Origin of the sequence: Streptomyces sp. NPDC090798 (genome assembly GCF_044768965.1) — a bacterium.
Lineage (GTDB): Bacteria > Actinomycetota > Actinomycetes > Streptomycetales > Streptomycetaceae > Streptomyces.
The window spans coordinates 783,125-840,571 of record NZ_JBIVXA010000001.1; the positions used below are offsets into that span (position 1 = coordinate 783,125).

At 71.7% G+C, this 57,447-nt stretch carries 45 protein-coding genes, 3 tRNA genes and 2 pseudogenes (2 of these 50 only partly in view); 24 read left to right on the forward strand and 26 right to left on the reverse strand.

Annotation, left to right across the window (positions count from 1 at the left end; translation table 11 throughout):
• The 3 genes from ACIQTP_RS03585 to ACIQTP_RS03595 all read left to right on the forward strand — a co-directional run.
• Nucleotides 1-441 carry the end of an NAD(P)/FAD-dependent oxidoreductase gene (locus ACIQTP_RS03585; protein WP_403395824.1) on the forward strand. 825 nt of this gene lie to the left of the window's left edge, so 441 of the gene's 1,266 nt are visible here — the last part of the coding sequence; its start codon lies off the left edge, out of view; the stop codon is at nt 439-441.
• Nucleotides 442-586: 145 nt separating this feature from the next.
• A complete protein-coding gene (dnaG, locus tag ACIQTP_RS03590) occupies nt 587-2,488 on the forward strand; it encodes a DNA primase (protein WP_403395826.1) in 1,902 nt (633 codons plus the stop codon).
• A 179-nt stretch (nt 2,489-2,667) separates the two neighbouring features.
• Nucleotides 2,668-3,984, forward strand: coding sequence for an RNA polymerase sigma factor (locus ACIQTP_RS03595; protein WP_403395828.1), 1,317 nt, complete (start codon nt 2,668-2,670; stop codon nt 3,982-3,984).
• Nucleotides 3,985-4,350: 366 nt separating this feature from the next.
• Here ACIQTP_RS03595 and ACIQTP_RS03600 read toward each other — a convergent pair whose 3' ends face one another.
• From ACIQTP_RS03600 to ACIQTP_RS03615, 4 genes are all read right to left on the reverse strand, one after another.
• A complete protein-coding gene (locus tag ACIQTP_RS03600; RefSeq protein ID WP_403395831.1) occupies nt 4,351-6,279 on the reverse strand; it encodes an ABC transporter ATP-binding protein in 1,929 nt (642 codons plus the stop codon).
• Entirely contained in the window at nt 6,279-8,012 is a 1,734-nt protein-coding gene (locus tag ACIQTP_RS03605; protein ID WP_075026744.1) for an ABC transporter ATP-binding protein, read from the reverse strand. The genes ACIQTP_RS03600 and ACIQTP_RS03605 overlap by 1 nt, the downstream gene beginning before the upstream one ends.
• 206 nt (nt 8,013-8,218) lie before the next feature.
• Entirely contained in the window at nt 8,219-9,673 is a 1,455-nt protein-coding gene (locus tag ACIQTP_RS03610) for an FGGY family carbohydrate kinase (RefSeq protein ID WP_403395834.1), read from the reverse strand.
• 213 nt (nt 9,674-9,886) lie between these two features.
• Nucleotides 9,887-10,192 carry a hypothetical protein gene (locus ACIQTP_RS03615; protein WP_054233549.1) on the reverse strand — a complete coding sequence of 102 codons (306 nt, stop codon included), beginning with the start codon at nt 10,190-10,192 and terminating at the stop codon, nt 9,887-9,889.
• 145 nt (nt 10,193-10,337) lie between these two features.
• On the opposite strand from ACIQTP_RS03615, the gene ACIQTP_RS03620 reads away from it, so the two are divergent.
• From ACIQTP_RS03620 to ACIQTP_RS03630, 3 genes are all read left to right on the forward strand, one after another.
• Nucleotides 10,338-10,410, forward strand: a tRNA-Asn gene (locus ACIQTP_RS03620).
• A 5-nt stretch (nt 10,411-10,415) separates the two neighbouring features.
• Nucleotides 10,416-10,488, forward strand: a tRNA-Asn gene (locus ACIQTP_RS03625).
• 165 nt (nt 10,489-10,653) lie between these two features.
• A tRNA-Ile gene (locus ACIQTP_RS03630) sits at nt 10,654-10,727 on the forward strand.
• Between the two features lie 225 nt (nt 10,728-10,952).
• Here ACIQTP_RS03630 and ACIQTP_RS03635 read toward each other — a convergent pair.
• Complete coding sequence (locus ACIQTP_RS03635) at nt 10,953-12,032, reverse strand: glycoside hydrolase family 5 protein (protein ID WP_403395836.1); 1,080 nt, start codon at nt 12,030-12,032, stop codon at nt 10,953-10,955.
• A 1,419-nt stretch (nt 12,033-13,451) separates the two neighbouring features.
• Here ACIQTP_RS03635 and ACIQTP_RS03640 point away from each other — a divergent pair.
• Both ACIQTP_RS03640 and ACIQTP_RS03645 read left to right on the forward strand, forming a co-directional pair.
• On the forward strand, nt 13,452-14,369 hold the full coding sequence (locus tag ACIQTP_RS03640; RefSeq protein WP_403395839.1) for a class I SAM-dependent methyltransferase: 918 nt from the start codon (nt 13,452-13,454) through the stop codon (nt 14,367-14,369).
• Complete coding sequence (locus tag ACIQTP_RS03645; protein ID WP_403395841.1) at nt 14,370-14,753, forward strand: SDR family oxidoreductase; 384 nt, start codon at nt 14,370-14,372, stop codon at nt 14,751-14,753. It abuts the gene before it with no gap.
• A gap of 132 nt (nt 14,754-14,885) precedes the next feature.
• On the opposite strand, the gene ACIQTP_RS03650 is transcribed toward ACIQTP_RS03645, so the two are convergent.
• From ACIQTP_RS03650 to ACIQTP_RS03660, 3 genes are all read right to left on the reverse strand, one after another.
• Complete coding sequence (locus ACIQTP_RS03650; RefSeq protein ID WP_403395843.1) at nt 14,886-15,635, reverse strand: SDR family NAD(P)-dependent oxidoreductase; 750 nt, start codon at nt 15,633-15,635, stop codon at nt 14,886-14,888.
• Nucleotides 15,636-15,734: 99 nt separating this feature from the next.
• On the reverse strand, nt 15,735-17,315 hold the full coding sequence (locus ACIQTP_RS03655; RefSeq protein ID WP_403395844.1) for a GAF domain-containing protein: 1,581 nt from the start codon (nt 17,313-17,315) through the stop codon (nt 15,735-15,737).
• Between the two features lie 26 nt (nt 17,316-17,341).
• Nucleotides 17,342-18,379 (reverse strand): rod shape-determining protein, encoded by a 1,038-nt coding sequence (locus ACIQTP_RS03660; RefSeq protein ID WP_403395846.1) that lies wholly within the window; start codon nt 18,377-18,379, stop codon nt 17,342-17,344.
• 295 nt (nt 18,380-18,674) lie between these two features.
• Between ACIQTP_RS03660 and ACIQTP_RS03665 the strand changes: the two genes are divergently transcribed.
• Nucleotides 18,675-22,295, forward strand: a complete 3,621-nt coding sequence (locus ACIQTP_RS03665; protein WP_403395848.1) for a S8 family serine peptidase — start codon at nt 18,675-18,677, stop codon at nt 22,293-22,295.
• 125 nt (nt 22,296-22,420) lie between these two features.
• Here the strand turns inward: ACIQTP_RS03665 and ACIQTP_RS03670 are convergent, their stop codons facing one another.
• From ACIQTP_RS03670 to ACIQTP_RS03680, 3 genes are all read right to left on the reverse strand, one after another.
• Nucleotides 22,421-23,809, reverse strand: coding sequence for a carboxyl transferase domain-containing protein (locus ACIQTP_RS03670; protein ID WP_403395850.1), 1,389 nt, complete (start codon nt 23,807-23,809; stop codon nt 22,421-22,423).
• Nucleotides 23,802-25,337: an acyl-CoA synthetase gene (locus tag ACIQTP_RS03675; RefSeq protein ID WP_403395853.1), complete on the reverse strand. Its 1,536-nt coding sequence runs from the start codon at nt 25,335-25,337 to the stop codon at nt 23,802-23,804. Before ACIQTP_RS03675 ends, ACIQTP_RS03670 begins: the two co-directional genes overlap by 8 nt.
• A gap of 98 nt (nt 25,338-25,435) precedes the next feature.
• The gene (locus ACIQTP_RS03680; RefSeq protein ID WP_403395855.1) at nt 25,436-25,996 is read right to left on the reverse strand and encodes an O-methyltransferase; all 561 of its coding nucleotides are present in this window, start codon (nt 25,994-25,996) and stop codon (nt 25,436-25,438) included.
• Nucleotides 25,997-26,159: 163 nt separating this feature from the next.
• Between ACIQTP_RS03680 and ACIQTP_RS03685 the strand changes: the two genes are divergently transcribed.
• The 4 genes from ACIQTP_RS03685 to ACIQTP_RS03700 all read left to right on the forward strand — a co-directional run bounded on the left by ACIQTP_RS03685 (nt 26,160) and on the right by ACIQTP_RS03700 (nt 28,843).
• The gene (locus tag ACIQTP_RS03685) at nt 26,160-26,600 is read left to right on the forward strand and encodes a DUF6086 family protein (protein WP_403395857.1); all 441 of its coding nucleotides are present in this window, start codon (nt 26,160-26,162) and stop codon (nt 26,598-26,600) included.
• A 150-nt stretch (nt 26,601-26,750) separates the two neighbouring features.
• On the forward strand, nt 26,751-27,002 hold the full coding sequence (locus ACIQTP_RS03690; RefSeq protein WP_403395859.1) for a hypothetical protein: 252 nt from the start codon (nt 26,751-26,753) through the stop codon (nt 27,000-27,002).
• 2 nt (nt 27,003-27,004) lie between these two features.
• Nucleotides 27,005-27,613, forward strand: coding sequence for a toxin-antitoxin system, toxin component family protein (locus ACIQTP_RS03695; protein WP_403395861.1), 609 nt, complete (start codon nt 27,005-27,007; stop codon nt 27,611-27,613).
• Between the two features lie 6 nt (nt 27,614-27,619).
• Nucleotides 27,620-28,843: an MAB_1171c family putative transporter gene (locus ACIQTP_RS03700; protein WP_403395864.1), complete on the forward strand. Its 1,224-nt coding sequence runs from the start codon at nt 27,620-27,622 to the stop codon at nt 28,841-28,843.
• Nucleotide 28,844: 1 nt separating this feature from the next.
• Here ACIQTP_RS03700 and ACIQTP_RS03705 read toward each other — a convergent pair whose 3' ends face one another.
• Nucleotides 28,845-29,930, reverse strand: coding sequence for a MerR family transcriptional regulator (locus ACIQTP_RS03705; protein WP_403395866.1), 1,086 nt, complete (start codon nt 29,928-29,930; stop codon nt 28,845-28,847).
• 155 nt (nt 29,931-30,085) lie between these two features.
• On the opposite strand from ACIQTP_RS03705, the gene ACIQTP_RS03710 reads away from it, so the two are divergent.
• Nucleotides 30,086-31,003, forward strand: coding sequence for a RimK family alpha-L-glutamate ligase (locus tag ACIQTP_RS03710; RefSeq protein ID WP_403395869.1), 918 nt, complete (start codon nt 30,086-30,088; stop codon nt 31,001-31,003).
• Here ACIQTP_RS03710 and ACIQTP_RS03715 read toward each other — a convergent pair.
• The 10 genes from ACIQTP_RS03715 to ACIQTP_RS03760 form a co-directional block, all read right to left on the reverse strand.
• Nucleotides 30,984-31,589 (reverse strand): hypothetical protein, encoded by a 606-nt coding sequence (locus tag ACIQTP_RS03715; protein WP_403395872.1) that lies wholly within the window; start codon nt 31,587-31,589, stop codon nt 30,984-30,986. The two genes, ACIQTP_RS03710 and ACIQTP_RS03715, sit on opposite strands and share 20 nt — an antisense overlap.
• Nucleotides 31,558-32,430 (reverse strand): FkbM family methyltransferase, encoded by an 873-nt coding sequence (locus ACIQTP_RS03720; protein WP_403395874.1) that lies wholly within the window; start codon nt 32,428-32,430, stop codon nt 31,558-31,560. The genes ACIQTP_RS03715 and ACIQTP_RS03720 overlap by 32 nt, the downstream gene beginning before the upstream one ends.
• Complete coding sequence (locus ACIQTP_RS03725) at nt 32,427-32,654, reverse strand: Trm112 family protein (RefSeq protein ID WP_402036556.1); 228 nt, start codon at nt 32,652-32,654, stop codon at nt 32,427-32,429. The genes ACIQTP_RS03720 and ACIQTP_RS03725 overlap by 4 nt, the downstream gene beginning before the upstream one ends.
• Entirely contained in the window at nt 32,651-33,556 is a 906-nt protein-coding gene (locus tag ACIQTP_RS03730; RefSeq protein ID WP_403396092.1) for a hypothetical protein, read from the reverse strand. Before ACIQTP_RS03730 ends, ACIQTP_RS03725 begins: the two co-directional genes overlap by 4 nt.
• A gap of 15 nt (nt 33,557-33,571) precedes the next feature.
• Nucleotides 33,572-34,342, reverse strand: a complete 771-nt coding sequence (locus ACIQTP_RS03735) for a class I SAM-dependent methyltransferase (RefSeq protein WP_403395876.1) — start codon at nt 34,340-34,342, stop codon at nt 33,572-33,574.
• Nucleotides 34,339-35,745: a condensation protein gene (locus ACIQTP_RS03740; RefSeq protein ID WP_403395878.1), complete on the reverse strand. Its 1,407-nt coding sequence runs from the start codon at nt 35,743-35,745 to the stop codon at nt 34,339-34,341. The genes ACIQTP_RS03735 and ACIQTP_RS03740 overlap by 4 nt, the downstream gene beginning before the upstream one ends.
• On the reverse strand, nt 35,742-40,256 hold the full coding sequence (locus ACIQTP_RS03745) for an alpha-(1->3)-arabinofuranosyltransferase (protein WP_403396094.1): 4,515 nt from the start codon (nt 40,254-40,256) through the stop codon (nt 35,742-35,744). The genes ACIQTP_RS03740 and ACIQTP_RS03745 overlap by 4 nt, the downstream gene beginning before the upstream one ends.
• Nucleotides 40,253-41,032: a class I SAM-dependent methyltransferase gene (locus tag ACIQTP_RS03750; protein ID WP_403395880.1), complete on the reverse strand. Its 780-nt coding sequence runs from the start codon at nt 41,030-41,032 to the stop codon at nt 40,253-40,255. The genes ACIQTP_RS03745 and ACIQTP_RS03750 overlap by 4 nt, the downstream gene beginning before the upstream one ends.
• A gap of 5 nt (nt 41,033-41,037) precedes the next feature.
• Nucleotides 41,038-42,189 carry a glycosyltransferase family 4 protein gene (locus tag ACIQTP_RS03755; RefSeq protein ID WP_403395882.1) on the reverse strand — a complete coding sequence of 384 codons (1,152 nt, stop codon included), beginning with the start codon at nt 42,187-42,189 and terminating at the stop codon, nt 41,038-41,040.
• A 230-nt stretch (nt 42,190-42,419) separates the two neighbouring features.
• Complete coding sequence (locus ACIQTP_RS03760) at nt 42,420-43,397, reverse strand: DUF3068 domain-containing protein (protein ID WP_403395885.1); 978 nt, start codon at nt 43,395-43,397, stop codon at nt 42,420-42,422.
• Nucleotides 43,398-43,693: 296 nt separating this feature from the next.
• Here ACIQTP_RS03760 and ACIQTP_RS03765 point away from each other — a divergent pair, with 296 nt between their 5' ends.
• From ACIQTP_RS03765 to ACIQTP_RS03800, 8 genes and pseudogenes are all read left to right on the forward strand, one after another.
• Entirely contained in the window at nt 43,694-43,846 is a 153-nt protein-coding gene (locus tag ACIQTP_RS03765) for a hypothetical protein (RefSeq protein ID WP_167552120.1), read from the forward strand.
• Between the two features lie 62 nt (nt 43,847-43,908).
• Nucleotides 43,909-45,126: a helix-turn-helix domain-containing protein gene (locus ACIQTP_RS03770; RefSeq protein ID WP_403396096.1), complete on the forward strand. Its 1,218-nt coding sequence runs from the start codon at nt 43,909-43,911 to the stop codon at nt 45,124-45,126.
• A 161-nt stretch (nt 45,127-45,287) separates the two neighbouring features.
• Nucleotides 45,288-46,064 (forward strand): IclR family transcriptional regulator, encoded by a 777-nt coding sequence (locus ACIQTP_RS03775; RefSeq protein ID WP_075026703.1) that lies wholly within the window; start codon nt 45,288-45,290, stop codon nt 46,062-46,064.
• Nucleotides 46,061-46,945 (forward strand): SMP-30/gluconolactonase/LRE family protein, encoded by an 885-nt coding sequence (locus ACIQTP_RS03780; RefSeq protein ID WP_403395888.1) that lies wholly within the window; start codon nt 46,061-46,063, stop codon nt 46,943-46,945. The genes ACIQTP_RS03775 and ACIQTP_RS03780 overlap by 4 nt, the downstream gene beginning before the upstream one ends.
• Before the next feature lie 167 nt (nt 46,946-47,112).
• Nucleotides 47,113-47,386: pseudogene (locus ACIQTP_RS03785) on the forward strand (hypothetical protein); the annotation flags it as partial.
• Nucleotides 47,385-47,969 (forward strand): annotated as a pseudogene (locus ACIQTP_RS03790) (carbohydrate ABC transporter permease); the annotation flags it as partial. The pseudogenes ACIQTP_RS03785 and ACIQTP_RS03790, both read left to right, overlap by 2 nt.
• 21 nt (nt 47,970-47,990) lie before the next feature.
• The gene (locus ACIQTP_RS03795; RefSeq protein WP_403395889.1) at nt 47,991-48,959 is read left to right on the forward strand and encodes an arabinan endo-1,5-alpha-L-arabinosidase; all 969 of its coding nucleotides are present in this window, start codon (nt 47,991-47,993) and stop codon (nt 48,957-48,959) included.
• Between the two features lie 91 nt (nt 48,960-49,050).
• Nucleotides 49,051-50,556, forward strand: a complete 1,506-nt coding sequence (locus ACIQTP_RS03800) for an alpha-N-arabinofuranosidase (protein ID WP_403395890.1) — start codon at nt 49,051-49,053, stop codon at nt 50,554-50,556.
• Here the strand turns inward: ACIQTP_RS03800 and ACIQTP_RS03805 are convergent.
• From ACIQTP_RS03805 to ACIQTP_RS03815, 3 genes are all read right to left on the reverse strand, one after another.
• Nucleotides 50,549-53,536, reverse strand: a complete 2,988-nt coding sequence (locus ACIQTP_RS03805) for a beta-galactosidase (protein ID WP_403395892.1) — start codon at nt 53,534-53,536, stop codon at nt 50,549-50,551. The genes ACIQTP_RS03800 and ACIQTP_RS03805 overlap by 8 nt on opposite strands.
• Before the next feature lie 179 nt (nt 53,537-53,715).
• Nucleotides 53,716-54,414, reverse strand: coding sequence for a DUF4232 domain-containing protein (locus ACIQTP_RS03810; RefSeq protein WP_403395894.1), 699 nt, complete (start codon nt 54,412-54,414; stop codon nt 53,716-53,718).
• 170 nt (nt 54,415-54,584) lie between these two features.
• Entirely contained in the window at nt 54,585-55,649 is a 1,065-nt protein-coding gene (locus tag ACIQTP_RS03815) for an alpha-hydroxy acid oxidase (protein ID WP_403395896.1), read from the reverse strand.
• A gap of 109 nt (nt 55,650-55,758) precedes the next feature.
• Between ACIQTP_RS03815 and ACIQTP_RS03820 the strand changes: the two genes are divergently transcribed.
• Both ACIQTP_RS03820 and ACIQTP_RS03825 read left to right on the forward strand, forming a co-directional pair.
• Nucleotides 55,759-56,271 carry a DinB family protein gene (locus ACIQTP_RS03820; RefSeq protein ID WP_402036587.1) on the forward strand — a complete coding sequence of 171 codons (513 nt, stop codon included), beginning with the start codon at nt 55,759-55,761 and terminating at the stop codon, nt 56,269-56,271.
• Between the two features lie 4 nt (nt 56,272-56,275).
• The gene (locus ACIQTP_RS03825; RefSeq protein ID WP_403395899.1) at nt 56,276-56,668 is read left to right on the forward strand and encodes a VOC family protein; all 393 of its coding nucleotides are present in this window, start codon (nt 56,276-56,278) and stop codon (nt 56,666-56,668) included.
• Nucleotides 56,669-56,745: 77 nt separating this feature from the next.
• Here ACIQTP_RS03825 and ACIQTP_RS03830 read toward each other — a convergent pair whose 3' ends face one another.
• Nucleotides 56,746-57,447, reverse strand: the 3' portion of a protein-coding gene (locus ACIQTP_RS03830) for a DUF2637 domain-containing protein (protein WP_403395901.1). 39 nt of this gene lie beyond the right edge of the window; only the last 702 of its 741 coding nucleotides appear in the window; the start codon falls outside the window, past its right edge; its stop codon occupies nt 56,746-56,748.

Below are 57,447 nucleotides of genomic sequence, written 5' to 3' on the forward strand. Positions count from 1 at the left end.
GAGCGGCTGCGCACCTCCGACCCCGACATCTACGCCGCCGGTGACGTGGCCGCCTTCCCGCACCCCCTCTTCGACACCCGGCTGCGCGTCGAGCACTGGGCCAACGCCCTCAACGGCGGACCGGCGGCGGCCCGCTCGATGCTGGGCCGCGGCACGGTGTACGACCGCGTGCCGTACTTCTTCTCCGACCAGTACGACGTCGGGCTCGAGTACTCGGGCTGGGCGCCCCCGGGGACGTACGACGAAGTGGTGATCCGGGGCGACGCGGGCAAGCGCCAGTTCATCGCCTTCTGGGTGAAGGACGGGCGAGTGCTGGCCGGGATGAACGTGAACGTGTGGGACGTCACGGAACCCATCCAGCGGCTGATCCGGTCCCGGGCCCAGGTGGACACCGAGGCGCTGGCGAACCCGCACGTACCGCTGGAGAGCCTTGTCCCCTGACCGGTCGGAGGTCCCTGCGACGGACGGCGGCCATCGACTGTCGCACCGCCCCCGGCTGTGATTCCCGGGGGGCAACCCCAGGACCCCCGGCCGGGGGCGTTCGCCTCGCCCCAGGAGTGTCAGTGCGGCCCCGTAGAATCACCTCGTGGCTGGAAGGATCAACGACGAGGACGTGAAGGCGGTTCGGGACGCGGTCCCGATCGACGCCGTCGTGTCCGAGTACCTCCAGCTGCGCAACGCGGGCGGCGGAAACCTCAAGGGCCTGTGCCCCTTCCACGACGAGAAGTCCCCGTCCTTCCAGGTCAGCCCCAGCAAGGGTCTCTTCCACTGCTTCGGCTGCCAGGAGGGCGGCGACACCATCACGTTCGTGATGAAGGTCGACCACCTCACCTTCTCCGAGGCCGTCGAGCGCCTCGCCGGACAGGCCGGCATCACCCTGCGCTACGAGGAGGGCGGGTACAACCCCTCCCACCAGCGCGGCGAGCGGATCCGCCTGGTCGAGGCGCACAAGATCGCCGCCCAGTACTACGTGGAGCAGCTCGACATCAGCCCCGAGGCCGACGCGGGCCGCAAGTTCCTCGCCGAGCGCGGTTTCGACCAGGCCGCCGCCGCGCACTTCGGCGTCGGCTACAGCCCCCAGGGCTGGGACCACCTCACCCGCCATCTGCGCGGCAAGGGCTTCACCGACAAGGAGCTGCTCCTCTCCGGCCTCTCCCAGGAGGGCCGCCGGGGCCCCATCGACCGCTTCCGCGGCCGCCTGATGTGGCCGATCCGCGACATCGGCGGCGAGGTCGTCGGCTTCGGCGCCCGCAAGCTCTACGAGGCGGACAACGGCCCGAAGTACCTGAACACGCCCGACACCGCGATCTACCGGAAGTCCCAGGTCCTCTACGGCATCGACCTCGCCAAGAAGGACATCGCCAAGGCCAGCCGCGCGGTCGTCGTCGAGGGCTACACCGACGTCATGGCCTGCCACCTGGCCGGCATCACCACCGCGATCGCGACCTGCGGCACGGCGTTCGGCAGCGACCACATCAAGATCCTCAGACGCCTCCTGATGGACAACGGCTCGGCCCGCGTGATCTTCACCTTCGACGGCGACTCGGCAGGCCAGAAGGCCGCCCTGCGCGCCTTCGAGGACGACCAGAAGTTCGCCGCCGAGACGTACATCGCCATCGCGCCGGACGGCATGGACCCCTGCGACCTGCGCCTCGCCAAGGGCGACGAGGCGGTCGCCGACCTCGTCGAACCCCGCACGCCCCTCTTCGAGTTCGCCCTGCGCCAGATCATCCTGCGCTACGACCTGGAGACCCCGGCGGGCCGCGCGGCGGCCCTGGACGAGGCGGCACCCATCGTCGCCCGCATCAAGAACAGCGGCGCCCAGCACGAGGTCGCCGTGCAGCTCGCCGGCATGCTCGGCATCCTCGACACCCAGTTCGTGGTCAAGCGGGTGGCCCAGCTGGCCCGTTGGGCCCGCGACCGCGGCGGCAAGGGCCCGGCCCCCGCCGACGGGCGCCCCCAGCAGACGTACGCCGCCGTCCGGACGCCCACAGGCGGCCCGGCCCTCAACCTCCGCAACCCCGTCTACGCCACCGAGCGCGAGCTGCTCAAGCTCGCCCTCCAGCGGCCCGAGCTGGTCTCCCCGGCCTTCGACGCCTACGGGATCGACGAGTTCACCGCCGCGCCCTACGCCGCCGTACGCCTGGCGATCATGGAGGCGGGCGGCGCCGACTACGGCACGCAGGACCCCCAGGAGTACCTGGTCCGGGTCCGCGAGGCCGCCCCGGACGACGTGGTCCGCTCCATGGTCACCGAGCTGGCCGTCGAGGCGATCATGCGCAAGACCGTCGACGAGACCTACGCGGGCGACCAGCTCGTCATGGTCCGCCGCCGCGCCGTCGAGCGCCGCATCGTGGACGTCCAGGGCGCCCTGGCCCGCGCGAGCGCCCACGGCGACCCGGCCCAGCTGGCGGCCGTGCAGAACGAGTTGTGGGTGCTCCAGCAGTACGGCCAGGCGCTGCGCGAGCGGGGCGCGGAGGCGCTCTGAGGCCGCCCGGCCCGGATGGGCCCGGCGCACATGCCAATCCCGTACGCCCTTCAACCGGTTTCGCGCGCGCTGAGCTGCGCACTCGGACGGCACGGTAACCACTGGGTCACGGACCGGAAGCAAAAAGTCACCGCACGCCCCTCGTGGCGGCGATGTGTCGTACTCCACACTGGGTTCCGGTGCCTGAGTCCTCGGAGCGCGGCCGACCCGCACGCGACGGGTTTCCGATTCCCGCGGTTCCGCCAAACGACTACGGGATGGACAGCGGCGAGGCCGTCGACCCCATCCCCGACGTACCGCTGCCGCACGCCTCAGCAGCGACATTCCTGGAGGTCGCCCCCGTGCAGACCCAGACCCTCACACAGACCGACAACCTCACGGACACGGATACGGACGCCGAGCCCGACGTCGTCACGGCGGTGCCCCCGCAGAGGGGTGCCGCGCACCACCCCGAGACGGAGCCGGACGGGCCGGCGGCGGGCGCCGTCGAGGCCGCGGCCGAGGCCGAGCCCGTGGAGGTCGAAACCGAGGCCGAGGTCCCCGAACCCGTCGAACTGCCCCGAGGACGCAGTACGGACACCGGGGGGCCCTCCTCGGACCTGTTCCGTCAGTACCTGCGCGAGATCGGCCGCATTCCGCTGCTCACCGCGGCGGAGGAGGTCGAACTCGCCCGCCGCGTCGAGGCCGGACTCTTCGCCGAGGAGAAGCTGCGTCTCACCCCCGACCTGGACAGTCAGCTCGCCCTCGACCTCGACAAACTCGTCGTCATGGGCCGCATGGCCAAGCGGCGCCTCATCGAGGCGAACCTGCGCCTGGTCGTCTCGGTCGCGAAACGCTATGTGGGCCGCGGGCTCACCATGCTCGACCTGGTCCAGGAGGGCAACCTCGGTCTGATCAGGGCGGTGGAGAAGTTCGACTACGCCCGTGGGTACAAGTTCTCGACGTACGCGACCTGGTGGATCCGGCAGGCCATGTCGCGGGCGCTGGCCGATCAGGCCCGGACGATCCGGGTCCCCGTCCACGTGGTCGAGTTGATCAACCGGGTCGTGCGGGTCCAGCGGCGGATGCTGCAGGAGCGCGGCTACGAACCGACGCCGGACGAGGTCGCCGCGCACCTCGACCTTCCCGGTGAGCGGGTGAGTGAGGTGCTGCGTCTTGCCCAGGAGCCGGTGTCGTTGCACGCGCCGGTGGGGGAGGAGGACGATGTGGCGCTCGGCGACCTGATCGAGGACGGTGACGCGACGTCGCCGGTGGAGTCCGCGGCGTTCCTGCTCCTGCGGGAACACCTGGAAGCGGTGCTTTCCACGCTCGGCGAGCGTGAACGCAAGGTCGTCCAGCTCCGGTACGGGCTCGCCGACGGCCGTCCCCGCACGCTCGAGGAAATAGGCCGCATCTTCGGCGTCACCCGTGAACGCATCCGCCAGATCGAGTCCAAAACCCTCAACAAACTGAGGGACCACGCCTTCGCGGACCAACTCCGCGGCTACCTGGACTGACCCGGCCTTCCCTCGCCCCCGCCGCCCCTACCCGTCCCATCCACCCGGGGCTCCGCCCCAGACCCCGTGGGGCGGCCTTCCGGCCGCGGGCGGGCGGTGGCTGATCGCGCAGTTCCCCGCGCCCCTGAGGCGGGGCTTCGCCCCGGTTCCCCGGGCGTCGGGAGTTGTTCGGCTGCGGGCGGGTGGGGGCTGGTCGCGCGGTTCCCCGCGCCCCTAGGGGCCTTCAGCCCGTCCGGCGTTTGAGGACGAGGCCGTTCAGGACGATGGGGGGGTTTGGGGGCGGAGCCCCCAAGTGAGGTTGGGACGGGTAGGGGCGGCGGGGGCGAGGAAAAGGGTCCCGCGCCCCGCCACCCCTACCCACCACCCCTAGTCGACCTCGGCCACCGCCTGGGCGAACTGGGCCTTGTAGAGGCGCGCGTACGCCCCGTCGGCCGCCAACAGCTCCGCATGCGCGCCCTGCTCGACGATCGACCCGTTCTCCATCACGAGGATGGTGTCCGCGTCCCGGATCGTGGAGAGCCGGTGGGCGATCACGAACGACGTCCGCCCGTGCGCGAGCTTCGCCATCGCCTTCTGGATCAGCACCTCCGTACGGGTGTCGACGGAACTGGTCGCCTCGTCGAGGACGAGGATCACCGGGTCGGACAGGAACGCCCGCGCGATGGTGATCAGCTGCTTCTCGCCCGCGCTGACCCCCGTCCCCTCGTCGTCGATGACGGTGTCGTAGCCATCCGGGAGCGTACGGATGAAACGGTCCGCGTGCGCGGCCCGCGCCGCCTCCTCGATCTCCCCGCGGGTGACCTCCCGCGAGGCCCCGTACGCGATGTTCTCCGCGATCGTGCCCCCGAACAGCCAGGTGTCCTGGAGCACCATCCCGATTCCGGCCCGGAGTTCGTCCCGGGACATGGACGCGATGTCGACCCCGTCGAGGGTGATCCGGCCGCCGGTGACGTCGTAGAACCGCATCAGGAGGTTCACCAGCGTGGTCTTGCCGGCGCCGGTCGGGCCGACGATCGCCACCGTGTGGCCCGGCTCCACCTTCAGCGACAGGTCCTCGATGAGCGGCTTCTCGGGGTCGTAGCGGAAGGACACGTTCTCCAGCGCCACCCGCCCGCGCAGCTCGTCGGGGCGCGCCGCCGGCACCGGATCGGCCTCCTGCTCCTCCGCGTCGAGGAGTTCGAAGATGCGCTCCGCCGACGCGACACCGGACTGCACGAGGTTCGCCATCGAGGCGACCTGCGTCAGCGGCATCGAGAACTGGCGGGAGTACTGGATGAAGGCCTGGACGTCGCCGATCGACAGCGAGCCGGACGCGACGCGCAGACCGCCGACCACCGCCACCAGCACATAGTTCAGGTTCGACACGAACATCATCAGCGGCTGCATGACCCCGCTGTTGAACTGCGCCTTGAACCCGGCCTCGTACAACTTCTCGTTCTGTTCGGCGAACTGAGCCGCCGACTCCTCCTGCCGCCCGAACACCTTCACCAGCGTGTGCCCGGTGTACATCTCCTCGATGTGGGCGTTGAGCATGCCGGTGGTGCGCCACTGCTGCACGAAGTGCGGCTGCGAGCGCTTGCCGATGCGCGTGGCGACGAAGAAGGAGAGCGGGACCGTGACGAGCGCGACCAGCGCGAGCAGCCACGACACCCAGAACATCATCGCGAGCACGCCGATGATGGTCAGCAGGGAGTTCACCAGCTGGCCCATCGACTGCTGCAGGGTCTGCTGGATGTTGTCGATGTCGTTCGTGGCGCGGCTGAGCACCTCACCGCGCTGGCGCTTGTCGAAGTACGACAGCGGCAGCCGCGAGAGCTTCGCCTGCAGGTCCTCGCGCATGTGGTAGACGGTCTTGTTGACGGCCCGGTTCACCAGGCGCGTCGCCACCGCCATCAGCAGGCCGGCCAGCAGGAACGTGCAGAGCGCGAGCAGCAGTACGTTTCCGACGGCACCGAAGTCGATGCCCTTGCCGGGGGTGAAGTCGGTCCCGGCGAGCATGTCGGCCATGCCGCCCTCGCCGCGCTTGCGCATTCCGGCGAGGACCTCGGCCTTGGTGGCGCCGGCCGGCATCTGCCGGCCGATGATGCCCGCGAAGACCAGGTCGGTGGCCTTGCCGAGGATCTTCGGTCCGACCACCGAGAGTCCCACGCTCAGGACGACGGCGACCAGCATCCCGTACATGGTGACGCGCTCGGGTTTGAACTGGGCCAGGAGTCTCTTCCCGGACACCTTGAAATCCATCGAGCGCTGATCGGGGCCGCCCCCGGCCATCATGCGTCCCATGGGCCCGGCCATCAGGCGGCCTCCGCTTCCGTCAGCTGGGAGAGCACGATCTCCCGATAGGTCTCGTTGTCGGCCATGAGCTCGTGGTGCCGCCCCGTGCCCACCACCCGGCCCTCGTCGAGGACCACGATCCGGTCGGCGTCCCTGATGGTCGACACCCGCTGGGCGACGATCACCACGGTCGCCTCGGCGGTCTCCTGGGAGAGCGCCGCGCGCAACGCCGCGTCGGTCGCGTAGTCGAGCGCGGAGAAGGAGTCGTCGAAGAGGTAGATCTCGGGGCGCTGGACGAGGGTGCGGGCGATGGCGAGGCGCTGGCGCTGACCGCCGGAGACGTTGGTGCCGCCCTGTGCGATCGGCGAGTCCAGGCCGTTCTCCAGCCGCTCCACGAAGCCCTTGGCCTGCGCCACCTCCAGCGCGTGCCACAGCTCCTCGTCGGTCGCGTCCGGATTGCCGTACCGGAGGTTGGTGGCGACCGTCCCCGCGAAGAGGTACGGCTTCTGGGGGACGAGCCCGACCGTCCTGGCGAGCAGCTTCGGCTCGACGGTCGACACGTCCACGCCGTCGACGAGGACTTCTCCGTCGGTGGCGTCGAAGAGCCGGGGCACGAGCCCGAGCAGCGTCGACTTGCCGCTGCCCGTGGACCCGATCACGGCGGTCGTCTCACCCGGCCGCGCCACCAGTTCGATGGACTTCAGGACGGGCTCCTCGGCACCCGGGTAGCGGAACCCGGCCCCGCGGATCTCCAGGTGGCCGTGGCGCCGCAGCTCCACGACGGGCGCGCTCGGCGGCACCACGCTCGACGAGGTGTCCAGGACCTCTTCGATGCGCTCGGCGCAGACCTCCGCGCGCGGCACCATCATGAACATGAAGGTGGCCATCATCACGGACATCACGATCTGCATGAGGTAGGCGAGGAACGCGGTCAGGTCGCCGATCTGCATGCCGCCGCTGGCGATGCGGTGGGCGCCGAACCAGACCACGGCGATCGACGAGAGGTTCACGACGGTCATGACCATCGGGAACATCAGGGCGAGCATCCGGCCGGTACCCAGGGACACCTCGGTCAGCTGGGCGTTGGCGGACTCGAAGCGGTCCTTCTCGTAGTCGTCCCGGACGAAGGCGCGGATGACGCGGTTGCCGGTGATCTGCTCGCGCAGCACCCGGTTCACGGTGTCCAGGCGCACCTGCATGGTCCTGAACAGCGGGCGCAGCCGGCGCACGATCAGGGTCACTCCGATGCCGAGCACCGGCACCACGGCGACCAGGACCGCGGAGAGCGGCACGTCCAGGCCGAGGGCCAGCACGATGCCGCCCACACACATGATCGGCGCCGACACCAGCAGGGTGAACGTCATCAGGGTCAGCATCTGCACCTGCTGGACGTCATTGGTGGTGCGGGTGATCAGGGACGGCGCCCCGAAGTGGCCCACCTCGCGTGCGGAGAAGGACTGCACCCGGTCGAAGACGGCGGCCCGGATGTCCCGGCCGACGGAGGACGCCGTACGGGCGCCGTAGTAGACGGCGCCGATGTTGCAGACGACCTGGACCAGCGAGATACCGATCATCAGGGCGCCGAAGGACAGGATGTAACCCGTGTCTCCCTTGACGACACCGTTGTCAATGATGTGTGCGTTCAGGGTCGGCAGATACAGGGTCGCGCAGGTCTGCAGGAACTGCAGCAGCACGAGGAGAGCGATGGGTTTCTTGTACGGACTGAGGTAGGTCCGAAGCAGTCGTATGAGCACGCGGCTTCTCTCGGAGTCGGCGACGGCAGTGCGGTCGGTGGTGCACCACCCCCTATCGTCGGACACTCCACCCGCGTTACCTCAACCGATTAATCCAAGAGCGGACCAAGAGCGGACCGGAACCGGGACTTGAGACGTACGTCATAGGGTCCATGTCGGCCGCCAGGTCCCCACCGGAGCACCCCTCCACACCCCCTCGATGCCCCCTATGACCGGAACGCCCCCGGATGCGTCTGTTCCCGTACGGACACGTACTGCTGCCGTACGGCCTGACCCACGGCCAGTTCCTCACCGGGCTCCAGAATCTGGGCGACCGCACCCTGCCAGACGGGTGGCAGCTGGGGGTCGAGCGTGCCCTGCGAGACACCGAGGGCCCAGGCCGCCTGACGGGCCGCGCCCAGCGCCGCGTAGTCCGCCGGCTGGGGGACGACGACCTGCGCGCCGAACAGCGCGGGCGCCGCGGCCTGCACGGCCGGCAGCTCGGCGGCCGCCCCGAGCAGGAACACCCGCCGTACGTCCACGCCGCGCCCGCGCAGCACGTCGAGCGCGTCCGCGAGCCCGCACAGCATGCCCTCGAAGGAGGCCCGCGCCAGGTGTTCGGGCCGCATCGACTCGCGCCGCAGTCCCGCGAGCGTCCCGGCGGTGTGCGGCAGGTTCGGGGTCCGCTCGCCCTCCAGGTACGGCAGCAGGACCAGCCCGTGGGAGCCCGGCGTGGACTTCATCGCCAGCTCGGACAGGCTCTCCAGGTCGGGCAGGCCGAGCAGTTCGACGGCGCCGCGCAGCGTCCGTACGGCGTTGAGGGTGGTCACCACCGGCAGATGCAGGCCGGTCGCGTCCGCCAGTGAGGTGATCATGCCGGAGGAGTCGACCAGCGCCTCGGGGTGTACGGCCATCACGGACCCGGAGGCGCCGAGGGACACGACCGCGTCCCCGAGCCCGATGCCGAGCCCGAACGCCGCCGCCATGGTCTCTCCGGTGCCCGCGGAGATCAGCAGCCCCTCGGGTGTCGTTCCCGCCGCCTCGGACGGGCCCAGCACCTCGGGCAGCGTGGCCTGGTGGCCGAGCGCGAGCTCGACGAGATCCGGCCGATAGCCGCCGGTCGCCGCCGACCAGTAGCCGGTCCCGGAGGCCCCGCCCCGGTCGGTGGTCCGCCGCAGCGGCCGCCCGAGCAACTGCCACACCAGCCAGTCGTGCGCCTGCAGCAGCACGGCGGTGCGCAGCGCGGCGTCGGGCTCGGTCTTGTTCAGCCAGCGCAGCTTGGTCACCGGCTGGGCGGCCTGCGGTACGTGGCCCACGGCCTGCGCCCATGCCTCGCGCCCGCCGAGCGCGTCGACGAGATCGGCGGCGGCGACCTGTGCGCGCTTGTCACCGCCGACCATGGCCGGCCGCACCGTGTTGCCCTGCGTGTCCAGCGGAACGAGCGCGTTCTGCTGCGCGGAGACGCCGATGGCCTGCACGCCTTCGAGCAGCCCGCCGCCGGCCGCCTCGCCCAGGGACAGCAGCCAGGCCTGCGGATCGACATCGGAAGGACGGCCGCCGCCCTCGGTGGTTTCCACCGGATGCGGGGCATACCCCTGCCTGAGCACGGCCCCCGTGTCCGTGTCACAGACGACGATGCGAGTGAAATCGGGCGAACTGTCCAACCCGGCGACTATCCCCATGGCGGAAATTCTGCCGTACGGCGGGGGATGGGCGCGCCGGGCCGGGCGGTAGCGACCGGTTCACGGGGTGCTCGGCGGGCCGGAGCGCAGGTCGGACGGGGTGGCGCGGGCACCGGCGCCGTCAGGGAGCCCCTCGCCCCCGCCTGCCGGGAGTCGCTCGGCTTTCGGCCGGTGGGGGCTGGTCGGGCGGTTCCCCGCGCCACCCGCGGGGCCCTAGGTATTGCTGGTGCCCCAGTCGTCCTCGCGGGTGCCGTTGGTGTTGCGTTCGCGCAGGGAGCGGACGCGGGCGGTGACCGAGTCGGGGACGTGGTCGCCCACCTTCTCGCCGACCGTGTGGAACGCCTTGCCCGCGATCTCGCGCCCCTGCTGGGCGGCGGTCTCGGCGGTGTTGCGCACCGCGGGGTTCTGCGCGACCTGGCGCGCGGACTTCTTCAGCTGCTCGTAGCGCTCGCGCCCGGCGCGCGTGCCGAGCACGTAACCCAGAGCCAGTCCGGCGACGAATGTGAGCCGGTAGCGCATGACGGCCACCCTTCCCTTGCGTCGGCATCGGTGCGGGGGGAACCGATTGGCGGAGCACCCCCCTGCTTGCGCTAATGTATGTGTCGCAGCGAGCGCACGCCCCCTGGCGAATACCCGGGTAGGTGCGTTCGATGCAACGAGGCAATCCTCCGTAGCTCAATTGGCAGAGCAGCCGGCTGTTAACCGGCAGGTTACTGGTTCGAGTCCAGTCGGGGGAGCTCGATCTCCTGTAGCTCAATTGGCAGAGCAGCCGGCTGTTAACCGGCAGGTTACTGGTTCGAGTCCAGTCGGGAGAGCAACGGAAGAGGACCCCTCAGGGGTCCTTTTTCATGTCCGGCGGAACCGCGCAGGCCACGCCGAAGTCCTCATGGTCATGCGTTGCCGACCATCCGAAGCAGGAGATCGTATGAGCGGCTATGCTGCGGCAGACGGCGCGCACAAATGTGCGCGACGCGCCGTAAGGGGCGGTAGCTCAGCCGGTTAGAGCAGCGGACTCATAATCCGTCGGCCGTGGGTTCGAGTCCCACCCGCCCCACTCCGCGCTACGCGTGAAGAAACGATGCCGCCTGCGCACTCGTGGTTTGCCAGCAACAAGGTTGCGGCCCCCGGAGCTGATCCGGGGGCCGCAGTCGTGCGTTTCGCGCTCTTTGCACTCGTCCGGAGGAACGACTGGCGTATCGCCGTTCCCTGGTGTGACGTCAGTTCGAGCCGGGAGCGGCCCGATCGGGCCCGCGGGTGACGGGCGGGCCGGCGGGTCGGGTCAGGGCTGGACGGGCTTTCCGCGGCCCCAGGCCCAGGCGAGGCGGTCGGCGCCGGACTGGTTGGTGGTGGCGAGCCACGGGCGGGCGGGGTCGCCGGTCAGGGTCTGCAGGGAGTACGTGTCGTCGGTGCGCAGGCCGGGCCAGTAGACGGAGCCCATCTTCAACTGGCGGAAGGTGTCGGTGACGGCCTGGACGTAGTTGACGTAGTTGTTGGAGGCGTCCGGCTTGTTGTAGTCGAGGCCGGTGGTCATCGGGGCGCCGAACTCGTCGGCGACCGTACGGCTCGCGCAGTCACCGATGCGCTCCTTGAGGTCGGACACCCACTGGTCGTAGGTGGCGTAGTCCTTCCAGAACCCGTAGTGGTGCAGGGAGAGGTAGGTGCCCTTCAGGCGCGGGTCGGCGCAGACGGAGGTGACGTGGTCGTTGTAGCCGGCGCCGCTGACGAACACCCGCTCGCGCGGGACGGAGGGGTAGGTCGCCAGCCACTTCGCGGCGAGGTCGGCCCACTCGGTGTCGGTGTAGCCGTGGGGCTCGTTCATCGGCTCGAAGTAGACCCGCTTGTCGTTCTTGTAGGTCTTGACCACCGTGTTCCACATGGGCCAGAACGTGGCGGGATCGTCGATGAAGCCGTCCTTGCGGGCGCCCGTGCCCTCCCAGTAGGAGACGATGACCTTGAAGCCCTTGTCCGACGCGGCGTCGATGACCCCGCGGTAGGACTTCCAGTACGAGCCGTTGACCGTGTACGGGTTGATGGGCAGCCGGACGGTGTTGGCGCCGAGGTTCGCGCGGAACGCCGAGATGATCCGGCTCGCCTTGGCGTAGGTCCGGGCGTAGCTGTCGGAGGTCGACAGGCCGGACAGTACGACGGGGTCGTCGGCGTAGTTGTCGCGCGGGTCGGCCCAGTTCACGCCCTTGAACTGGGTCGTGTCCTTGCTCGGCGCGGCGTGGACGGGGCCGCCGGCGACGGCCGTGCCGCTGGTCGCGGCGATTGCCGTACCGCTGGTGCCGGCGATCAGGAGCGCCACGAAGGCGGCGCGCAGGCGGGGCGAGAGGCGGGTTCTGGCGGGGGTGTTGCGCATCGACTTGCCCTTTCAGGTGACTGCGGCTCGGCGCCCGGCGGAGCCTGCGCGGGGCTGGGCGGCCGTCGGAAGGTTCGCCGGGCCGGACGGGACGCGGGGGGCGTCGGCTCGCCGTCGTGGGCCCGGTGACGACCGGTGCTGTGGCGGTGGTGCGGTGGTGCTTCGCCGGTGGCGCTTCACCGGTGTGGCGGAAGGGTGTGGGGGAGTGCGGGGCGGTCCTGTCGCCCGCGCGGGGTGGGCCTCGGCGTGCTCAAGGCAGGTGCGAGGCGCGGTTCTTGCGCCGTCTCGACCTCGACGGTCTCCAGACGCCGTGAACCCTCGCCTGCGGCACTGAACCCATCCGTCCGCTCCTCCCTGATCCACCGACCGGAACGCTGTGTTTACGTAAACATCGGTCGGCACGGCGAGGCCTGTTCTCAGGGCCGGGGCTGGGTCGGTGGCGATGTTTACGTAAACATGGCGGCGCCGGAATCGTGGCACCCGGGACAGTGATCGTCAAGGTTTCCCGCACGTAACGTCGTTGGGCTCCTGCGGTGGATTCCCGGCACCGGGCCGAAAGGGGTGAGAGGTGGTGCAGTGACGGAACTGGACGTCAGTCCTGGTCGTCGGGTGTGTGGAGGTGGGCGAATGGAGGCGCGGCGTACGGAGGGGGCCGCGACCCCCGCCGCAGAAAGCGAGTACGGCGGTGCCCTCGAACGCCGCGGCCACTCGTCCGACAGCCTCCGGGTCGCCGCTCAGGTAGCGCCGTGGGGCGCTGCCCGCTCCGGGAGGAGCGCTGATGGTCGAGCCGTCGACCATGACGATGCCGCGTCCGCGGCAGGCTCCGCCGATGTCGATACGGAGGGCCCGATCGGGGCTGATGGCGTTCGCCTCCACGTAGGCACCGCGGAAGGTGTGCCCGAGAACCTCGTGCGTGACGTCCTCCGCCGCGTGCGGTGGGCAGATCGACAGGACCAAGTCGCTGACGGTCGAGGCCGCCCCGAGTGACTCTTCCGCCCCCGGGCCGGCCTTGCGGGCCCGCTCGACGTCGGCGGAACCACGGCCGGTGGGGACGTGGAGCGCCACGGCCCCGGCACGGCGGGCGACGGAAGAGAGCTCCGCGGTACGAGGAGGATCCGCCGGGCGCGGGGTGTCGCGGTGCGACCCCGTTCCGTGACCCCGCTTCCTCCTCCTGACCCGCCGTTCAGTCGGCGGCACGTCACATCAGGACGCACGTAACCCTCTCGTGGCCCAAGCATCATTCACGCGTTCCCCTTTGGGGGGCCGGCGTTCGCTGTGTTTTAGCTGTAAGACGTTTACGCTTTACCGTCCTTTGGGCGTTGGGTCCCCACTGCGCAGCCGGTCGTCATCAGGGTGTGCGCACCTTCTGTCCCCCCGCGTACGCAGCACTTCTCCTATACCTGCGAGGGTCAAAGAGCCATGCGAGCGTTCCTCACCACCAAGACCGCCAGGCGCGCACTGCGTCCGATCGCCGACCTCATCGATCAGCGCATCGAACGCCAGATCCGCCGCTCCATCGGGGACGGATCCGAAGGCGGACTCCAGCGCGAGCTGTCGGCGCTGCGCAATCGTCAGCGCCCCCTCGAACTATTGCTCGACGGGACGGGTCGCGGCGTGTCGCGCATGCCGGCCCAGGTCCATCTCGACCGCGCCATCGAGGAGTTGGCGCAGGTGAGCGGGGACAGGGGCGGCGCCGAGCGGAACATCGCCCAGGCGTTCCGGCTGCTCATCGCTCTGGAGGCGCTCGGGGTCGGCCGGATCGCCGGCGGCACCATGAACATCTGCGGCAAGCTCTCCGCCGTCCCGCTGCTCGACCCGCCGAACGACGAGATCCTCGAAATCGGCACCCTGTACGGGATGTTCGGCGCGGCCCTGATCCGGATGATGGAGCGCGCGGGACGCGACTCGCGTCTGACGATCGTCGACCCGCTCGCGGGCCTCCAGTTGCAGCCCGGCACCACCGAGGGAGCCGACCCGACGGGCACTCCCGTGCGCGGCGCCGCGGTGCGCGCCAATCTGGCGCTGGTCGGCGCGGCCGGTGCGGCGGCCCGCGTCCAGCAGGGCTTCTCCGAGGACCCCGAGGTGCGCGCCCTGGTCTCCGACCGTTCCTACGGGGTGATCATCGTCGACGGTGACCACTCCGCCTCCGGTGTCGCCGCGGACCTGGAGTGGGCCGAGCGGATCGTCGCGCCCGGCGGGATCGTCGTACTCGACGACTTCGGGCACCCCAAGTGGCCCGGAATCAAGGAGGCCTTCGACAAGCACATGGCGACCGACACACGGCTGACGTTCCTCGGGCAGGTGGCGAACTCGGGGTATCTGCGCGCGAGCGCGTAGATGGGCCGGTGCATCGGGGTCGACCTGGTGCGCCGCGGCGACCGGGTCGCCCTGCTGGCACGCCGGCGCGACCGGCTGGTCGACGCGGCGAAGGAGGCGGGCCCGGACGCGCTCACCGTCGCCTGTGACGTGACCGACGAGTCGTCCTGCCGGGCGGCGGCCGAGGAGGCCGCCGCCGGGCTGGGCGGCATCGACGCCCTCGTCTGCGCCACCGGCATCGGCCCCCTCGCGCCGGTCGAGAAACTCGACGCCGACGCCTGGCGCCGCGCCATGGACACCCATGTGATCGGCGCGGCGCTGGTCACGAGCGCCGCGCTCCCGCATCTGACGAAGTCGGGGGGAGTCGCCGCCTGCCTGTCCTCCATCGGCGGCGCGGCCATCTGACGGGCTCCCTGCTCGACGTGGACGAGTTCCTCCGGGTCCTCGACGTCGTACTGGGCTGCGGCGGCGCCGTCCCGGAGGTGACCGTGACGCCGCGTCCGCCTGTCCGGGCGCCCCAGGGGGAGGGCTGAGGGGTCAACGGCCCAGCGCCGCGCCCCCGTTGATGTGCAGCAGCTGCCCCGTCAGGTACGCCGCCTCCGGTGACGCCACGTACCGGACGGCGGCGGCGATCTCGGAGGGCTGACCCGGCTTGCCGGTCAGGGTCTGGCCGACCCGGGAGGCGATGAACTCCGGCGTCGCGCGGGCGCCGAAGAACTCCGTGTCGCCGACGAAACCGGGGGCGACCGCGTTCACGGTGATGCCCTCGGGGCCGACGCGCTGCGCGAGAGCGTAGGTGTACGTGTTGACCCAGGCCTTGGAGCCGCCGTACGAGCCGGGCCCGCGCAGCGAGGCGATGGAGGAGAGCTGCACGATACGGCCGCCGGGGCGGCGCATGTGGGGGAGCAGGGCCTCGGTGAGCAGGACCGCGGTCAGCACATTGGCGTCGAAGTTGTCGCGGTAGCTGTCCGCGATGGAGGCGAGCGTGCCGTCGGGTTCGCGGGCCGCGTTGCCGCCCGCGTTGGCCACCAGCACGTCCACCGGGGTCTCGTCCGCCGTGATGAACTCCCTTACCCGATCCACCTGTTCGGGGTCGGCGAGGTCCGCCGCGCACCAGCTCGCAGTCGACTCGCCGTACTGGCTGTTCAGGGCGTCGGCCGCCTTGCGCAGGATGTCCTCGCGGCGGCCGAGGAGCACCACATGGTCCCCGTCCGCGGCGAACGCCTCCGCTGTCGCCAGGCCGATCCCGGTACCGCCGCCGGACACCACCACACGTCGCTGAGCCATGGCCATCCCGTCCTCGGATGTGAATATCGGTCATGTGGGCGTACGGGCTGCGACGCTACGGAGGCCCCGCGGGGACGTCAAGTGAGTTGTGGGCGCGGCTCACAGGGGCGACTGCCAGGTGACCGTCGTACCCGCGCCGCCTTCGGAGCCGCCGCCTTCCGGTCCGTCACCTTCCAAGCCGCCACCCCCCGAATCGCCGTCCCGCGCATGGCCGTTCCCCGAATCGCCGTCGTCGAAGACCGTCAGGCGGACCCCGGGGCGTCTGTCGGGGAGGGTCGCCGTCGCGTCGACCGTGATCTCGACGCGGGAGACACCGGCGCGGCGGGAGGCGGCGGCCAGGGCGCGGCGCAGCGCGGTGAGCAGCCGGCCGGCGACGGGCTCCACGAGACGGTTGTCCACCGCGCCGGTGAACCGGGTGGACGGCTGGAAACCCAGCACCGCGGCCGCGCCCGCCGCCTCGCGCAGGACCTTGCCGCGGAAGGTGGTGGGGGCGTCGGCCGGCGGCTGCTGGAGCGCGAAGATCGCCGTGCGGACCTCCTGGATGGTGGACTGGAGTTCGTCGACGGCACGGCCGAGGGTCGCGTGCGTGTCGTCGTCCGCGCCGGCGCTCCTGCGTTGTGTGGACTCCAGCATCATGCCGGTCGCGAACAGCCGTTGGACGACGAGGTCGTGCAGGTCGCGGGCGATCCGGTCGCGGTCCTCGTAGACCGCGAGCCGCTCCCTGCTGTGCTGGGCCTCGGCGTGGACCAGCGCAAGCGCGGCCTGTGAGGCGAACTGGGTGGCGAGCAGCCGTTGCACCGCGGTGTACGGACGGCCGCCGCGCCGGCGGGGGAGGGCGAGCGTGCCGATGAGACGGCCGCCCGCCTGGAGCGGCAGCATCATGCTCGGCCCGAACCGGTGCCGTACGTGCGTGGTCATCCGCGGTTCGGTCGCCGAGTCGTCGATGAACACCGGTTCACCACCGAGGAGTTGTTCGAGTACGGGGCTGCCCGGCTCGATCAGGGCGCCGACGACGTCACCCAGGTCGTCGAGCGTGGAGGCGGTCACGATCTTCATGCCGCCGTCCTCGGTGGGCCGGAGGATGACGCCGGCCGAGGCCTCGGCGAGGAGCCGGGCCCGTTCGGCGACGGTCATCAGCGCGTCGGCGGCGCTCTCGCCGCTGAGCAGCGCGGTGGTGACGGCCGCCGCGCCCTCGATCCAGCGTTCGCGCTGCCGCGCCGTCTCGTACAGCCGGGCGTTGCCGATCGCGATGCCGGCCTGGGTCGCCAGGACCCGTACGAGTTGCTCGTCCTCGTCCGTGAACGGGGTTTCGCGCCTGCCCGCGAGGCGCAGATCGCCGAACACCTCGCCGTAGACGTGGATCGGCACGACCAGCTCCGGCGGCACGACCGGCACGACCGGCTCGGGCGGCTCGGGCGGCTCGGGTGACTCGGGCGGCTCGGGCGGCTCGGGCGGCCCGGGAGGGTGGGCAAGGTCGGCAGGATCGGGCCGTTTTGCCGTGCGGATCTCCGTGAGCCCGTCCCGTGCCGGATCGGTCATGTCCAGCGCCGCGTACCGGGCCTCCGTGAGCTCGGCGGCGGCGTCCACGATGTGCTGGAGCGTGGCCCGCAGTTCGAGGTCGGTGCCGACGCTGAGGACGGCTTCCAGGAGCGACGGCAGGCGGGGGACCGGATCGTGCATACCGGGGACTTTCCGGGGCCCGGCCGTCAGAGCGCCAGAGGGTCCAGCATCAGCGGCTCGATCTTGCCCTCCAGCATGTAGCCCAGGCCCTGCACCGCGCACACGTCGGGACGCTCGGCGATGTGCACCGGCATGCCCGTCGCCTGCCGCAGCATCTGGTCCAGGCCCGGCAGCAGCGCGCTGCCGCCGACCATCATGATGCCGCGGTCGGCGAGGTCGGCCACCAGGTCGGGCGGGCAGGCCCGCAGCACCTTCCCGATCCCGTCCAGTACGGCGGTCAGCGGGGTCTGGATGGCATCGCGCACGGCGGCGGTGTCGACCTGTACGGAACGGGCGAGGCCGGTCGCCACGTCCCGCCCGTGGATCTCCGTGGACGCCGGACCGTGCGGGGTCAGCCCGTTGCCGGAGAGGGCGAGCTGCAGGGGCCGTACCGACTGCGAAGGAAGCATCAGCTCGTGCTGGTGGCGCAGGTGCTGCACGATCGCGCGGTCGACGGCCTCGCCGCCCACCGGAATGCGCTCGGCGGTCACGATGGACCCCAGGGACAGCACGGCGACCTGGGTGGCGGCCGCTCCGCACACCATGATCATGGTGGCTTCGGGCTGTTCGACGGGCAGTCCGCACCCGACGGCGGCGGCGATCAGCGTGTCGACCAGCTCGACCCGCCGCGCCCCCAGCCCGACCAGCGTCTCGATCGTGGCGCGCTGCGCCAGCGGGTCCGCGTCGTGCGGGGTGCAGGCCGCGGCGCGCAGCCGGGGCTTGCGGCGCAGGGCGCGGCGGACCTTGTCGCCGAGCAGCTGGCGCAGCATGCGCTGGGCCATCTCGATGTCGACGACCGTGCCGCCGGACACCGGCCGCATGACCCGGATGTAGTCGGGGGTGCGGCCCGTCATCTTCTCGGCGAACTCGCCGACCGCGATCAGCGCGCCGGTCTTGGTGTTGATCGCGGCGACACTCGGCTGGTCGACGACCAGGCCCGCGCCCTTCACATACACCCGGGTCCGGGCCGCGCCCAGGTCGACGGCGAAGTGACAGCGGCGCAACCGCTCGAGACTGGCGGTCATGGCAGGTCCTCCCGAGAGCAGACCGTGGGGCTCCGCCGGGTGGCGGTCCTTAATCGCATCGTGGACGGGCGCCGGACCAGGCGCCTTTTGTGGGGGGCCGGGCGGGTGCCGCTGGATGGGTGGTCATGTCCGGACGCCGGATGGGTGGTCTTGTCCGGATGAGTGATCTCGGCGCCCTGGCGGAAACCCGCCAGGGCAGCTTCTCGCCAGGTTCCGTCAACTCCCGTGCACCACCGGCCCCCCGAGACTCTTCGCAGCACCGGAGCCACCACGTGCCGACGAGGAGAGGTCATCGATGACCAGAGGACCAGTCAGACGGGGGGCGGCTCTGCTGTCCGCCGGGCTCGTGCTCGCCGTACTGCCCATGGGGCGGGCGGGCGCGGCCGGGGCAGCCGCCCCGGCCCCGACGCGAACCGCTTCCGTCACCCACACCGTCACTCTCGTCACCGGCGACAAGGTGACCGTCACCGACCTCGGCGCCGGCAAGAAGACGGTCACGGTCGAGCGGCCCCGGGGGGCCACGGGGGCGGTCCGCACCCAGGTGACGAACGGCGCCGTGACCGTCGTGCCGGACGAGGCACTGCCCTATCTGCGGGCGGGCACCCTCGACCGGCGGCTGTTCGACGTGAGCGAGCTGATACGTCAGGGGCTCACCGACCGGAAGACGGCCGAGCTGCCGCTGATCGTGACCTACGGGAAGGGGGCCCGCTCGGCCACTTTGCGCGGGGCCGAGCAGAAGCGCGCGCTGCCCAGCATCCGGGGCGCCGCCGTCTCCGCCGACAAGGGGCGCACCTTCTGGCAGTCCCTCACCCGGCAGGGCGGGACGGTCGACAAGGTCTGGCTCGACGGGCGCGTGCACGCCGACCTGGCCGAGAGCAACGCCCAGATCGGTACGCCGCAGGCCTGGGAGGCCGGGCTCACCGGGAAGGGCGTCACGGTCGCCGTGCTCGACACGGGGGTGGACGCCGACCATCCCGACCTGGCCGGACGGATCTCCGTCAGCAAGAGCTTCATCGACGGTCAGGAGGTCGCCGACCGCAACGGGCACGGTACGCACACGACGTCCACGGTCGGCGGCAGCGGCGCCGCCTCCGACGGCAAGGAGCGGGGTGTCGCGCCCGACGCGACGCTCGCCGTCGGCAAGGTCCTCAGTGACCAGGGCTCGGGCAGCGACTCGCAGATCATCGCGGGCATGGAGTGGGCCGCGCGGGACGTGCACGCCAAGGTGATCTCCATGAGCCTCGGCTCGACCGAGGCGAGTGACGGCACGGACCCCATGGCGCAGGCGGTGAACACGCTGTCCAAGGAGACCGGCGCGCTCTTCGTCGTCGCCGCGGGCAACACCGGCGCCCCCTCCTCCATCGGCTCCCCCGGCGCCGCCGACGCCGCGCTGACCGTCGGCGCGGTGGACTCCGCCGACCAGGCCGCCTACTTCACCAGCGCAGGACCGCGCTACGGCGACAACGCCCTCAAGCCCGACCTCTCCGCACCCGGCGTCGACATCCTCGCCGCCCGCTCCCAGCTCGTCGCCGGCAGCGGCTACTACACCTCCATGAGCGGTACGTCGATGGCGACGCCGCATGTCGCCGGTGTGGCCGCCCTGCTCGCCCAGGAGCACCCCGACTGGACCGGCGCCCAGCTCAAGGACGCCCTGATGTCGACGTCGAAGCAACTCGACGCGTCCGCCTATGTGCTGGGCTCGGGCCGGGTGAGCGTGCCGGACGCGGTCGACGCGAAGGTCACCGCCACCGGGAGCGCCGATCTCGGCTTCTACAGCTGGCCGTACGAGGCGAACCAGCCCGTCACGAAGACCGTCACCTACACCAACTCCTCCGACACGGCAATTGAGTTGAGCCTCGCCGTGCGGGGCGCCGCCGACGGGGTGGCCACCCTCGCCGACTCCGCGCTCACCGTGCCCGCGCACGGCAGCGCGTCGACGACCGTGACGGGCGACGGCTCGAAGGCGCCCGTGGGCGACACCTCCGGGCAGATCGTCGCGTCCGTCGGCGGCACGCCCGTCGCGCACACCGTGTTCGGGCTGGTCAAGGAGGAGGAGCGGTACACGCTCACCGTCCACGTCAAGGACCGCGCGGGCGAGCCGACCGCCGCCTACCTCGCGGTGCAGCAACTCGCGGGGGGCGTGGACCCGTTCCCGGCCTCGGTCGACGACTCCGGCACCCTGAAACTCCGGCTCGAGCCGGGGGCGTACAGCCTGACCTCCTTCCTCGACGTGCATGGCAGCCACGGCGCCGACTCGCTCGGGCTCGGCTTCCTCGCCGCGCCCGAGATCACCCTCGACCGTGACCGCGAGGTCACCCTCGACGGACGGCAGCTGAGGGAGATCAGGGCCGAGGTGGAGCGGCGGACCGAGACCCGGCAGCTGCTCATGGAGTACGACAGGAGCGCGGGCGGCTCCGACCAGTTCGGCGCCGTCCAGGTGCCCGTGAAGTACGACAGCATCTTCGCCGCGCCGACCGCGAAGGTCACCCAGGGCACCTTCGAGTACCGGACCGTGTGGCGGCTGGGGAAGCCGTTGCTGGAGGTGAAGGGCGTCGGCGAGGCCGTCGCCCAGCCGGGCGCGACCCTGATCGAGGGCCGTAGCAAGCTGCCGCTGGTGGACGTCGGGACCGGACCGTTCACCGGGGTCAGCGGCAAGGCCGTGCTCGCGACACTCGCCGACGGTGTCGAGCCCACCGCCCTCGCCCAGGCGGCCCAGGACGCGGGCGCCAAGGCGCTGTTCGTCACCGACGGCGCCGCCGGGCGCCTCAACGCCTGGTTCGGCACGGACGACTACGCCGACCGGCCGCTGCAGGTCGCCACGGTGAACGCGGCGGACGCGGCACGGCTGCGGGCCGCCGGGCGTGTGGACATGACCGGGACGCGCAACACGCCGTACGTCTACGACCTCTCGGAAGGGCACGAGGGGGCCATTCCGCGCGGCGACCTCACGTACGAACCGGGCGCGCGTGAACTCGCCGTGCTGGGCACCAGGTTCCACGCGGTCAAGCCCGTCTCCGGCAGCGAGTTCCGCTACTCGGTCACCGACGCCTTCCCCATCGGGATCGGCTTCCAGGAGCGGATCGACTACCCGGCCGAGCGGACCGACTACGTCTCCACGGGCACCGGACAGACGTGGATGGAGTCCGTGAACCTCGGGGCGGGCGCGCTGGAGGAGCGCAGTGGGCTCGTCCACTACCGCGGGGGCTCGCACGCGACGCTGAACTGGTTCAAGCCGGTCTGGCACGCGTGGCTCGGCACCGGGCTCGGCTGGGGACAGGAGCGCGCGGGCAACCAGATCCAGTTCAACACGCCCGGCTGGGGCGACTCCGGGCCCGACCACACGGGCTTCGGCGACGTGTGGAGCGACGACACCGGGATGACCCAGTTCACGTCCGTGTATCAGGACGGCACCCTGGTCGACCAGCGAAAGAGCTCCGGCGCGTACGTGTGGGACGCGCCCGCCGACGAGCACACCTACAAGGTCGTCACGGACACCACTCTCGACCCCGACCGCTGGACCCTGTCCACCAAGGGCCACTCCGAGTGGACCCTCCGCTCGGCGGCCACGCCCGCGGACCGCTGGACGTTCCTGCCGCTCATCAACCTCGGCTACGACATCGACACCGACCTCGCGGGCGCGGTGCGCGGCGGCCGGGTGCCGGTGGGGATCCACGCCGAGTACGTGAAGGGCGCGCCCGGCACCGGGACCATCGGGGGCGGGAAGCTGGAGGTGTCCTACGACGACGGCAAGTCGTGGCGGACGGTCCCGCTGTCGGGCGGTGGCGGCGCGGCGTCCTGGAAGGGGACGTTGAGCGTGCCGCGCGGCGCGGAGTTCATCTCCCTGCGGGCCTCCGCACGGGACGACCGGGGCGGCTCGGTGAGCCAGGAGGTCATCCGGGCGGTGGGGGTGCGATAGCCCGTCCCCTTTGAACGGGCGGCGCCGGTTCCCCTTGGGAGGGGGGAGCCGGCGCCGCCGCTTCACTCCGGTCCAGTGCGCCGGGTGGCCCGCTCAGCGCTCCGCGTGCTCCACGACGGGCACGCTCAGCGCTCCGCGTGCTCCACGATGCCCCGGACCACGCCCAGCTCCACCAAGTCCTGTGGGCGTATGCGGAGTTGGTCCGCCGTGGCGCGCACCTCGCTCGCCGGGCGCTTGAGGATCGCGGCCGCGAGCTCCGGCGCGATGACGGAGAAGTAACTGTCCGGCGTGGCCCAGGTGTTGCCGGGCGCGGCCAGCGCGAGCGCGCCGCCCGAGCCGCCCTCGCCGATCACCAGGGTGGTGACGGGCGTACGGGCGGTGGCCACCGCGGCGAACAGGTCCGCGATCGCCGAGCCCGCGCCCTGCCGCTCGGCCTGAGCGTCGTTGGCGGCGCCCGGGGTGTCCACCAGCGTCAGTACGGGGACGCCGAGCCGGCCGGCGAGCCTGATCAGCCGGGCGGCGGTGCGGTATCCGGCGGGGCGGGTCGCGGTCCCGCACTGGGCGGCGTACGCCACGGTCCGCCCCGCGGGTCCGGAACCGAACCCGCACAGCATGCCGTCGTCGCTGCCGCCGCAACGGTCGCCGCTGATCGCGGCGCGGCGCGAGAAGTAGGCGTCCAGGTAGGCGGCGGCCCGGGGGCGTTCGGGGGAGCGGGCGTGCCGGACGGCGTCCCAGCCGGTGGCGGGGAGGCCGGGGGCGCCGAGGGCGGCCGGCGCAGGGACGGGCTCGACCTGGGGCTCGGACCTGGACTCGGGCTCGACCTCGTCCCCGGCTTCGGCCGCGGGAGCGGTGAGCAGGGCCAGCCACAGTGCCAGCGTCCCCCGCAGCTCCTCCTCCCGTACGACGGCGTCCACCGCGCCCGCCGCCACCTGGGCCTCGGCCGTGTACGCCGCCGGGTCCGCGTCGGGCGGGCGGACCCGGGATCCTGCGAAGCCGACCTGGGCGCGGGGCAGCGCCAGGGTCACGTCGGCGCCCGCACCCAGCGTCGCCCAGCCGCCGCCCGTCGTCGGATCCCGCAGCACGGCGATCTGCGGCAGCCCCGCCTCCCGGGCGAGCGCCGACTGCCGTGCCACGCGCTGGAGCTGGGTGAGCGCGAGCATGCCCTCCTGCATCCGGCTGCCGCCCGTCGCGACGAGCGAGACGACGGGCAGGCGGCGCTCACGGGCGTGGGTGTAGGCCGCCTCGACGCGGTCGCCGGTGCGTGCGCCGAGCGAGCCGCCGAGGTAGCCGAACTCGAAGGCGATCAGTACGGCGCGGGTGCCGCCGATGACCGCGGTGCCGCAGACGACGGACTCGTCCTCGCCGGTACGGGTGACGGCGCGGCGGCGCGAGTCGTCGTACCCCTGCCAGGACAAGGGACCATCCGGCTTGAACACCCGCATGGGTACGGGCAGTTCACGGAACTCATCGCTGGCCAGGGCGATGGCCTCGCGGGCGGAGAAGCGCTCAGTCATGCTCAGGGGCCTTTGCGACGGCGTCGGGGAGGGCTCGCTTGAGGATCTTGCCCATGTCGTTGCGCGGCAGCGAGGTGAGGTAGCGCACGGCCCGCGGGCGTTTGTGCGGGGCGAGGCGGCGGGCCACATGGTCGGCCAACTCCTCGGCGGAGGGCGGGGCTTCGGGGTTGGCGGGGACGATCCAGGCCACGATCCGTTCGCCCAGGTCCTCGTCGGGCTCACCGGTGACGGCGGCCTCGCGCACGGCCGGGTGCTCGAGCAGCGCGTTCTCGATCTCCCCGGCGCCGATCTTGTAGCCGCCGCTCTTGATCAGGTCGGTGGCCCTGCGACCGACGATGCGTACCGAGCCGTCGGGGTCGATGACCGCCATGTCGCCGGTGCGGAACCAGCCGTCCTCGGTGAACGCGGCGGCGGTCGCGTCGGGCCGGTTCAGGTACTCGGTGAAGAGGTTCGGCCCCCGGACCTGGATCTCGCCGACGGTCTCGCCGTCGTACGTACCGGTGGGAGTGCCGTCGGCGTCGTACGAGGCGATCGTCGTCCCGTCCTCCTCGACGAGCCGCACGTCGACGCCGGGCAGCGGCACTCCGACGGTGCCGGGCCGGGGTTCCCCGTCCACCCGCACACTGGTGTTCATGAGGGTCTCGGTCATGCCGTACCGCTCGACGACCCGGCGTCCGGTCGCGGCGTTGATCCGCTCGTGGTCGTGCACCGGCAGCGCGGCGGAACCGGACACGAGCAGCCGCGCCCCGCCGAGCGCCTTGGCCAGTTCGGTGTCCTCGGCCAGCGCCTCGGCGAGCCGGTGGTACATCGTCGGCACCCCGAACAGCATCGTCGCGCCCGCGCCCAGCTCCCGCGTCACGCCCTGCGCGCTGAACCTGCCCAGATGCCGCACCGCCGCGCCGCGCCGCAGCGGGCCGAGGATGCCCAGGATCAGCCCGTGCACATGGAAGAGCGGCAGCCCGTGCACGAGCACGTCGTCGCCGGTCCACTGCCAGGCTTCGGCCAGCGCGTCCAGGGTCGAGGCGATGGCGCGCCGCGGGATGACGGCGCCCTTGGGCGGACCGGTGGTGCCGGAGGTGTAGACGACGAGGGCGGGGGCGGAGGGGTCGTCCGGTTCGGCGCCGGGGCGTGCGGGGGCGCCGGGGCCTTCGTGGGTGTCCTGACCGGCCACGCCCGCCTGGACGTCGAGCCGCTCCAACTGGTCGACGGGTGAAGTCAGTTCGACGCCCGGCTCGGCCAGTACCAGCGACGGCGCGCTGTCGGACAGGATGTGCCCCAGTTCGCCCTCCCCCGACTTGGGGTTGAGCGGCACGGCGGGCACCCCGGCGAGCAGCGCGGCGACGACCCCGACGGCGGTCTCCAGGGACGGCGTCGCCCACACGGCGACCCTCTCCCGGCCTTCGAGCCTGGCGGCCAGCTCACCCGCCGAGGCGGCGAGCTCCGCGTACGTCAGGGACCGGTCGCCGAAACGCAGGGCTGGCCGCCGTGCGGTCGAACCGCTGACCAGGGCGGGGAAGAGGGAGGACACGCGGGGTACTCCTTGCCGTTAGGGACCTGCTGGAGGACGTGCTGCCGTGACAGTCAGCACCGTTCCTACACCAGCGCGAGGCAAATCCGCCGCCGCGCTCACTCCGATGACGACCTCGACCCCGTCGGGGCGAGCCGTCGCCGCGTGCCCACCAGCGTGGCGAGGTCCTCGGCGAGGCGGAGTTCGACCGCGTCCAGGGCGACATGTTTCAGCCAGTGCAGCCGGGCCCGGTCGGGGGCGCCTTCGTGGAGGGGTGGCCAGGCGGTGGCCGGGGTGAAGTCGTCGACCACCACCGCGCCGCCCGGAGTCAGCAGCCGGGCCGGGTCGGCCGGGTCGTCGCCGGGCGTCTTGCCGGTGCCGCCACCGTCCAGGACCAGCAGGTCGTACGGGCGGTGCTCCTCGATCCGCCGCCAGGCGCCGTGGATCACCTCGGCCTCGGGCCGGTCGGCGAAGACCTCGGCCGCGACCCGGGCCCGCTCGGCGTCGCGCTCCACGCTGAACAGCCCTACGCCCTCCCGCGCCCCGGACGCCAGCCACGCGAGTCCCACCCCGCGCCCCGTACCCGTCTCACCGATCCGCTCCCGGGCACCGCCCGCCAACGCGTGCAGCAGACGGCTCTGGGACTGCTGGTCCTTCCGGTACGAGACGATGCTCGACACGGGTGTCACTCCGCGCCCGGGACTGGCCGAGGCCGTCGACAGGCTGAAGGTGGGCAGAGTCAGGGTCCACCCTGCGACCCCCCGCGCCGACGGCCGTTATTGCCGCGAAGGCATCGGCCGTGGCTGATTACGCTGGCCCGCCGCGGCGGAACGAGGAGACTGCATGAGCCAGGACTACGACATGGGTGACGAGACCCTGTGGAATCCCTCCAATGGGGCGTCCCGGTTGTTTCTTCGTCAAGTGGCCCTCTTCGAAGCGGAGCTGGAACTCGCGTCGGGTATCGGGCCGATGGTGAACGACGAGAGCCGGATTGACCAGGACGCCTTCGCGGTCTTCGTCGACGCGCTGCTGGCGTGGCATCGAAGAACGAGTCACGCCGTCATGCTGGCCCTCTCCGAGGGCTTCGCCGCCACGGTGCTGGTTCTCGCGGAGCGCGGCGGGGTCGCGGTGGACTGGGCACGGCTCGGTGCCGCTCCGGACGGCCCGTCGGAGAATGTGCGGATCTCGGCTCTCACCGGGATGTCCGCCCCGCCGGAGGGTGGCACCTGGGAGTCACGACTGCGGGAGAAGTCACGGGAGCTGGGCCGCTTCATGCCCCGTTGACCGGGGCGGTACCGGTTCTTCCGCCCCACAGGAGCGATCGTTCTTGAATCGGGAACCATCGTTCGGAAAGCGTGGCGTGGGCCCCGCCGGGGACCGTAGTCTCGGCTCACAGCGTCAGAATTTGACGGGTCAACTGCCGGGAGTGCATGGGTGAGTGCGTCGCTGCCTCCTCTTCACGAGACACTCGCGCGTCTCGACGCGCACCTCGCCGAGCAGGGCCTCGATCGCGGGGAGGTCCTGCTCGGCGAGGGGGAGTTGTCGAGAAGGACGGCCCTGGCCGAGGGAGAGGTCCGGGCGCTCCTCGACGGCACGGGGATCGTCGACTTCAAGGTCGACGACCGCGTCCGCCGACGCGTCCGCGCGCTGTACGGGGCGTATCTCGACGAGAGCGAGGAGGGGTAACGATGAGGCCTTTCCGTACCGCGTGGAAGCGCGCCGCCGTTCTCTTCTCCCGCCGGGCCGACTCCGAGAGGCGTGGCCTCGCCGTCGAGCTCACCCGCGCGCTGAAGAAACGACTCGACGCCCCCGTGGACGTACGGGAGTTGGCCGAGGCCCTCTGTCAGGAGATGAGCCGGCGCCGCGACGACCGCCCCATCCAGCTCCGCTTCGAGCGCTTCCCCGACGAGATCGAAGTCACCGGGCTGTGGATGGAGTTCCACGACTTCGACCTCGTCATCATCGAAGAACGCGCCGAGACGGTGCAGCAACTCGTCATACTCGGCCACGAGTTGTGGCACATGATGGCGGGGCACTCCAACTCCCACCACCACTACGCGGGTGCGGCGGCCGCCGCCGGCGCGCTTTCCGACGACCCCGGCTGGCAGGAGATCGCGCTCACCGTCGCCGCCCGCAACGGCTCGCACGAGGCCGACGAGGCCGAGGCGGAGGACTTCGGCCTGCACCTCGCCAGCGTCTTCCGCTCCTGGGTGACCGGCCCGCGTACGAAGGGCCCCGTCGACCCGGTCGGACAGGCCATCCAGGCCTCCCTGGGTTACCGCGGACCCCAGGACTGACCGGCGATGAATCCTTCCCGCTTCTTCGCCGGGCTCTACATCTCCTTCTGGATCCCGACGGCCGTCCTCACCGCCGCGCTGGCGATCAAACTGCCCAGCATCGTCAAGCTGTGGAGGGACCCGCTGCTGCGGGCCGTCGGCGGTCTGCTCGTGCTCGCCTGCGGCGTCTTCGTCTTCGCGGCTCCGGCGACCATCGCCTGGACCAACCGCGTCACCGGCGTACCGAACATCGCGGCCCCGCTGGTCTACAGCCTCATCACCGCGTTCGGCGGCTCCTGCCTGCTCCTGATCACCGCATGGCGCAAGGGCATCTCCGACCGCTCCGGCGCCACCCGCCGCGCCATCCGCTGGGTGGTCACCGTCTACGCGAGCGTGATCGTCGCGCTGTGGGTGCTGTTCGCGCTCGCCGACGTCCCCGTCGAGCGGATACGGGACCTCGACACGTACTACGCCAACACCCCCTTCATGCGCGAAGAGATCGTGCTCTACCTGCTCGCGCACACTGTGGCCGGCCTGATCACGTCCAAGCTGATCTGGAACTGGATCCGCGCCGGCGGACTCGACGTCTGGCTGCGCGGCGGTCTGAAGTTCCTCGGCGTCGGCTACGTGATGAACCTGCTCTACGACGGGTCCAAGTTCTCCGCCGTCGTCGCCCGCTGGACCGGCCACGACCTCGACTGGCTGAGCACCGGGCTCGCCCCGCCGGTCGCCTGCCTCTCCGCCATCCTCATCGCGGTCGGCTTCATCCTTCCGCATGCCGGCCAGTACCTGCACCGCCGTGCCCACACCCGGCTCGGCCACTGGCACCTGCGCCCCCTGTACCGCCTGATGGGGACCGTCACGGGCGGCGGACGCGTCCCCTTCAGGCTGCGCGCCACCCCCGAACTGCGCCTCACGCGCCGCGAGACGTTCATCCGGGACGCGCTGCTGAACCTGGCCAGGTTCATCGACGAGGACCTCCGGCGGAGGGCGTACGACGCCGCCCTCGGCCTCGGCTTCGAGGCCGGCCGGGCGGGGGCCCTCGCCCACGCGGTCACCGTCCAGGACGCGATCGAGACGAGGAAGCGAACCCGCCAGGACGACGCCACCGCGCCTCTCAACAACCCGGACACGGAGAATCTGCTGGAGGAGATCGAGGCCGTGTCCCGAGCCCTGCGCCACCCCGACGACATCAGGGCGGTACGCGAGGCCGCGGCCACCGCGGCGGAGAGCGTGCCTGCCTCACCCTGAGTCAGCCGAGCCGGGGACCCCCGTCGGTCTCCACCACGTCCGCCACCACACAGCTCACGTTGTCGGGGCCGCCGCCGTCGATCGCGGCTTCGACGAGGGACCGTACCGCCGCGTCGGGAGCCGGGGCCGAGCTCAGCCGCCGCCGGAGCTCCTCGTCCGCCACGACGGTGGAGAGGCCGTCCGAGCAGAGCAGGTAGCGGTCCCCGGGCAGGGCGTCGCACAACCGCAGATCGGGTGCGACGGAGTCGGCGCCGCCGGTGAGTGCCTTCAGAAGCAGGGCACGTTGGGGATGGACGACGGCCTCCTCCGGCGTGAGCCGGCCCTCGTCGATCATCGACTGGACCATGGTGTGGTCGTGCGTGATCCGGAACAGCTCGCCGTCGCGCAGCAGATAGGCGCGGGAGTCGCCGACGTGGACCAGTCCGAGCTGGGATCCGGTCCACACCATGGCGGTGAGGGTGGTGCCGTCGTCCTTGCCCGGTGCGGTGTCCTGGACGGCCCGCGCGGCCCCCTGCACCGCGTCCTCCAGGAGGTCGAGGACGCTTCCGCCCGGAAGGGGTTCGCCGTCCAGATACTTCAGGGCCTGCACGGCCGCGGTACTGGCGGGCGCGCCGCTCGCGCCGAAGCCGTCGGCCACGGCGAGGACGCGGGCGCCCGCATGGGCCGTGTCCTGGTTGGCCGGGCGGACCAGACCGGTGTCGGAGAGTGCGGAGTAGCGGAGTTCGAGCATGGTGGTGTCCTTCCTCGATGTGCTCGATGTGTACGAGAGGTGATCCACGAGGAACGCCACGAGCTCCCGCCGACCGGCGGTCTCGGCCTCGACCCGCGCCCAGTAGGCGCGGATCTCCCGGGCGGCGGACGCGTCGTCCAGAGCGCACACCTGCCGAATCCGGGCCAGCGGCATCCCGATCCGGCGCAGCCACGCCACCAGCCGCGCCCGCTCCAGCTGCGCGACCGCGTAGTACCGGTACCCGGTCGCCGGGTCGACCCGGGCGGGCCGCAGCAGCTCCAGCTCGTCGTAGAGCCGCAGTGCCTTCGGCGACAGCCGGCACGCCTTCGCGAAGGCCCCGATCGTCAGCATCTCCATGCGCCCACCCCGAGTGGTCGTGTCGCGCCCCGTCATCCGTACCTCGTTCCTCGTTCCGCCACCGATGCTGCGGCTTCACCGAAGGTGAAGGTCAAATGGGTTGCCGGAGTTCCCTCGGAGATTGTTAGCCTCCCCGCGGATCAGCCGTTTCGAGGATGGAGTCCGCCGTGCCCCGCACCGCCGCCGCCCGCGCACGTATCGCGCTCGCCACCTACCGGCCCGAGGAGGGCGCGGAGAGCCTGGACCGGGATCTGCCTGTGCTGAGGGCGGCGCTGGAGGAGGCCGGGGCCGAGGCCGTCGTCGGGTACTGGGACGATCCGGACGTCGACTGGGCGGCCTTCGACCTCGTGGTGATCCGGTCCACCTGGGACTACAGCTGGCGGGTCGCGGAGTTCGTGGCGTGGGCCGAGCGGTGCGGGAAGCTGACGCGGCTCGCGAACCCGGCGGCGGTGGTGCGGTGGAACACCGACAAGCGGTACATCGGCGAACTCGCGGAGGCGGGGGTGCCCACCGTGCCGACCCGGTATCTCGCGCCGGGCGAGGCCGCGGAGTTCCCCGGCGACCGCGAGTACGTCGTGAAGCCCACCTCCGGCGCGGGGGCGCGGCTCGCCGCCCGGTACCGGCCCGAGGAGCGGGAGACGGCCCTACGACAGCTGGAGCGGATGCACGACCGGGGGCTGACCGCCATGGTCCAGCCCTACCTGACCAGCATCGACACCGCAGGTGAACGCGCGCTCCAGTTCTACGGCGGCCGCTTGCTGCACGCCAGCCGCAAGGGCGCCGTCCTCGAACCCGGCACGGCCTACGACGCGGACAAGGTGGCGCATCCCCGCCTGGAGCCCTGGCAGCCGACCCCGGCCGAACTCGCCGTCGCGGAACGTGCGTTGGCTGCCGTACCGCAGGGACCGGACGGCCCGGAGCTGCTCTACGCCCGCGTCGACCTCGTCGACGGCGACGACGGGAACCCGTGCGTCATGGAGCTGGAGCTCGTCGAGCCGAACCTGTTTCTGTGGCTGCACCCGGAGTCCGTGCCCGTCGTCGCGGAGGCCATCGTCAGGGCCGCTCTCCGCTGACGCCCACGCGCTGCAGCAGTCCCCAGGCGAACTCCGCCGCGCACTCGCGTCGTACGCCCGATGCGTCCGGGGCCGTGAAGGCCAGCCCCCAGCGCGTCGGGGCCGTGCCCTCCAGGGGGCGGGCGGGGGCGAAGGCGCGGGCGACCTCGTCGACCGTGCAGGACCAGGGGGTGAGGTCGTCGAGGGTCTCCAGCCGGGGGCTCGGGGCGCCGGGGGTGCGGACCAGCCACTCGTTCCAGGCGACGCCGTTCGGGGCGACGAGGACCTCGAAGCGGAGGTCGGGCCAGAGAGGGACGGGCCACAGCAGGGCCTCGCAGGCCAGGTCGCCGATCTGGCGAGGGGTGACGGACTCCGGGGCGCCGAGGATCGAGCGGTAGCGGGAGGTCGCCGCCCGCGAGCGGGGGGCGTGCAGCATCGCCTGCCAGCGGCGGTTCGCCTCGCGCATGTCGGCGATCGAGACGCCCAGCTCGTGGCGGGCGTCCTCGACGAGGTCGGGGTTGTGGTCGGCCATGCGGCGCAGCAGGACCAGTTGGAAGTCGAGCGGGGTGAAGGGGCTAGCGGGTCGCTTGGCGGGCATGGGGTCCATGGTCGCGTATCCGGTCGGCGCCCGGGCTGCGGCCCTTCGGGAGGAACAGGACCGAGTTGACGTAACGGGGTCCGGACAGGGGCAGGACGCGGCGCAGCAGGCCCTGGGTGACCACGTGGGAGGTGCGCGCCTGGTGGGTCTCCAGGGGGAAGGACGCCAGGGGCAGCCAGGTGGTGGCGGGCAGGACCCAGCCCGTGTAGCCGCGCTCGGCGAGATGGTCGACCACGGGGGCGATGGGCTGGATTCGGGACTCCAGTTCGATGAAGAGGGCCGGGCGGTCGCGGGTCAGGAGGGTCTGCGCGCCGCGCAGGACCGCGAGTTCGTTGCCGTCCACGTCGATCTTGACGAAGTCGACGTCCTGGAGGCCCAGGCTGTCGAGGGTCACGCAGGGGACCTCGACAGCCTGGGCGTGGATGTCCCGGCGGACCAACGAGGACACGCCCCGGTCGCCCGCGTCGTCCGGCGGCAGCCAGAGCCGTGCCGTGCCCGGGCGGTCGGAGGCGGCGGCGCGGACCACGCGGACGTTGGAGGGGGCGCCGGCGGAGAGGAGTCCGGCCAGGTGGGGGACCGGTTCGACGGTCACCACGCGGTGGGCCAGGGCCGAAAGACGGTGGGTCCAGGGGCCGTACCAGCCGCCCACGTCCACCGCCGTGCCGCAGCCCGGCGGGCAGAGGTCCGCGAGGCGGGCCAGTTCGGGTTCGAAGCGCGGGTAGACCAGCCGGGCGGTCGCCGCGACGAGGCGGGTGGGGAGGTGGGGAGCGAGCCGGGCGGCCCAGGTCCTCGTCGTCCCCGTCGTCCCCGTCGTCCTCGTCGTCCTTGTGGTCCTTGTCGGCCTCGTCACGGGACCATCCGCTTGAGGAGTTCCTCGTGCTCGTCCTCCGTGACCTGCTCCCCGGAGGACGGCAGCAGTTGCGGGATGCCGTCGACGATCGGGTAGCGGCGGTGCAGGCGCGGGTTGTACAGCGTCTCCTGCTCGCTCAGGGTCTCGTCCGCCGCGAGCAGGTGCAGTGGGCCCTTGTCCAGCGGGCAGGCCAGGATCTTCAACAGCGGGTCGTCGGGGTTCATGGTGGCGTCAGCTCCTTGGCCACGATGGGGGGTTGGGGTGCCGCGTCGTGCTTGGGCATGACCAGCAGCACGGACACCGCGAGGGCGGTGCCCGCCAGGCGCAGCGTCAGCCGCACCGGGTCGTGCGGCAGCGCCTCGCCGAACGCGAGCGTGCCGAGCACCGCAGTGAACAGACTGGTCACCGTCGTACAGACCGGCACGATCAGCGAGGCCCGGCAGCGCTGCAGCGCCGCCTGGGACATGACCAGGCCGAACGCGCCGGTGAAGAGCAGGAGATAGGGATACGGGGAGCGGAGCACGTCGATCAACGCCCCCGCCAGGTCACTGGTCGTCAGATAGCTCGACACGCCCTTGATGGCCAGCGAGCTCACCCCGTACAGCAGACCCACCGCCACGCCGTACTCGACACCCGTCGTCGGCATCCGGTGCCGGTGCCGCGCACGGCGCTCGGCGGCCCCGTACAGCCACAGGCCCGCCGCCAGCGAGGGCAGACACACGGTCAGGATCAGCGGCGCGGGGGCGCTGCGGCTGACCCGGTCCGAGCCCTCGCGCAGGGAGAGGACCACCATCAGCAGGGCCAGCAGGATCGCGCCGAGCGCGTACCGCTCGCGGCCCGACGTCTCCTCGCCGAGCAGCCGGGCGGAGAGCAGCACCAGCAGCACGAGCCCGGAGACGAAGATGCCCTGTGCGGCGGCGATCGGCAGAGTGCGGTAGACGGCGAGCTGGGCGCCGAAACCGGAGGCCAGCGCCAGTGAACCGCCGATCCACAGCGGGCTGCCGAGCACCAGCCGCAGCAGCCGGGCGGGGCGGCGGATGTCGACCTCGGGCAGTGCGGCGAGCGCGCGCTTCTCCAGGACGAATCCGGTGCTGTACAGGACGTTGGCCAGCAGGGCCGCGGCCACTCCCCACCACATGGGCTAGGTCCTTCGGGCGTGCAGGAGCAGGATGGAGGAGAGGGCAGGCGCCGCGCAGGCCAGTCGGTCCAGGGGGCGCAGCGGACGCGGTACGCCGTGGAAGGGCGCCCCGCTCAGTCCTACGACCTCGAAGCCCGCCGCGGTCACGAACTCCCGCAGCGCGCGGGCCGTGTAGAGCCGCAGATGGCCCACGACCTCCCGCCCCGGGCGGCCGTGGATCGCGCGCAGGCTCACCTCCGAGAAGACGGGCTGGACACCGGCGAGCAGCAGGGCGCGGTTGTACCAGGCGGCGAGGTTCGGGGTGGAGAGCATCAGATGGCCGCCGGGGCGCAGGACCCTGCGGATCTCGTCCAGGGCACTGTCCGGGTCCACGAGGTGCTCGACAACCTCGCTGAACAGGACGGCGTCGGCCGCGGCGTCGGCGAACGGCAGCCCGCCGTCGGTGAGTTCGCCGCGGATCGCGTACGGCAGCCGGGCGTGGGCGCGTCTGAGGGCGTCCTGCGACCAGTCGACGCCGACGAGACGGTGTCCGGCGAGCAGGGGTGCGGCGGTCGCGGCGGCGGTGCCGTCGCCGCAGCCGATGTCCAGCACGGTTCGCGGGCCGGCCGTGGCGGGGCCGAGCGCGGCGGCCAGCATCCGGGCCTGGCGGAGACTGCGGGGGGTGCCGGAGGCGACGGGGACGCTCGGATCCTCGTAGAAGTCGCGGAGTCCTCGGCGGACGGCGGCTGTTGCCGTCACCGAGGCAGTGGTCGGGGTCGGGGTGGTGGGTGTCATCGGCTGCCGTCCTCCTCCGTCGCGTGCAGATAGTGCTCGAAGAGGTCGCGCAGGTGGGCGCCGTCGCCGTGGCTGAGCAGGGTGCGCGACCAGCGCAGGGCGACGTGCAGACGGCCCGCGGTGGATGCCGTGGTGACGGTCAGGCCGCGGGGTGTCCGGGCGGGCGCCGAGAACCACACCGCGTGCGCGCGGCCCGCCTCCGCGCCGAAGTCCAGCGCGTAGGGGATGCGGCCGATGTTGCTCAGCAGCGTGGTCGACGTCCAGGGGCCGGCCGCGCGGCGCAGGCCCCGGGTGAGGGCGGCGCGCCAGGCGACCGGGACCACGGGGGCGGTCAGGAGGGCCGCGCCGTGGCCGAGTTGGGGGCGGGGAAGCGACTTGAGCGCGCGGGTCCGTTCCGCCGTACGGCGCAGCAGCTCGCCCATCCGACTGGCGTCCAACTCCTCCACCGTGAAGGGGACTTCGACGAGTCGCGTCCCGTTGCCGATGGGCATGTCCGTGCCCCGGGGGCGGTCGTCGACCGGCATCGTGATGCGCAGGGGGCGCGGGCGGGCGCCGTGTTCCCTGTTCCAGTGCGTGATCATCAGGGCGGTGGCCGCCATGAGCTGGTCGTTCACGGTGTACGGGGAGCCCTTGGGGCGGTGCGGGACGCCGAGTTCGGTGACGAGGAGGCCGTTTCCGGGCGAGGGCTCCGGGGTGCCGTGGGCCACGCGGGCGGGCGGGGTCCAGGTGGACGGGGTATCGACCTGCACGGTCTTCGCCTCCGCCTCGGGTGGTCGTACGGGGGGTGCGGTCGGGGAGTTGTCCTTGCCTCCGTACAGCTCCGCGGCGGTGGCGAGGACGCGGAGGCAGGCGGGGCCGTCGAGGGCGGTGTGGTTGACGGTGAGGAAGAGGACGGTGCCCTTGGGGCGGGGGCCGGTGTGGGTACGGGGCGCGGCGCTTCGACGCGGCGCCGTGCCCACCGCGTCCGTCGCCTCGCTGCCGACGGGCGGCCCCGCGCCGTCGACCACCTCCAGGCGGATGGGCGGCGAGGCGGACAGCGGCGGGGCGGTCTGCAGGGCGCGGGTCCGTGCGTGCTGGAGGGCGCCTGGGCCCGGTGGCGGGAAGGAGACGACCTCCAGGTCCGGATCGGGGGTGAGTTCCCACTCGTAGCGGCGGCGGTACCAGGGGCCCGCGGCCTCGCGCATCAGGATGCGGGGGTGACGGCGCAGGGCCTCGGTGAACGCCGTGGTGAGGCGGGCGGGGTCCAGCCGGCCGGGGAGGTGGACCTCGATGTGGACGGTCTCGGGTTCCTCCTCCTGGAGACAGTGCCGGGAGACCTCGTCCACGACGGGGAACGGCACGCGGGCGGGGCGCCGGGAGGGTCCGTCGGTGCCGTCCCGTGCCGGGTGCTCCAGCGCGGTCATCGTGGCTCGCCCCTTCCCGTGTCGTCGTCCGCCGGGTTCCCCGCCTTGCGGAAGGCGATCCGTGCGGTGGGCGGATCGGCCTCGCCCGCCCCCGCCTTACCCGCACCCGCCGCACCCGCCGCGCGCGGGGCGGAACCGGGGCCGCGTGCGGAGATGGTCGGGCTGGAGGCGCGGTCGGGCCCGGGGGCCGGTGCGGGGGGCTCGGCCCCGGTCGGCTCCGACGACCTGGGATTGCCGCCCGCTGCTTCACTGTCCGGCCTGGCCCCCGTACCCGGTGCGGCCCCGGGGCCGCCGTTCTCGCCGCGGTGGCGTCGGGGGAGTGGTGCCGTCGGGGCCTGGGAGCCCGGGGGCGGCCCGAGCGGGGGGACCGGGCGGGAGCCCCGGGGTGCCGCGCCGGGCGGCTCCTGGACGCTCACCAGCCCGGCGAACAACCCGACCAACGCCAGCAACTGCGCCGCGGGCCCGAACGCGCCCTCGCTCGCGCCCGGTGGCGACCCGGCGCCCGTGGCGGCGGCGATCCCCGCGCCGGTGAGCGCGAGGAACGCGATCGGTACGAGGAGCGCGTGCCGTTTCCACGCGAGCAGCGCCAGCGCGGGGACCAGCAGCGCGAATGGTCCCGCGATGACCACGCCCACCAGCGTGAGCGCCACCGTGCCGAGCCAGAGCCCCGCGTCCGGCGCCGCCGGCTGCGGTTCGTCGGGGTTGGCTTCGCGGCGGCGCCACAGCACGAGGCCCGCGACAGCCGCCACGCCGACCCCGCCGCCGATCAGCCCGGCCTCGTACGTCGTGGAGGGCTCGTACGACAACTTGACCGTGCCGCCCGCCCCGGCCGGGATCCGCCAGCCCTGCTGCCAGCCGTCGAGCCGCAGGGGCGTCAGCTTCTTGCCGCCCAGCGTGGCCTGCCAGCCGTCGTTGTAGTTCTCGTACGTCGTGAGGTACGAGGCGGCGCCGGAGCCGACCTTCACCTCGCGGCGGTCGCCGAGCCAGTCCACGATCCGCAGTTCGCGCCCGGCACCGGCGACGGCCTCGACGGTCCCACGGGTGAGGGTGACGTCCGTGACCGCGAGGGGCCCGGCGTCGCCCGCCTCGACCCGGTGCGAGCCCGGTCCGAGGTCCAAAGCGGGCTTGGAGGAACCTTCTTGGCACAGCGTCAGTTGGACCGGCCGCCGTTCGACGACATCCCCCACCGTCCCCTTCGCGCTCGTCCCGTACAGCTTCCCGTCGACCGCGAGCGTCGGCCCCTTCCCGCAGGGCAGCGAGAACTCCCGTGTCTCCAGGGCCTGTGGGGTGCGGTACTCGGCGAGATCCGGGAGGTACACCTCCGTCAGGCCGACCGGCAGGCGCAGGTCGGCGCCCGCGACCGGGTTGTGGAGGGTCAGCGGCGCGGTCTCGGTGACGGTGATGTCGAGGTGGTTCGTGGTGATCGGGTCGAAGCGGGCCCAGCCGTTCTCGTCGACGCCGGCCACGGTGTCCCCGTCCGGGGAGCGGATCTCGATCTTCGTCGGGCGGGTGGAGAGGCCGCCCGCCGCGGCCAGGACCATGGACGAGACGGGCTTCTTGTCGGGCCAGCTCAGATGGATCGTCGGCCTGTCCCCGGCGATCCAGGCCGTGGTCAGGTTGCCGTCCGTGAGATTGCGCGCGTCGAGGCCGGGGCCGAGGTCCGTCGTGGAGTCGGCCGTCGCGACGATGCGGTTCGGCTGTCGGGGCGAGACGTCGTACAGCAGCTTGTCGAGTGCGTCGCCGGTGATCGCGACGGCGCTCGCGTTCACCTCGTACGATCCCGCCGTCGAGGTGGAGAAGGTGCGGTGCAGGCCCGCCTCCGTGCCCGAGGGGGCGAGACCGGTGGGGTCGGCGGTGCGGTGCAGGGAGACGATCTCGGCGGCGGCGTCCGAGCCGGCGGCGTCGGTCGGGAGCTTCAGCAGACGGGTGACCTGGACGTCCGGGAGGGCGATCTCGGAGAAGCCCGCGCCGGTGAGACCGGCGCGCTGCGTGGTGGAGCGGACGATCGTCAGCTTCATCCAACTCGTCGACCCGGCGGGCGCCTTGATGGACTGGGTCATGCCGTTGGGTTCGAGATAGCTGGTGGCGGAGCCCTTCTCCGTCTCCACCCGGACCCGGGTCGCCGCGGACCGCATGCCGTCCTGCGGCAGCGGGGTGACCTTGAAGGACTTCGGCATGTCCAGGGCCCCCTCGAAGCGGATCCGCAGCCACTGCCCCTGCGCGGAACCGGACGCGCCCTCCGCCCACGCGGTGTCGGGGTTCCCGTCGAAGGCGTTCACGGGGTCGTACTGGGGGAGATGGAACAGCCAGTTGCCGGTCGAGGAGGCGGTCACCGAGCGGGCGCCGCGCAGCTCGGCCACCGTCTGGTGCTGGATGCCCTCGGTCGGCAGGATCTGGTGCGGCTTCTTGCCGGCGTCCTGGGCGCTGCCGCTGTCGTTGCGCTGGTCGGGCGTGTACGTGTACGAGGTGTTGGAGTCGACCAGGCCGAAGCGGGTGTCGGCGCGCCGCAGCCCGTCGCCGACCACCTGGACCGCGGCGGTGCCGAGGCCGGGATGGTTGTCGCCGGTCAGGACGGCGGGGCGGCCGCGCATCGAGGGGTCGGCGGCCAGCGGCAGCAGCGCCTCGGGGCCGCCGGAGACGACGGCGGTGTCCGCGATGGCGCTCAGCCCGGCCTGCCCGGGGCGCGGTGCGCCGTTGCCCGCCGGTTCGTAGATCTCGACGGCGCGCTCGCGCGGGTAGAGGCCCTCGACCTGGAGCGGGGCGTGGTGGGCGATCCGGCCGCCGGTCACGACCGGTCCGAAGCCGGTGACCCGCTGGTAGCCCGACTGTTCCAGGGTCCGCTTCACGGTCTGGGTCGGGACGTAGCCGACCTGGTCGGGGTCGAGGTCGTTGCGGACGACGACGTAGTAGAGCCCGGCGCGGCTCAGATAGTCCCCCAGGCCGGGGACGTCACTGCCGGTCATGAGCGCCTGCTCGACGGCGTCCATGGCGCGCCGGTTGCCGGGGGTGCCGAAGGGGACGTAGTCCCGCTCGGCCCAGCGGGAGCCGGCGAGCACGTCGAGGGGTTCGTCGATGGGGGAGCCCCAGGTGTAGAGGCCGTGCGCGGTGGCGGGGACGACGAGGGCCCGGGAGTCGGGGGAGTACTTCTTCAGCCAGTCGGCGGTGGTCTGCCAGTACTTGGGCAGCTGCTGGAAGGAGCCCGGGTTGAGGATCGACCCGTTGAGGTACGGCCAGGCGAGGCCGGGCAGGATCAGCACGGCCGCGACGAGGGGCGCGTAGCGGCGGCCGCGTACGGGACGGGCGCCGCGCGGCTCGGCGGCGACCCCGACGAGATGCGCGAGGCCGAACACCAGCGCAAGGGCGAGGCCCGTCTGGAACTTGTAGATGTTGCGGAAGGGGACCAGCCAGCCGTTCAGCCAGTCCTGGACGACGCCGTGGAAGGGGGCGCCGAACGCGCCGCCGTACCCCGCGAGGGTGAGGAGCGCGACCGACAGCACGGTCAGGACCAGCCAGCGGCGCTCGGGCATGTCACGTCTGGCGAGACCGGCGAGACCCAGCCCCGCCGCGAGCGCCGAGCAGACGATCACGATCACCGAGGCGGCGACGGTCCAGCCGGCCGGCAGCCAGGCCTCTCCGAAGTGGAGGTACGCGACCCAGTTCCCGGCGCCGCGCAGGGACTCGGTAGCCGACATGGTGGCGGTCGTGGTCCCCGAGGTCTCCACGTACGGGAGGAAGTTCTCGCCGTAGACGCCGAGCATCAGCAGCGGGATCACCCACCAGGCCGTCGCCAGGATCACGCCCGGCACCCACCAGGTGATCAGTCTGCGCTGCCGGGGTCCACGCGGACGGGACAGCAGATACAGGCCGACGGGGAGCAGCGAGGCGAGGGTCGCCGCCGCGTTCACGCCGCCCATGAAGGGGACGATGAGCGCCGAGCGGAGGGCGGCGACGCGGGCGCTGTAGCGCTCGTCGGTGAGGGGGAGCAGGACCCAGGGGAGGAAGGCGCCGGGGAGCGCGGCGGCGGAGGTCGAGCCGACGACGATCGTGAAGACCGGCCAGAGCGCGTACGCGACGGCGGCGAGCAGCCGGGAGGAGCCGTTGCCGATCTGCAGCCGTTCGGCCAGCCGCAGGGCGCCCCAGAAGGCGACGGACACGACGACCGACAGCCACAGCCGTTCCGCCAGCCACACCGGGAGGTGGATCAGCTTGCACAGGCCGTAGAACGGCAGCATCGGCCAGACGTAACCCACGTACTGGTCCTGGATGCCGCCGAAGCCGCCGCGGTCGTGCCACAACTGGCCCAGGTCGGAGAGGAACTGCCACGGGTCGAGCGCGACACCGAGCTTGGTGTCGAATGTCATGCGCCCGGGGTGCACGGCCAGGAACAGCACGAACACCACGGCCCAGAACCCCAGCAGCCAGCGCCTGGACCGCGGCCCGTGCGGGGGGCCGGACGTGGTCGAGACGGGGCGGACGGCCGCCGGGGGAGGAGCCTGGACCGTGGTCGTCATGGTGGACACCGCCGGAGGATGAGGAGGAGGTTCCAGGTGGCGAACTCCCGCAGCCCCGGCGCCCTGGTGACGGCGGAGGCGAGGATGGGCCAGTAGCGGGAGCGCGCCGAGACGACCGTGACGTCGTCGCGGGCGCGCACCTGCCGCAGGGTGGTGCCGATGTGCACGGCGAAGAGGTTCTCGCCGAGGGTGTGCTTGGCGGGCTTTCCGGTACGGCGGTGATAGCGGGCCCGCGCCCGCCGCGCGCCGAGGTAGTGCCAGGGCGCCCACTCGTGACCGCCCCACGGGGAGAGCCAGTTGGTGAACGAGACGTAGATCAGCCCGTCGGGCCGGGTGACGCGCACCAGTTCGCTCAGGAACGTCTGCGGATCGGCCACGTGCTCAAGGACGTTGGAGGAGAAGGTGACGTCGGCGACCCCGTCCGCGAGCGGCAGCAGATACCCGTCCGCGACGACCGCCGAACCGCCGGGCTTCGCCCCCAACTCCCGTACGTCCGGCTCGAAGAGATACGCGTGCGCCCCGCGCCGCCGGAACTCCGCGGTGAAGTACCCGCCGCCGCCCCCGATGTCCACGACGGTACGTCCCTCGACGCCGCCGTACGCCTCGACCTGGTCGGCGGCGTCGCGGGCCAGCAACGAGTAGCAGCCCTCGGGATCGTCCTGCTCCCGCATGAAGGCCCGGAAGAGCGTGAACGAACGCCGGAAGGAGGGGTCCTTCCAGACACGGGGTGCGCTTTTGGCGGGGGCTCGGCGGGGTATTTCGGGGTCGCCGTCCATGGGCGTCACCTCCGCCAGGAGGCGGCCGCCTCCGCGGCCACCGCCCTGAACTGGCGGACCGTGTTGTTCCAGCGGTACTGGGCCGCGCGGTCGCGGGCGGACTTGCCCATGAGGGTGCGGCGGTGGGTGGACAGGGCGAGGGTGCACCAGGCCGCCGCGAAGGAGGACTCGCCGCGCGCCAGCACACCCGTCTCGCCGTCGACCACGGAGTCGCGCAGCCCAGGCACGTCGAAGGCGATCGCCGGGGTCTCGCGCGCCGCCGCCTCCGTGACCACCAGGCCCCAGCCCTCCACGGCGGAGGGATGCAGCAGCAGCCACGCGGCGCACAGCAGCCGGTGTTTCTCGGCCTCCGAGACGCGCCCGGCGAACTCCACGTCGGGGCCTGCCAGGTGTTCCAGTCTCTCCCGCTCGGGACCGTCGCCGACGATCACCAGCCGGCCTCCGGTGACCGGACGGACCCGCTCCCACAGCCGCAGCAGCAGATCGATGCGCTTGTACTCGACCAGTCGTCCCATCGCCACGAACAGCGGCTCCGGTGAGCGCTCGGCGAGCGGCCCCGGCTCCTCGACCCCGTTGTGCACGACCCGGATGCGCTCCCGCTGCACCCCGATCGCGCGCAGGGCGTGGGCGGTCGACGGCGAGACGGCGACCAGCAGATTGCCGCGCTGTGCGCCCGCCAGCGCCCAGTGTTCGAGTCTTCGGCCGATCCGGGCGGCGGGCGCCAGCGGTCCGCCGAACCGCATCCGCCACAGGTCCGTGTGGACGTGGTTGACCAGGCACAGGGTGGGGCCGTGGTGCCAGAGCGGCGCCAGGTACGGCATGCCGTTGCAGACCTCGACCAGCAGGTCGCAGCCGCCGACCTGACGGTGGAAGGCGGAGCGGGCGCGCAGGAAGTGGCCCAGGTCGCCGCCCGCCGAGACGACCCGGTAGTCGTGGTAGGCCGCGGGCCCGCCGCACACCAGGGTGACCTGGTGGCCGAGCGAGGTCAGTCCCTCGGCGAGCCGGTCGACGAGGATCTCGGATCCGCCCGCGGACCGGTTTCCCAGGTCCCGGTGGGCGAGGAAGACGATGCGGCGCGGCTGTGGGGGAAGCGCCGGGAGGGACTGCGCGTCGCGCGGGACCGCGGCGCGCAGCGGGGAGGGCACGTGCTGGGGCATGGGTGCTCCAACTCGTCTCTGGGTGCGGAACTCAGTGTGGGGGGTGGGGCGTAGTGCGGGGTCGGTGGCTTCGAAGGGTGAATCTGCCGATCTGGGGGGAGGCGGGTACCGGCTGTAACGGGAGTGTGGGCGGGTTGTGCTCGGGTGGGGGTGGATAGTTTTCGCCCGGCGCTGGGAAGCTGCTACTCACCGAGGTGACAAATTCCGGGCTTTGTGGAGCTGACAGCCCATCACATCGTGAGTGCTGAAGGGGAGTTACCGGGCGAACCGGGATCCCGTCGCCCTCGTACCACCAAAACACCCCCCACGGCGGCGAGGACGAACCCGAGCACACCGGCACCTATCGGCAACGTCTGCCCCACCAGGAGCAGTTGACCGCTCTCCTTCTTCGCCTGCTTCACCTGGTCCTTCTGGGTGGCCGTGGTGAAGGCCAGCTTGTCGGCGTCCAGGAGCAGCGTCGAGTCGTTCGTGGAACCCGGGGCGCGCAACGTCCTGCGCGGGCCGACCTGGGCGTAGAGCACCCGGCCGGTGCGCTGGTCGACGACCAGCTCGATGCCGTGGTTGGAGTACCACTCCTCGGCCAGCACCTGGGGGCGGCCGGGCAGGTCGACGATGCTGCCGGGCACCAGCCGGGTGCCGATCTTCGTCGGGGGGACCGTGCCGGTGAAGCGGTAACCCGTGTAACCCTGGATCTTCTTGGTGCCCCGGTAGGCCAGCGTGATGGGTGCGCCGAGGGAGTTGTCCCACCAGCGGTACGCGTGTTTCTGCACGTCGAAGGGGAACTTGAGGTAGGCGTCGCCCTCGAAGCGCGGGTTCTCCTGGCAGCAGTGCACCGGCTGGTTGGTCTTCCGGTCGGTGACCCAGCGGTTCGGGAAGAACTCCAGCGCGTCGTACGGGTCGGCCGCGGGCAGCGACTTGTCCGTGTCGACCGTCGTCGTCACGTCCCAGACGGCGCGCCCGCTGTGCTCACTGTCGGCGACATCGCCTCTGACCTGCTGGGTGATGGTGATCCGCTTGTCGTACAGGGTCCGGATCTGCGCGGTGTCGAAATAGGCGCCCGTGCCGGTGTAGACGGCGGTCGTGTCGATGTCGATGGGGTTCACGGCGGCCCGCGGTTCCACGTACCACGCGAGCATCGGGGCCAGTACGAGCAGAAACGTGCCGAGGCCGAGCAGGACCAGTGCGAAGGGTGAGGGTTTCCGGCGCATCCGGGCACTCCAGGGGCGTGAGGAGGCTCGACGCACGAGTGATCACGGCTGGTCGCGGCTGATCACGGCCGGTCACGGGTGATGCGGGTGATACGGGTGGAACGCGGTGATACGGGTGCGTCGACACCAGGAGGGAAAGTGCACGTGCGGTATGGGCCGGGAACCGTACGGGCACCCTTGACGGAGTGTCAATGCATTGTCGAGACTGAGGACTTGCCGGACGGGACCGGCGAAACGGGCTGCGCGGATCACGGGAACGGGTGGGGACGACCTCCGACAGAGAGGCTCACCCTGCGATGTCCAGACTGTTGGCCGCCGTACTCACCGTCGCGGCCGCCGCCGCGCTCGCCGTGGGTGCCGCACTCGGCATCGTCGCGCTGCTCGACGCGACCCCCGACCAGCCGAACACTCCCCTGATCACGTACGAACATGCCGACCAGGAGCACTGACCGTGCCCAGGGGCGCGCCGGAGACGGACCGGAAAGTGCAGGCCGGCCATGGGACCGTCACCATGCGCTCGGCCTGGCATGACGTTCCCCGCGCCCAGGTGCGGCAGTTCGCGGCGATCGTCCTGGCCGAGGCGCCGGATCTCGCCGAGGAGATCCTCCGGGAGATCCGCCGCGAGTACCCGAACCTGCCCCTCGTCCTCGACGACTCCGGCGAGCCGATGGCCCTCGTCGGCATCCGCCGGGCCATCGAGGTCTTCGTGCAGCACCTGGAGACGGCGGAGGGCAGGCCCCGCGTCCACCCCGAGGTCTTCCAGGAGTTCGGCCGCGGCGAGGGACTGCACGGCCGCAGCCTCGACTCACTTCAGGCGATCTACCGGCTGGGCGTCCGCCTCGCCTGGCGCCGGTTCGCGGAGATCGGGCAGCGGGTCGAGATCCCGCCACCGGCGATGTACGAGCTCGTCGACGCGGGATACGAGTACCTGGACGGTCTGGTGGACCAGTCCGTACGGGGTTACGCCGAGGCCGCGGCCCGGCAGGCGGGGGAGCGCCTGCGCCTCCAGCGCCGTCTGATGGAGCTGCTGCTCGCCGAGCGCCACCACCGGGGCGACCCCGCCGAGGCGCTCGTCGAGCGGGCCGCGCGGATCGGCTGGCCACTGCCGGACAAGGTCGCGGTCGGGGTGCTGCTGCGGCCGGCAAGGGAGGCCGTGGCACCCGCCGTCGGGCAGGGGGTGCTGCTCGACATGGAGTACGAGCAGCCGCGGATGGTCGTGCCCGAGCCGGACGCCGCCGGGCGGCCGGAGCTGCTGCACCGGGCGCTGACCGGCTGGTCCGGGGCGATCGGGCCGCCGGTGCCGCTGGCCGACGCGGCGAAGTCGCTGCGCTGGGCGGATGCGGCGGTACGGCTGATGGAGCGGCGGTTGCTGCCCGGCGGGGAGGTGCTCCACTGCACCGAGCACACCGAGGCCCTGGTGCTCCTCCAGCCCGAGGAGCTGATCGACGACCTCGCCCTGCGCTGCCTGGCGCCGCTCGCGCACTGCGGGCCGACGCACGGGCGGCGGCTCGCGGAGACGTTGCTGGCGTGGCTGGAGACACGCGGAGGCGCGCCGGAGGTGGCCGCGCGGCTCGGTGTCCACCCCCAGACCGTCCGCTACCGCCTCCGCCAGATCAGGGAGCTGTGGGGTGACGAGATCGACGACCCGGACCGGCGGTTCGAGCTGGAGCTGGTACTCCGCGCGCAGCGACTCCGCGGCGAACTCGGCGACCCTCGGCCCCGCCGCTGACCTCTCGTCGCGCGCGGACGGCTCCGCCTGTGCGCCAGTGCACTGTCACCCCTTGCACCTCACCCATACCAACCCATTGCCCGTGCAAGAGCACTATGAGTAGCCTGTGTTCGTCATGCCGATCGGCTGTTGAAATTTCGAACATAGGGAGGGGGCCGGTTGTGGGACGCCTCGTACCTGCCGTGACCCGAGCTCTCGACATACTCGAGCTCTTCCTCGACGGGGACGGGACGCTCTCCGCCCCCGACATCGTGCGCAAGCTCCAGCTTCCCCGGACGACGGTGCACGAGCTGGTCACCACGCTCGCCGCCCGCTCGTACATCGTGCAGGTTCCCGGCCAGCCGGGACGCTACCGCCTCGGTGTGCGCCCGTACCAGCTCGGGAGCCGGTACGCCGAGCAGCTGGACCTCGCCGCCGAGGGCCAGCAGGTGGCCCGCTCCGTCGCCGAGACCTGCGACGAGACCGTCCACGTGGCGATCCTGGAGGGCACGGACGTCATCTACATCGCGAAGGTCGACTCCACGCACGCCGTGCGCATGGTGTCCGCGGCGGGCCGGCGCCTGCCCGCCCACTGCACCTCCGTCGGCAAGATGCTGCTCGCCTCGCTGCCCGACGTCGAGCTGACCTCCCGCATCCCGGACAACGCGGACCTGGTCGCGATGACGCCGAACAGCATCACCGAGCCGGGCGCCCTGCGCGAGGCCCTCGCCGAGATCCGCCGACGCGGTGTCGCCGTGGAGAGCCGCGAGTCGAACCCGGACGTCAGCTGCGTCGCCGCCCCGGTGCGCGACCGTACGGGCCAGGTCGTGGCCGCGCTCTCCATCTCCGTACCGATGATCCGCTGGAGCGACGAGCGCCGCGTGGAGCTGGAGCAGCTCGCCGCGAAGGGTGCCGTCGAGCTGTCCGAGCGGCTCGGACACCGGAGCGTGGTGGGGTGACCGGGACGACCGGGAACACGGGCAGCACGGCCTTCGACGTCGCGATACGCGCGGAGGCGGCTCTCGGCGAGGGCCCGACCTGGGATCCGGACGCACAGCGGCTGATCTGGGTGGACATCCTCGGCTCCCGGGTCCACACCTACGACCCCGCCTCCGGGCGCCGCACGGTCATGGTCACCGAGCAGCACGTGGGCGCCGCCAAGCCCCGTGCGGGCGGCGGCCTGGTCGTCAGCCTCCGGGACGGCGTGGCGACGTACGGAGGCCCCGAGGGCTTCCGGTGGCTGCACCGCGACCCCGTCCCCGGCCGCCGCGCGAACGACGCCGCGGTCGCCCCCGACGGCTCGCTGCTCTTCGGCACCATGCGCTATGACGAGGCCCCGGGCGGCGGCACCCTGTCCCGGATCACCGCCGACGGCACGGTCACCGCGATCCTCGACGACGTCGCCGTCAGCAACGGAACGGGCTGGAGCCCGGACGGCCGGCTGATGTACTACATCGACTCACCGACCCGCCGCATCGACGTCTTCGACGTGGATGACGTGGATGACGGTCAACTCCCCCTCAACAGACGCCCGTTGGCCGTGATCGAGGAAGGCGCGGGGTGGCCCGACGGGCTCACCGTCGACGCCGAGGGCTGTGTGTGGGTGGCCCTCTGGGACGGCGGAGCGGTCCGCCGCTACACGCCCGACGGCGAGCTGGACCGGGTCGTGGCACTCCCCGTCCCCCGCCCCACCGCCTGCGCCTTCGGTGGCGTGGACCTGACCGACCTGTACATCACCACGGCGCGTACGGGCCTGGAGGCGCCGCACCCGCTCTCCGGCTCGGTGCTCGTCGTCCCCGGCGCGGGGAAGGGCCTGCCGCAGCGGCCGTTCGCCGGCTGACAGTTTCCCCCTCGCAGGTCCCCGTCCGGTCATCGACCACTGGGCGGGGACCTTCGATTTTTGCGCAAACCATTGACGGGAAAGCGCTTCCTATTTACGGTCCCGTTCGAAGTTACGAGCGAGCACCGAAATTTCGAACAGCGAATCTCGAACAGTGAGGGCAGGGAATGGGACGACCTGACCTGAACGACGGGTATCCGAACCGTGGAAAACTGAACCGCAGGAACGTTTTGGCCGCGCTGGGCGGTCTGACCGTCGCCGGCGGCCTCGGCTTCGCCGCGCTCGGCACCGGCGCGGACGCGCTCGCCTCCAGCGCGCGCACCCGGGTCCGCTACTGGAACCTCTTCCAGGGCGGCGACGGCACCAACCAGGTCGCGATGGTGGACGCCTTCCGCAAGGAATCCGGACATCGCGGTCAAGGACTCCACCCTGACCTGGGGCGGCCGTGCCGCTGGTCGCCTCCCTCGCCGGATACGGCTTCGCCCGCACCGAGTTCCGCGGCAAGTCCGTCCTGATGGCCGTGACGATGGCGGGCCTGATGTTCTCCCCGGCGATCCTCGGCGTCCCGCTGTTCACCACGGTGCAGTCGCTCGGGATGGTCGACACCTACTGGGGCATGGTCCTGCCGCAGTGCGCCCCCGCGGCGATGGTCTACATCCTGTACAAGTTCTTCCAGTCGCTTCCCCGCGAGCTGGAGGAGGCGGCGTTCATCGACGGCGCGGGCCGCTGGCGGATCTTCTTCACCCTCGTCCTGCCGCTCTCGAAGCCCTCGCTGTCGGCCGTCGGGATCTTCACCTTCATCGCCTCGTGGAACAACTTCCTGTGGCCCTGCATGGTGACCAACAACCCCGACCTGATGACCATGCCGAACGGCATCGCCACCGTGCAGAACGCCTTCGGCATCGTCTGGCCGCAGCTCATGGCGGGCGGCCTGATCGCGGGACTGCCGCTGATCGTCGTGTTCGTCTTCTTCCAGAGCCAGATCGTGCGGGGTGTGGCCCACACGGGTCTGGCCGGCCAGTAACAGCCTTGAGGAGAGTGTGCGTTGAAGCGTCACGGACTCGCCGCGCTGCTCGCCGCGGCCACCATCGCCCTGCTCCCGGCCACCGCGTCGGCCGACGTCAGCTACCCCGACCCCCTCCCCCTCACCGGCCAGCAGATCATCCACGACCCCACGGTCACCCGCCTCAAGAACGGCAGCTACGTCGCCTACTCCACCGGCGGCGTCATCGGCGCCCGCCTCTCCACCGACCTCCGCCACTGGGACGACGCGGGCAACGCCTTCACCACGCCTCCGAGTTGGTGGTACGACTACAACTCCACCGCCGACCCCTGGGCCCCGGACCTCACCTACCGCGACGGCCGCTACTGGCTCTACTACGCGGTCTCCTCCTGGGGCACCAACCACTCGGCGATCGGCGTGGCCACGTCGAAGACCGGCATGCCCGGCACCTGGACGGACCACGGCCCGGCCTTCACCTCCCGGACCACCGACGCCTGGAACGCCATCGACCCGGCGGTGATCCGGGCCGACGGCAAGCTGTGGATGGCGTTCGGCTCGTACTGGACGGGCATCCGCATGGTCGAACTGAACCCGAGCACCGGCAAGGCGGTCGCAGACACGCCCGTGCGGCACCTGGCCAGCCGCCCGGACGCCCCGTACGCGGTCGAGGGCCCGTACATCGTCGAACACGGCCGCCACTACTACCTCTTCGCCTCCTACGACGCCTGCTGCGCGGGCGTGAACTCCACCTACAAGATCCGGGTGGGCAGATCGACGACGGTGACCGGCCCCTACATGGACAGCACGGGCAAACCGATGCCGGAGGGCGGCGGCGACCTCCTCCTCGCCGGCCACGGCAGGTACATCGGCACCGGAGGCGAGTCGGTCTTCCACGACCGAGGCCAGGACTGGCTTGCGTACCACTACTACGACGCCGATGACTCGGGCACGCCCAAGCTGGGGCTGAACAGGCTCAGCTGGACGAAGGACGGCTGGCCAAGTCTGCGCTAGGGGCGCGGGGCTGCATCCATATGCGGCTCCGCCGCGTGGGCGCGACCCCACAACAGACCCGCGGCAAGAACTGAACCCCCGGAAGGAAAAGATGCGTACCGCCCGCTTCGCCCTGGACCCCGCCTTCACCATCGGCGAGGTCAACCCCCGCCTCTTCGGCTCCTTCGTCGAACACCTCGGCCGCTGTGTCTACACCGGCATCTACGAACCCGACCACCCCTCCGCGGACGCCGAAGGCCTCCGCACCGACGTGCTGGAACTGGTCCGCGAACTGGGCGTGACCACCATCCGCTACCCCGGCGGCAACTTCGTCTCCGCCTACAACTGGGAGGACGGCGTGGGCCCCGCGGAGGAGCGGCCCCGCCGCCTCGACCTCGCCTGGCGTTCCACCGAGACCAACCGCTTCGGCCTGTCCGAGTACATCGCCTTCCTGAGGAAGATCGGCCTCCAGGCCGAGCCGATGATGGCGATCAACCTCGGCACGCGCGGGGTCGCCGAGGCCCTGGAGCTCCAGGAGTACGCCAACCACCCGGGCGGGACGGCCCGTTCGGACCTGCGGGTGGCGCACGGCGACAAGGAGCCGTTCGGCATCGGTCTGTGGTGTCTGGGCAACGAGATGGACGGGCCCTGGCAGACCGGCCACAAGACGGCGCAGGAGTACGGCCGTCTCGCCGCCGAGACCGCCCGCGCGATGCGCCAGATCGAGCCGGACCTCGAACTCGTCGCGTGCGGATCGTCGGGACAGGGCATGGACACGTTCGCCGCGTGGGAGGCGACCGTGCTGGCGGAGACGTACGACCTCGTCGACCACATCTCCCTGCACGCCTACTACGAGGAGACCGACGGCGACCGCGACTCCTTCCTCGCCTCCGCCGTCGACACCGAGTCCTTCATCGAGAACGTGGTGGCGACCTGCGACCACGTGGGCGCCCGGCTGAAGTCCAAGAAGAAGATCAACCTCTCCTTCGACGAGTGGAACGTCTGGTACCAGAGCCGGCCGAACCCGCATCCGGTCGAGGACTGGCAGGAGGCCCCGCGCATCCTGGAGGACGTCTACACCGTAACGGACGCGGTCGTCTTCGGCTCCCTGCTGATCGCGCTGCTGCGGCACGCGGACCGGGTGACCGTCGCCTGTCTCGCCCAGCTCGTCAACGTCATCGCGCCGATCATGACGGAGCCGGGCGGGGCGGCCTGGCGGCAGACGACGTTCTTCCCGTTCGCGCAGGCGGCGAAGTACGGGCGCGGGGAGGTCCTCGACGTCCGCGCGGTGTCGCCGACGTACGAGACGAAGAAGTACGGGGAGGTCGACCTGCTGCACGCCACCGCCGTGCGCGCCGAGGACGGCTCGGTCACCGTCTTCGCGGTCAACCGCAGCCAGACCGAGCCACTTCCGCTCGAAGTCGCCCTGAACCGGCTGGGGTTGACGACGGTCGTGGAGCACAGCGCGATCGCCGACGCGGACCCCGACGCCCGCAACACCCTTCAGGACCAGGAACGGGTCACCCCGCACCCCGTCGAGGGCACCACCCTCCAGGACGACGGCACCCTGACCGCCGTCCTGGAACCGCTGTCCTGGAACGTGATCCGGCTCAGCTAGCGGGCTGTGCGCGGCCGGGGGAGGCCACCGGTGTCACCGGTACCCCTCCGGCCGCGCTGCCCATCAGTGTCAGCTTCACCTCGCCGGGACCGGCCGGGGTGGTGCCGTCGGACAGTACGGCGAGGGCCAGGGTGTTGGCGCCCCGGGTGCGCAGGACGCCGCCTGGCAGGACGAAGGTGTGCTGGGGGCCGACGTCGTTGATGTACTGGCCCATGTTCCAGCCGTTCAGGAAGATCTGGACGCGGTAGGCACGGGCCGGGTCGTCGGTGAGGGTGAGCCCGATCGAGGCGTCCACGCCCGGGTCGATGGCGAGCCGGAACCCGGTGCGGTACCAGGCGACTCCCTGCTCGCGCGCCGCCCGCGGGAAGTCCACGACCTTCCAGCCGCTGTCGGCGAACTCCGGCAGATGCCAGCCCTGCCGTTCCCCGTACAGCCCGCCGTGGTTGAGCGGTCCCCGCACCGGGTCGGGCGCCGCCTGGCCCTGGATCCGCCAGGTGAGGGCCGGGCTCGCGCCGGTGAACGTCACCGCCGTGAGGCCTCGTGCGGCCTTGTGCGTGTCCTTCGCCGCCCCGTCCTCGTCGTGCTGCATCCGGCGCACGAGGACGGAAAGGACGTGCGGTCCGTTCGCGTACCGCACGGGGAAGGTGGCCGTGGCCGACCAAGTGCCCTGCCGCACCGTTGATTTGTCCGGCACCGGCATCCGGTGCGTGCCGAGCGGATTCCCGTCCAGCCACGCCATCAGCAGCCCCTGTGTGCCCGTGACGTACGAGAGGGACACCGACTCGGCGCCGCCCACGCCCGTGAAGCGCCCCCGGTACCAGACGTCTCCGTAGTGGAAGCCGTAGTCGTCGGCGAAGAGGACGGGCTGCCCGGCCGGTACGGGGGTGGTGCTGTACGAGGAGGTCCTGTCCGCGACCTTCCATGCGGAGTCGTCGAACTCGGCCGCCGACTCGGGGTTCTCGGCGTGGAAGCGCCAGTTGCCCAGCTCGGGAAGACGGACCGTCGCGACCCCCGGCAACCGCTGCTCGGCCCGCAGACTCCCGGAGGTGGTCGCCCGGGTCGTCAACGTGCTCTGGTTCCACACCACTTCACTGATCCCGCGCGGCCCCCACACCTCCAGGTCGGCCGCCTCGACGGTGTCCCCGGTGAGATGGACGGTCGTGTCGCGCAGGGCGGCGGTGCGCAGGAGCGCCGGGCCGTACGCGAGCACGGGCCCCGACGGGGTGTCGTAGCGCCACAGCCGTACGGACGTGTCGTCGTCGGCGAGCAGCAGGAGGAAGGGGGCGTCCGTGCCGCCACCTTCCACCAACACCCTGGTCAGACCGTCGAGTTCGGCGTCGACGCGCAGCGCGCCGGACGTGTACGCGTGGTCGGTCTTGCCCTCCAGCACGGTGACCGTGGGCTCGCTGGCGCATTCGACGACCGTCTGCGTCGATTCCCCCTTGCGCCCCGTGAACACGGCGATGTCCTGCCGTCCGGCGGTGAGCCACAGCATCGGCTGGGCGCTGGAGTACCTCAGCGTCCGCCGCCCGAGCGGGAGACCGGTGGCGAGCAGCCGGGCGTCGAGACCGGGGACCGGCACCGGCACCGGGACGCCCGCCCCGGCGAGGGGGACGGCGGCGAGGACGTCGTCGGCCCTGTCGTTGCGCAGGATGTGGAAGTGCGCCCTGGTGTCCGGGTTGACCAGGTGGTACGCCGTGATCCCGGCGTCCGCGCCCGACGCGCCGCCACTCGCGCCGACCTGGATGTCGGCCGCCCGGTCCAGCTTGGCGAGCTCGGGCACGGAGTGCAGGAGCTGCCCGAGCTGGTGCATCGGGACCAGCTTCGGGGTGGGCCTGCGGGCCTCGTCGAGGGCCGCCCCGTAGTCGTACGAGGTGTAGACGACCGGCGCGGGCAGCCATCCCCAGGAGGTCCCCCCGAACGTCATGTAGACGTTGTGGACCTTGATGCCGTTGGCGAGGTTGGTGAGGTAGAAGCGCCGCTCGTACGCCGCGTCACGGGTCCGCGCCGACTCCGCGTACCCCTTCCCGCCGAACTCCACGCCGCCCCACGGGTCGAACCAGCCGCCCCCGAACTCGGCCAGCAGCCCCGGGGTTTCGGGACTCGCCGTCGAGCCGCCCTGCGTACCGCCGATGCCGTAGTAGCCCCAGTCGGGCGGCGGCGCGAAGGGCGAGGGGTAGCCGTCGAAGCCGTACAGATAACGGCCCGTCTCCCCGCCCGTGTCGAACGTTCCCGGCGCCCAGTACCCGTTGCGCCCCTTGTCGTTGTGGAAGAGCGGCACGTCGATGCCGTCGGCGCGGACCTTGGCGTAGAGGTGGGCCATGTAGTCGCGCCCGCGGGGGCTGGTGACGTTGTTCGCGTACTCGTTCTCCAGCTGGTAGAGGACGATCGTGCCGCCGCCGTGGGTGTAGAGGTGCCGGGCCGCGATCCGGTTGACGGCGGTCAGCCACTCGTCGACGTACGACAGATAGGTCGGGTCGGAGGTGCGGGCGGTCCCCCGGGTGACGGTCAGCCAGCCGGGGAAGCCGCCCGCGTCGACCTCGGCGTTGATGTACGGGCCGGGCCGCAGGATCACGTACAGGCCGGTCTCGGCGGCCGTGCGCAGGAACAGGTCGAGGTCGCGGACGCCGGTGAAATCGTACTGGCCGGGCGCGGGGGAGTGGTAGTTCCAGGAGACGTAGACGCTGATGGTGTTGTAGCCGTGGGCGCGCAGCTTCTCCAGGACGTCCCGCCAGAGAGAGGGGCTCGGCAGCCGGAAGGGGTGGACCTCGCCGGACCACAGGACGACCCGCCTGCCGTCGACCAGCATCGAGTACTTGTCGAAGCCCACGGTGTGCCGGGTGCCGTCCGCGCCGGGCGGCTCCGGTGCCGGGCCGGTGGGGACGGTCGCGTGGGCGTAGGCGTCGTCGCTGCCGCTGAGCGTGAAGCCGAGCGCGGTGGTGCCGGCGAGTGCGCTGAAGGAACGTCTGCTCAACACCATGCGGGGCCTTTCGGGGACAGCGACGGGTCCTCCCTGTCCGAGCGAAGCCGAGAACTCGGGGGAGGGTGCGGCCATTGTCCACAGCGACGCGCCCCACCAAGGTCGTATGAGGATCCCGGCGCGGACGGATTACGCGGTACGGGCGGTCGGCGGCCTGAAGAACGGGCGCGGCGGGTGGGTCAGGAGGGCTTGGCCGCCGAGAGGGCGGTGACCGTCACGGTGTCGTCGCACTCGGCGATGACACCGTCCGTCAGCGCGACCTGGTGCGCCCCGGCACCCGGGACACCCACCACCAGCGTCGGGTAGCTCGCGGGCGTGGCTCCGGACTTGCAGTAGCCGTCGGCCTCACCCTGGACCTGCACGAACGTCAGCTTCGTCCACGCCTTCCCGCCCGGCGCGATCTTCACCGTGGACACGCCCCCGGTCGTGGTCACCTTGAGCGGACGGTTCTTCTCGGGGGAACCGTTGCCCGCCCCCGCCACGGTCGGATACCCCTGGACGGTGCACGCCTTGCCGGACACGTTGGTGAACTCGACGATCGCCGCGCCGGTCCCGGTACCGTCCGGCCGCACCGCGGCCTGGTACATGGCCGCCTTGAGATCCGACAGGCCGCAGGCCTTCGCACCGGTGGACGGCGCCGCGGTGTGCGTCGAGGAGCCGGACGTGGCGGATGCGGCGGGGGCGGAGGGGCTGGAGGGTGTGGAGGGGGAGGCGGAGCTGGAGGTGGAAGTGGACGCCGCCGGCTTGACGGGAGCGCCCGACGGCGAAGAGCCCGCCCCCGCCGGGCTGCCGCCCGGCTGACAGGCGGTCATGAGCAGGGTGGCCGCCGACGCGGTCACCATGGCCGTCGCGACTCTGCGGATACCGATGCCGTACATGAAGTCCCCCGAAGTGGTCCAGGCGCCGGTCTCTCACCGGCACTCGTCGCTTCAGAGCGCGTCATCGGCTTCCGGGGTTCACCTGCTGGGCCGTCTGTGACATGACGGTGACACAGCAGGTCGCACTCTGCATTGCGGACAGCCCGACCGTCGGCGGCCCGCACGTTCGATCAGTCGAGCGGCGGTCGGGGAGCCGCCCACAGGAGGTCGCGGGTCAGTTCGTGCACGCTCGGTGTGCCGGTCAGGCTCATCGCCTCGATGAGTTCGTCGGTGAGGTCGTCGATCAGGCGGGTCACACCGGCGGCGCCGCGGACGGTCAGCGCCCACAGGACGGGCCGGCCGACGAACACGGCGCGGGCGCCGAGGGCGAGGGCGGCGAGGATGTGGGTGCCGCGGCGCAGCCCGCCGTCGGCGTAGACCTCGGCTCCCGTGCCCGCCACCGCGTCGACGACCTCCGGCAGGGCCCAGGCGGTGGGCACCAGCCCGTCCAGCTGCCGCCCGCCGTGGTTCGAGACGATGAGGCCGGACGCCCCCGCCGCCACCAGTTCCCGCGCGTCGTCGCCGCGCAGCACGCCCTTGACGACGATGGGGAGACCGCGGGACCGTTCGCGCAGCCAGCCGATGATGTCGGGGGTCAGATCGGGCGCGTGCTCGGCGGCCTCGGGCGACGGAATCCCGGTGACGTTGCCGTACAGGTCCTCCGGTCCGATGAAATCGTCGACCGGCGCGCCACGTTTGCCCCGCGCCCCGCTGACCGGCGTGCCGGCGGTCAGTACGACCGCCCGCGCCCCGGCGGCGAGGGCCCGCTCCAGCGTCTCGATGGTCAGTACGGGGTCCCGGGCCACGTACACCTGCACCCACCACGGCGCCCCGCTCGGCACCAGGTCCCCGAACGGCACCGCGGTGTTCGAGGTCACCGCCAGCAGCGATCCCGCCGCCGCCACGCCCCGCGCGGTGGCGCCCTCCCCGTCCGGGTGGGCCTTGCGCTGCAGTGTGCTGGGCGCGACGAGTACGGGTGTACGAACGGGCGTGCCGAGTACGGTCGTAGAGGCGTCGCACGTCGAGACGTCCCGCAACAGCCGTGCCCGGAAGCGGAACCGGTCCCAGGCCGCGGTCGCCTCCGCGACGCTCATGCCGCGACCGGCGCCGCGGCGGAAGTACGCGTAGACGTCCTCCGGCAGCACCTCGGCGGCGCGCTCCTGAAGACCGTCCATCCAGCGACCGATGTCTGTCACCTGACATCCCTTCGTCGTACGGTACGACGAAGCAAGGGTGCCCCAGGCACCCGCCTCGGCGGTCTAATTCGCTCGACACCGAGGGGCGGGACGGTGATGCTGCACCCCTATGACGCGAACCGATACGCCCCCCGCGTGGGACGAGCGAACCCAGCTGACCACCTTCCTCGACTACGCCCGTGCCACCGCCCGCGCCAAGTGCGAGGGAGTCTCACCGGAGGGCGCGCGGCAGGCCCCGCTCCCCGGATCCCCCCTGATGACGCTGTGCGGGCTGATCAGCCACCTGCGCTGGGTCGAGCACTACTGGTTCCACGTGATGTTCCTCGGCGAGGAGGACGACGGGCCGATCGCGGCCGCGACCGAGGAGGATCCCGATCCGGAGATGCGGATCGCCGTCGACGTGCCGTTGCCCCAACTCCTCGACGAGTACGAGGAGCAGAGCGCCCGCTACCGTCTCCTGGTCGCCGAGCACGACCTGGACACCAGGGCCAAGCGTCCGTTCCGCGACGGCCGGTACATGGACCTCCGCTGGATCGTGCTCCACTTGATCGAGGAGACCGCCCGGCACAACGGACACCTGGACATCGTCCGGGAACTGGTCGACGGCGAGAAGGGAGTCTGAAGCCATGGGCGAGTCGGCGGGGCTGAACCCGACCATCCGCACCCTCACCTTCGACTGCACCGGTGATCCGTACGATCTCGGCCTGTTCTGGAGCGAGTTGCTCGGCCGTGCGCTGGACGAGGACGACAAGCCGGGCGACCCGGAGGCGGTGCTGCGCGACCCGTCCGGCGGCCCGATGCTGCTCTTCGTACGCGTCCCCGAGGGCAAGTCGGCCAAGAACCGCATCCACTTCGACCTTCAGCCGCAGGGCCGCACCCGCGCCCAGGAGGTCGCCCGCGCCCTCTCCCTCGGCGCCCGCCAGGTCGCCGACCACACCCGCCCGGACGGCGGCGGCTGGGTCACCCTCACCGACCCCGAGGGCAACGAATTCTGCGTGGAGCGCGGCGAGTTGGGCTGAGCAGGTGCTGTTGTCGACCGCCTCCCAGGCGCGCGACGACGCGCGGGGTACGCCAGCGCCTGGAAGAGTTCAAGCGGTCAAGGTCTTGGCTGCTTGGGCCGCTTCATGGTCTGGCAGGCGTGCCGGGGGCCGTGCTGGGGCGAGATCTGGCCGACGAGTTCCCGGAAGCAGATCAGGGCGGTGATGGGTGGGATTCCGACGACCACCATCGCCAGCAGGGAGCGCGGAGACTGGCCGACACAGAGGGCCACCGCCGTGGCGGAGGCGATCAGCATCACGGTCCAGGACCGTCTGGCGCTCCGATGCTGAACGGACGCACGAAGAATGGACAGACCCGCGACGAGCCACGGTCCGTACACCGTCAGTGGCCACCATCGTGCCAACTTCGCGGACACGACCAGTAACGAAATACCACGCAGTTGGTTGTATGAATAAGAGACGGACCATCCCAACATCATCACCGCGGACACAATGATCATTACGACCAGGAAAACAACCGTGATGATCCTGTGTTTTGCGGCAATGGCCTGAAATCCCGGTCGGGGCCTGCGCCGGTTGACCGGGCGGCGCGGCTGAGCGTGGCTGTGCGGCGGGGGCGGAGCGGGGGGCGTCACGCTCGCCGTCGTGTACAGCATCTGCGCCAGCTCTTCGTCCGGGTCCCACATGTCCGGCGCGATCGCGGGCTCGGGGACGTGCCAGAGGTGTTGCGCCCCGAGCGGATCGGCGCCGATGAACTGTGGGTTCAGCGGATCATAGGCGGTGGCTCGCGGATCGAGCTG

Coding starts and splice junctions, on each gene's coding strand:
- ACIQTP_RS03650 (WP_403395843.1), bottom strand. CDS start 15,635: ATGGCTCAGCGACGTGTGGTGGTGTCCGGCGGCGGTACCGGGATCGGC.
- ACIQTP_RS03635 (WP_403395836.1), bottom strand. CDS start 12,032: ATGCGCAACACCCCCGCCAGAACCCGCCTCTCGCCCCGCCTGCGCGCC.
- ACIQTP_RS03770 (WP_403396096.1), top strand. CDS start 43,909: ATGCGCTCGGCCTGGCATGACGTTCCCCGCGCCCAGGTGCGGCAGTTC.
- ACIQTP_RS03825 (WP_403395899.1), top strand. CDS start 56,276: ATGGGCGAGTCGGCGGGGCTGAACCCGACCATCCGCACCCTCACCTTC.
- ACIQTP_RS03760 (WP_403395885.1), bottom strand. CDS start 43,397: ATGCGCCGGAAACCCTCACCCTTCGCACTGGTCCTGCTCGGCCTCGGC.
- ACIQTP_RS03705 (WP_403395866.1), bottom strand. CDS start 29,930: ATGGAGATGCTGACGATCGGGGCCTTCGCGAAGGCGTGCCGGCTGTCG.
- ACIQTP_RS03740 (WP_403395878.1), bottom strand. CDS start 35,745: ATGACCGCGCTGGAGCACCCGGCACGGGACGGCACCGACGGACCCTCC.
- ACIQTP_RS03670 (WP_403395850.1), bottom strand. CDS start 23,809: ATGACTGAGCGCTTCTCCGCCCGCGAGGCCATCGCCCTGGCCAGCGAT.
- ACIQTP_RS03600 (WP_403395831.1), bottom strand. CDS start 6,279: ATGGCCGGGCCCATGGGACGCATGATGGCCGGGGGCGGCCCCGATCAG.
- ACIQTP_RS03610 (WP_403395834.1), bottom strand. CDS start 9,673: ATGGGGATAGTCGCCGGGTTGGACAGTTCGCCCGATTTCACTCGCATC.
- ACIQTP_RS03685 (WP_403395857.1), top strand. CDS start 26,160: ATGAGCCAGGACTACGACATGGGTGACGAGACCCTGTGGAATCCCTCC.
- ACIQTP_RS03750 (WP_403395880.1), bottom strand. CDS start 41,032: ATGGACGGCGACCCCGAAATACCCCGCCGAGCCCCCGCCAAAAGCGCA.
- ACIQTP_RS03765 (WP_167552120.1), top strand. CDS start 43,694: ATGTCCAGACTGTTGGCCGCCGTACTCACCGTCGCGGCCGCCGCCGCG.
- ACIQTP_RS03695 (WP_403395861.1), top strand. CDS start 27,005: ATGAGGCCTTTCCGTACCGCGTGGAAGCGCGCCGCCGTTCTCTTCTCC.
- ACIQTP_RS03745 (WP_403396094.1), bottom strand. CDS start 40,256: ATGACGACCACGGTCCAGGCTCCTCCCCCGGCGGCCGTCCGCCCCGTC.
- ACIQTP_RS03660 (WP_403395846.1), bottom strand. CDS start 18,379: ATGACCGCCAGTCTCGAGCGGTTGCGCCGCTGTCACTTCGCCGTCGAC.
- ACIQTP_RS03800 (WP_403395890.1), top strand. CDS start 49,051: ATGCGTACCGCCCGCTTCGCCCTGGACCCCGCCTTCACCATCGGCGAG.
- ACIQTP_RS03755 (WP_403395882.1), bottom strand. CDS start 42,189: ATGCCCCAGCACGTGCCCTCCCCGCTGCGCGCCGCGGTCCCGCGCGAC.
- ACIQTP_RS03805 (WP_403395892.1), bottom strand. CDS start 53,536: ATGGTGTTGAGCAGACGTTCCTTCAGCGCACTCGCCGGCACCACCGCG.
- ACIQTP_RS03700 (WP_403395864.1), top strand. CDS start 27,620: ATGAATCCTTCCCGCTTCTTCGCCGGGCTCTACATCTCCTTCTGGATC.
- ACIQTP_RS03715 (WP_403395872.1), bottom strand. CDS start 31,589: ATGGACCCCATGCCCGCCAAGCGACCCGCTAGCCCCTTCACCCCGCTC.
- ACIQTP_RS03640 (WP_403395839.1), top strand. CDS start 13,452: ATGCGAGCGTTCCTCACCACCAAGACCGCCAGGCGCGCACTGCGTCCG.
- ACIQTP_RS03735 (WP_403395876.1), bottom strand. CDS start 34,342: ATGACACCCACCACCCCGACCCCGACCACTGCCTCGGTGACGGCAACA.
- ACIQTP_RS03810 (WP_403395894.1), bottom strand. CDS start 54,414: ATGTACGGCATCGGTATCCGCAGAGTCGCGACGGCCATGGTGACCGCG.
- ACIQTP_RS03725 (WP_402036556.1), bottom strand. CDS start 32,654: ATGAACCCCGACGACCCGCTGTTGAAGATCCTGGCCTGCCCGCTGGAC.
- ACIQTP_RS03615 (WP_054233549.1), bottom strand. CDS start 10,192: ATGCGCTACCGGCTCACATTCGTCGCCGGACTGGCTCTGGGTTACGTG.
- ACIQTP_RS03820 (WP_402036587.1), top strand. CDS start 55,759: ATGACGCGAACCGATACGCCCCCCGCGTGGGACGAGCGAACCCAGCTG.
- ACIQTP_RS03710 (WP_403395869.1), top strand. CDS start 30,086: ATGGAGTCCGCCGTGCCCCGCACCGCCGCCGCCCGCGCACGTATCGCG.
- ACIQTP_RS03655 (WP_403395844.1), bottom strand. CDS start 17,315: ATGCACGATCCGGTCCCCCGCCTGCCGTCGCTCCTGGAAGCCGTCCTC.
- ACIQTP_RS03665 (WP_403395848.1), top strand. CDS start 18,675: ATGACCAGAGGACCAGTCAGACGGGGGGCGGCTCTGCTGTCCGCCGGG.
- ACIQTP_RS03645 (WP_403395841.1), top strand. CDS start 14,370: ATGGGCCGGTGCATCGGGGTCGACCTGGTGCGCCGCGGCGACCGGGTC.